The following is a 49,970-nucleotide window of genomic DNA, read 5'->3' on the forward strand; positions in this document are numbered from 1 at the left end:
GGCTACGCAGCGGATCCCCGCCTCGGCGAGGCGATCCAGCGCCGCCGAGGCCTCGGGAAAGGCCGGCAGCCGGGCGTAGACGCCCATCAGGTGCTCCTTGTCGGTCTCCGAGAAGCGCGTCTGCAGGGCGCGGTCGGTGAACTCCAGCGCCTCGCGCGTGCAGTGGGAAAAATCCACGTAGGCTCCCATCAGGCCGCGGCGGAAGCTGTACTCCAGCTGCTTGTCGCGCCAGCGCCGCGAGAATTCCGGGGCCAGGTCCGAACGGTCCTGCCCGGCGAGGCGCTGCTCGAGTTCCGCGACCACGCCATGGGTGTCGATCAGGGTTCCGTAGACATCGAAGGCCAGTACCGTTGCCATCCTCTCAGCTCCTTGGGTCAAATTAGTCAGATGCCAGCAGCATGACGCCTGGTGGGTGAGGACTCAAGAGAGGCATGACCAGCCACCATCCCGCCAGCCTGCCCTATACTGAGGTTATATCCAGCATAGGAGGTGACGTCATGGCACGTACCATGCCATCCGCGGACAGCATGCCCCACGCTACCTGGCCGATTCGAGTATCGCTTCAATCGGCGCTATGACCTCAAGGCCATGATGTTCGTAGGTCGCGTGTGTCCGTTGACGGTGGCCTACCTGGTCGGCTCCGCCTTTGCTTCCTCCCGGGACTCGATGAAGGCAGAACTGCAGATTGGCTAGGGACATGACGATGACAGGACGTATCTCACCCTGGCACACATGCCGATGCAAAGAGGCGCCAGGTTAGGCGAACGCAGCCTCGACTCTGCCGGGCGACGGGCTAGAACGCAAACCTTGTGCGGAGACGTGACAGCAGTCCCGCACGTAGAGGCGTCGACAAGAGCCGCTCCGCCGTCTGGACCAGCCGCGCGATCAAATCACCATCGACCTCCGGTGCCAACTGCGAAGGAGTTCCCCGGTGCCCGGTCGGCGTCATGCTCAGTTTCCCGTCGTCGCGTTGCAGCGCCAACTCGGCGGCACACAGCGGGCAATACAACAGGTCGCCATGCCCATGGCGAGACATCACGACAATGATCGGCCCGCACTCGGGGCATGTCTGCAAGGGAATACCCGGTTCGCTGTGGCCGACTACGTGCTCGAGATAGCTCGCCTCGCCCAGCGCCAGGAAATGCTCGCCCAGCCTCGCGTCGAACTGAGTCCCGAGATTATCGCGGATCACCTCCAGGGCCTGTGCGATAGGCATGCCGGCACGATAGGAGCGCATGCTGGTCATAGCATCGAAAGCATCCGCGATCCCCACGACACGTGCCACCAGGGGAATCGCCTCGCCCTTGAGTCCTTGCGGATAGCCGGATCCATCGGGACGCTCATGGTGGGCATGGACCGCTAGATCGACCAACGGCGCCAAAGGGTGCTGGCTCAGCAGACGATGGCCGATCTCCGGGTGGGTCTTGATGATGGCGAACTCCTCTTCATTCAATGGCCCGGCCTTGTTCAGGATACCGTCGGGCACGCCGATCTTGCCCAAGTCATGCAAGAACCCACCCAATGCTATCCTGGCCTGCTGTTGATCGTCGAAATCGGCCTCGGCGGCCAGCAGGTGAGCAAACTGCGAAACTCGCCAGAGATGACCACCCGTATACGGATCCCTCGCCTCGACCATGGCGGCAAAGTGCATCAGGCTTCGCAGCAATGTCCTGGTACAATTCATCTTCCCCCTCCTATTTCTGGTCCGAGTTAGACGGTGCCCCGATAAAGGACGCACTGTGCCTAATGCTTCTGTCGATATCGGTCGGGAATTCCTTTCCATGATCACGCTTTTCCACTGCCCCAGGCGAGACACAGAGCGCTGTGGAGAAGTCACCTTCACCACGGATGTCAAGCAACTGTCCTGCTGCGCGGCATAAGCAACAGGACAACCAGCCGGTCTATCAGTCGCCCGCCAGCCGCGATAAGGCAAAGCCGACAATGGCGCCGGCCAGTTCCGTGCGCACCTGGGTGAGATAGCCCTCGTCGAAGAGCACGGCCTCCACCCGCCCGGTCCTGGCGGAGAGGACCAGCATCAGGCCGTTGAGGCTCGACGCTTAGCGTCCGGCCAGGACACGTGCCCGATCAAGGGTCGAAAGCGAGACCGCGTTGCCAGAGAGGATCAGGGCCACGCGCTGGCCGCGCACGTCCAGGCCATGCTCGGCGATGGCCGCCAGCCCCACGGCGGCGGCGCCTTCCACCAGCCGTTTCTCGTCCTCGAGGATATCGACCATGGCCGCGGCGATGGCGCGCTCGGAGACCTGGAGATGGTCGTCCATCACCTCGCGCACCAGGCTGAGGGTGCAGCGGTTGTCGCGCCCGATGCCGCCGCCCAGGGAGTCGCCCAGACTCTCGACCTCCTCCACCGCCACGGGATGGCCGGCCTTCAGGCTCTCCCACATGGCCGCGCCACGGGACAGGCTCACCCCGGTGACCCGGCAGGCGGGGCGAATCGCCTTGACGGCCGCGCCGATACCGCCCAGCAGGCCGCCGCCGGAGAGCCCGACGATGACCCTGTCCAGGTCCGGGCACTCCTCCATCAGCTCCAGGCCGATGGTGCCCTGCCCCGCCGCGATGAAGGGATCGTCGAAGGGCGGGATCAGGGTCATGCCCCGCTCGTTCACCAGCCGCTCGACCTCCTCGAAGGCCGCGTCCTGACTGGCGCCGACACGCCTTGCCTCGGCACCCAGCGCCTCGATGGCGGCCACCTTGTTGGCCGGCACCAGCCGCGACAGGCAGATCACCGCCGGCACGCCCAGGCGCGCGGCGGCGTGCGCCACCGCCCGGCCGTGGTTGCCGGTGGAGGCCGTCACCACCCCAGCCGCCAGTGCCTCGCGGCCGCGGCCCTCGATCAAGGCGGCGAGCATGTTGACCGCGCCACGCAGCTTGAAGGCGCCGGTGGGCTGGCAGGTCTCGAGCTTGAGCCGGATCTCGGCATCGAAGCGCGCCGAGAGCGCCGCCGAACGCACCAGTGGCGTGCGCACCACCTCGCCGGCGATGCGCCGGCGCGCCTGATAGAGCGCCTCCAGGGAGACACCGTGATCGTGCATCCTCTCCTCCACGCCAACGGCGTCGCCGCGGGAAGGCCCGCGGCGACGCTCAGGGGTTACGGCCTCCCGAAGGGCCGAGTCGGGCAAACCGTCAGGCCACCGTGTCCGCCACTGCCTTGACGGCCCCCTCGCGGACCAGCTCGTCGAGCACCGCGTCCACGGCACGTCGAGCCCGGTCGACGATCTCGTCGACCTCCTCGCGGCTGGTGGTCAGCGGTGGCGCGAAGCCCAGGATGTCGCCCTGGGGCATGGCGCGGGCGATCAGGTTCTCCTGCATCGCCGCCGCGGCGATGCGCGGACCGACCTTGAGTGCCGGGTCGAAGGCCCCACGACGGCTCGGGTCGGCGGCGAACTCCAGGGCCGCCAGCATGCCCACGCCGCGCACGTTGCCAACGATGGGGTGATCACCGAAGGCGGCCTGCATCTGCTGCTGCAGGTAGGCGCCGGTCTCGGCGGCATTGCGGGTCAGCCCCTCGCGCTCGATGATCGCCAGGTTGGCCAGCCCCGCGGCACAGCCCAGGGCATGACCGGAGTAGGTCCAGCCGTGGCCGATCGGGCCGTACTCGCCGGTGCCCTGCTCCAGTACCTGCCACACGCGATCGCCGACGATCACGCCGGAAAGCGGCTGGTAGGCGCTGGTCAGCCCCTTGGCCACGGTGATCAGGTCGGGCTTGATGCCATAGAAGTGGCTGCCGAAGTCACTGCCGATGCGCCCGAAGCCACACACCACTTCGTCGGCGATCAGCAGCACGTCGTACCTGGCCAGCACCGCCTGGATCTCGGCCCAGTAGCCCTCCGGCGGCGGCACGATGCCGCCGGTGCCGAGCACCGGCTCGCCGATGAAGGCGGCCACGGTCTCTGGCCCCTCGGCCAGGATCATTTCCTCGAGCCTGGTCGCGCAGTGCTTCGAGAACTCCCGCTCGCTCATGCCCTCGAGCTCCGCGGCGCGCTGGTAGTAGAACGGCGCCTCGGTATGGCGGATGGTGTCGATGGGCAGGTCGAAGTGGTCGTGGAACGCCTTGAGGCCGGTCAGCGAGCCCGAGGCGATGCCGGAGCCGTGGTAGCCACGCATCCGCGAGATCACCTTCTTCTTCTGCGGCAGGCCGCGCACGTTGTTGTAGTAGCGCACGATCTTCAGCTGGGTCTCGTTGGCATCACTGCCGGACATGCCGTAGTAGACCTTGGACATGCCGGTGCCGGCGAGCTCGAGGATCTTCTCGGAGAGGGCGATCTGCGGCTCGTTGGCGTGTCCCACATAGGTATGGTAGTAGGACATCTTCAGGGCCTGCTCGTAGATGGCCTCGGCCACCTCGGTGCGGCCATAGCCGATGTTGACGCAGTAGAGGCCGGCGAAGCCGTCGATGAACTCGCGGCCATCCTTGTCGACGATGTGGATACCCTGGCCGCCGGTGATCACGCGGCCCGGCGCATCGCCGTGGGCGAAGTCGCGCAGGTGGGTGGAGGCGTGGAAGGTCACCTTGCGGTCGCGGTCGATCAGGTCCTGGTGCTGCTGGTTCATCTCGTGTTCTCTCTTCTCTGGTGCTCCCCAGCATCCCGCCGGGGAGAAGGTTCAAATCAATTAAGCAAGACCACTAGTCTTGGGAGCTCTGCGAGCGAAGCTAGCTCCCGGACACGGAGCCGAGGGCACCCAGGCAGTAATACTTCGTCTCCAGATACTCGTCGATACCGGTCACCCCGCCCTCGCGGCCGAGGCCGGAGTGCTTGACGCCGCCGAAGGGCACGGGCGGGCCGGTCATCTTCACCGAGTTCACCGAGACCATCCCGAACTCCAGGGCGCGCAGGACCTTCCAGATGCGGCGGATGTCGTGGGTATAGAGGTAGGCCGCCAGGCCGTACTCGGTGTCGTTGGCCATCTCGATGACCTGGTCATCGTCGGCGTAGGCGGTGATGCCGGCCACCGGGGCGAAGCTCTCCTCGTGCCAGATCTTCATGTCGTGGGTCACGCCCGTCAGCAGCACCGGCATGAAGAAGTTCTCGCCCGGGGCCTGGCTCTGATCGCCGGCCACCAGGGTGGCGCCCTTGGAGATGGCGTCGTCGACGATGGCCGCGGCCTTCTCCACCGCCTGGCGATGGATCAGCGGACCCAGGTCGACCTCGCTCTCCAGGCCGTTGCCCACGGTCAGCGCCGCCATGCGCTCGGCGAAGTGCTCGACGAACGCGTCGTGGATCGACTCGTGGACCAGGATGCGGTCTGCGGCGAGGCAGTCCTGACCGGCGGTCTGGAACTTGGCCGCCACCGCGGCGAAGGCCGCCTCCTTGGGATCCATGTCCGGCCCGACGATGAACGGCGCGTTGCCACCGAGTTCCAGCGAGACCCGCTTGACGGTGTTGGCGCACTGCTCCAGCAGCAGCCGGCCGACCCGGGTGGAGCCGGTGAAGGAGAGCGCCTTGACCCGGTCCTCGGCGCACAGAATCTTCGACACCTCGGCAGGCTCGCCCAGCACCACGTTGAACACCCCGGCCGGGATGCCGGCGCGCTCGGCGAGCTCCGCCAGCGCCAGCGCCGAGAACGGCGTCTCGCCGGCCGGCTTGACGATCACCGTGCAGCCGGCGGCCATGGCGGCGGCGGCCTTGCGGGTGATCATCGCCAGCGGGAAGTTCCAGGGGGTGATCAGCGCGGCGATGCCCACCGGCTCCTTGATGGTGCCCAGTGCCGCGTTGGGAATATGGCTGGGAATGGTCTCGCCGAAGGTGCGCTTGCCCTCCTCGGCGAACCAGCGCACGAAGCTGGCGCCGTACTCCACCTCGCCGCGGGCGTCGGGCAGCGGCTTGCCCTGCTCCAGGGTCATGAGGGTGGCGAGATCCTCGCGATGGGCTTGCAGCAGATCGTACCAGGCCAGCAGCCGCTCGCAGCGCTCGTCGGCGCGCAGCGCACGCCAGTGCACGAAGGCGGCCTCGGCGGCATCCACCGCCGCGGTGATCTGGTGGGCCTCCAGCCAGGGAATGTGCCCCAGTGCCTCGCCGGTGGCCGGGTCGAACACGGCCTCCTCGCGGCCGCCCTCGCCATGGGTCCACTTGCCATCGACGTAGGCGTACTGGCGAAACAGGCGCGGATCGCTGAGTTTGCTGGACAGAGTTTTGCTGGACAGAGTCATGCTGTACCTCCCCTGACGCACCGGCGTGTGTCAACGCCGGCGATGTTCCGGCGCGGCTCTGGGCGCCGAGAACAAGAAAAAAACGGGCGAGCCGCCTGTTCGGCAGGGCGGCTCGATGGGGTCAGGATAGGGGCTTTGGCGGGACGAGACTTTTCGTTACCGGCGACGGGCGGCACAGGATTTTTTGTCCTGTGCCGGAAACCTGCGGTTTTTTCTGTGGAGCGGCGACGGCCGGGCGCGAGGCGCCGTCAGCCCGCCGGCGGGTTGCGCAGGGCCTCCTCGGTGAAGACCAGCAGGCCGAGCTCCGGGCGGTAGCCGTGGATCTCGGTGACGTCCAGGGCCTGCAGGAAGTAGAGGATCTCCTCGCTGACCACCTGCCCCGGAACCAGCACCGGGAAACCCGGTGGGTAGGGGATCACGAAGCTCGCCGAGACCACGTCGCGGCCGGTGCGCATCTGGGCCTGGAGTTCGCCATTGTCGAAGCGCAGGTACTCGGTGTTCTCTTCGTCGTAGCTGAGGAAGTAGGCCTGGCGGATATCCCCCTCCGGGGTGTTGCCGTCGGAGTCGGGGCGGAAGGCCGCGTGGAAGCGACTGAAGTCCGGCAGCGGCGGCAGCTCCTTGGTCAGCGAGTGGACGCGGTTCTCGATGATCTTGCGCTCCGGCCGGCTGCTCTCCTCCCAGCGATACTCGAACTCCTTGGCCAGCTTGATCAGCACGTCGAGCAGGTAAGCGATGGAGCCCCGGGTGGTGCCGATGTTGGTCATGAACAGCACGGTGTTGCGCGAGGTCTTGTTGATCTGGATGCCGTACTTGTTCATCAGGTATTCGTTCTTGAAGGTATCGCCGTCGATGCCCGTGGCGCCGATGGCGATGGTGATGCGGCTGGGGTCGACGACGAACTCGTCATTGGCCCAGGCCTCCTCCATCTTGTTCCACCCGGTGACCGGGTCGTAGAAGGTCTCGACCCCCGACTGCCGGTACTCCAGTGGCACCATGTCCTTGTTGACCAGCACCCGGAAGTACTTCTGCAGCAGCGGGTGGGTGTAGAGCTGCTCGCGCAGTGACAGCGCCGCCTCCACCTGGGCGTGCACCAGCTCGAAGCCTTCCATCTCGGCCTGCATGCGCCCCACGTCCAGTGAGGCGATGATCTGGTAGTTGGGCGAGGTCGAGGTATGAGTCATGTACGCCTCGTGGAACGGCGCCTCGACCTTCTGGCGGTAGTCCTGGTCCCAGACGTGGATCATCGACCCCTGGCGCAAGGAGGTCAGGGTCTTGTGGGTGGAATGGGTGGCATAGGCCCGGATGCGCACCGCGTCGGGGTCGGGCAGCAGGGGCCGGTCAAGCCAGGTGGCGTCGTCGTCGGGATCGAGGGTATCGAACTCCGCCTTCCAGGCGTCGTACTCCGCACGATAGGCCTCGCTGCGGTAGCGGTCACGCAGGGTGCGGGCGGCATGCATGGCGGTGCGCGGCCGGTAGGTCGGGTTGAAGCTGGCGAAGGCGAACCACGCCTCGTCCCACAGGAAGACCAGGTCGGGCTTGATCGCCAGGCACTCCTCCATCACCCGGCGCACGTTGTAGACCACGCCGTCGAAGGTGCAGTTGGTCAACAGCAGCATCTTGACCTTGTGCAGCTGGCCCGCGCGCTTGTACTCGAGCAGCGTCTTCTTGATCTCCTTGAGCGGCACCGCCCCGTACATGGAGTAGTCATCGAGCGGGTAGGAGTCCAGGTAGCTGACGTGGGCGCCGGCCAGCACCATGCCGTAGTGGTGCGACTTGTGGCAGTCGCGGTCGATCAGCACGATGTCGCGCGGCTTGATCAGCGCCTGGACGACGATCTTGTTGGCGGTGGAGGTGCCGTTGGTGACGAAGAAGCTCTGCCGCGCACCGAAGGCCCGGGCGGCATACTCCTGGGCCTTCTTGATCGGCCCGTAGGGCTGGAGCAGCGAATCCAGTCCGCCGGAGGTGGCCGAGGTCTCGGCGAGGAAGATGTTGATGCCGTAGAAGTCGATCATCTGCCCGGCCCAGTGGGAGCGGGTGATCGACTTGCCCCGCGAGATGGGCATGGCGTGGAAGACCCCGGTGGGCTTCTTGCTGTACTCGCGCAGGGCGTCGAAGAAGGGCGTGCGATAGCGGTTGTCGATGGCGCGCAGGATGGTGTGGTGCTGCTCGATGTAGTCCGTCTCGCGGTAGAAGATGCGATTGAAGTGACGGATGTCGCGGCTGGCCGTGGCCTCCACGTCGCCGCTGGTGACCAGGAACTGGTCGATCTCGGGGCGCAGCTCGTGGATCATGGTGCTCAACAGGATGCTGCGCTCGGCCTCGGACTGGTGCTCCAGGGACTGCTCGGAGATCCCCTCGAGGTAGCTGCGCAGGGCGCTGAGGTTGTACTTCGACTTGTAGGGGAACTCGTAGCGGATCAGGCAGGCCTGGATGTTGGGATTGACCAGCACCGCGATCAGCGCATCCTCGAAGCTGCGCACCGTGACCACGTCGTAGACGAAGCGGTCCTCGGGACGACGCATGTTGTGGAAGGCCTCGCGGACCACCTCCTCCTCCGGGGCCGAGAGGTTGTCGACGATCAGCAGCTCGAAGTAGGGCTGGGCCGAGCTGTTCGATGCCGGGTGCCCGCGGCGCAGCTGCGCCAGGGCATCGAGGGTCTCGAGGTCCTCGGCATCGGCATCGGTCTCGCTGAGGTCGACGTGGCGCCGCCGGTAGGACTCGCTGATCAGCGCCCGCACCAGGCGCTTGACCACCTTCTCCAGCAGCCCGTACTCCCCGCGGTCGAACAGCGACCAGAGGTGACGGAAGTCCTCCTTGGAGGGGAAGGCGTGGTAGTCCTCGATGATCTCGAGCCGCGTCAGCTTGACGTCGATCGCCTTGACCAGGTTCTTGGCCCGGCCCTCGTCGTCCAGGCGCACCAGCCGCCCGAGATCGCGCTTCAGCGCATTCCAGGTGTCGGCACGCAGCTGGGAGATCTTGTGGTAGAAGCCCAGGGCGGTATAGGGCGTCTCGGTAGGACTCGTCTCTGGCATGGCAACACCCATCCTTGCTCTTGTTGTCGAGGGGGATCGATCGCGCGGTAAGCCGGGTCAGCCGCTGTGCAGCGCGCGGGTGCCGTAGCGCACGGTAATCCGTTCCTCGGGAAAGTCGTCGAAACTCAGGTCCAGGTTCATGCCTGGCCAGTGGAACTGGGCACGCCCCGAGCGGGGGCGGTAGACCGCGGTATAGACGGTCCCCAGGCCACGCCGGTAGTCGTGGCGGAACAGTGGCGGGGCCGAGAAGGCCGCGATCAGCCGCTCCTCGGTGGTGGCCTCGTCGTCCACCAGGATCGACAGCTGGCGCTCGCGGATCAGGGTCTCCGAGGCCAGGGCATGGGCATACCACTCGATCTTCTTCTGGTGGTTGGTGGCCACCGGCACACGGCGGATGCTCGCACGACGGTCAGGGCCGATCATCGCCGTCACGTAGCGGCCGGCGGCGTCGGCCACGGTGATGTTGTAGGCCATGTGGGTGGGCACCCGGGCCAGCACCTCGGCCGCCTCGGGCACGCTGTCGCAAAACTCCAGCAGGTAGCGCAGGATGATCGGCGCGCCGAAGCCCTGGCCCACCGCCTTGCGTCCACCGAAGGCCAGCGATACGGCGAGCCCACGGTCATTCATGCCGTCGAGCACGCCCCACAGGCAGTCGGACATGGCGATCACCCGCCGCTCGTTCCAGTGCGTGTAGAGGATCGTGCCCTCGCACAGCTCCGGCGGGTAGTCGTAGTTACGCGCCAGCACCGTGGAGGCGGGGCTGGCGAGCACCGCCTGGGAACAGCCGGTGATATAGGGCGGCGGCTGGTAGAGGCTCAGGAAGCGCGCGGCCAGGTCACCGCCGCCGGCCAGGTCGCAGAGCGCCCGATAGGTCGGCAGCAGCTCCGGCATGTGCCGGCGCAGGGCGTTGTAGCAGGCGAGGTACCCCGGCCGTTCGCGCTCCCCCTCGCTGAGATACCACTGCTCGTAGGCCGGCCAGTGGTACTCGAACAGCGCCTGCCACCGAGCGCCGGCCGCCTCCTCGCGCACGGTGCGGAAATCGAGCATCTTGTCCATGTCGGCCGCAGGCACCTCCCGGGGCGAAGGGAAAACGGTCCCGGCACTCACAGGATCTTGAAGTTGCCGCCGCCGACGGCATGGCTGACGGCCACTTCCTCCACCACCGGGTCCTGCAGCGACTGGCCGGCATACTGGCCACGGATGCCGTCGATCCACGCCTTGGCGCGCTCGTTGAGCTGGAAGTCGTCGTCCATCAGCCGCCCGCGGGTGATCAGGATGCCGAGGTCCGCCCCCTCGTAGCGGAAATCGCCCGCGCCGCTGATGCGCAGGAAGAAGCCCTCGCTGTCGTTCTCGGCGGCATGGGGATGGTAGCTGTAGTGGTCGTAGCTGACGCTGCCGTCGCCGGCCATCTTCCACACCCCGGTGCGCGGTGAGGCGGTGAGCAGGTCGACGCTCTCGTCGGTGTGCTTGATCACCAGCTGGCTCCAGCTGTCGACACTCTCGGGGTGCGCCCAGCGCTCGTTGATGTCGTTGATGTCGAGGTCGAAGTCGACGTCCGAGAACTCCAGCAGGTGGAAGAGGAACAGCGGGATGTCGGAGTGGGCGAAGGCGGCCACGTTGGTCAGCGAGCTGGCCCCGGTGACCCGCGGGTTGAGCTCGCCCAAGTAGACCTCGCCGTTGTCCATGTCGATCAGGAAGTCGAGCTCGAAGTAGCCGCGGTAGCCCTCCTCGCGCAGCGCCTCACCGAACTTGAAGGTGTACTCCCGGGCCTTGTCGCGGATCTCCTGGGTGAAGGCGCCGGCAAACATCTCGTTGCCGCACCAGCCGCCCTTGTAGGGAGTCAGCGTCTTGAAACCCACCAGCTCGGTCATCAGCGGCCCCACCACGGTGCCGCAGCGGGTGGCACAGGCCTCGATGGCCGAGCCGCGGCAGTTGATCCGCTTCATGATCTTGACTTCGGGCTCGGCCTCGATCTCCTCGGCGTGCTTGTAGTAGTCGTCCTCGCTGGCGATGAAGAAGGTGGTGTGGCCGGAGTCGCCGAAGGCGGTCTGCACGACGAGGTCGCCGCCGAGGTCCTTGCTCACCTCGCACAGCTCCTGATAGCTGCCGACCTTTGCCAGCACGTTGGGCACGCTGGGCACGCCGGCCTTGTTGCCGATGCGCACGGTCTCGATCTTGTTGTCCATGCGGTTTCTCAGCGCCGCCGGGGGGAATGCCACCCGCAGCCCGAGCTGCTTGCAGATCTCTTCGGTGTGCTCATCGAACATCAAGAAGGCGGCCACGCCGGCGTTCTCGCCGTCTGCCCGCGACTGGATGAAGTCGATCACCTCCTTGTGCTCGAGGAGGTAGTTGTTGATGTCCTCGATGCTCTCGAAGTCGCGGGGAAACTTCTCCTTGGGTACGAAGACGTTGCGCTGCTGCCCCTCGAAGCAGTCGATGTAGTTGATATGGCGGAAGTTACCCACCCAGTCGCCGATCCCCAGCAGGTTGAAGTTGGTGGCCGAGATGAAATAGACCGGCTCCTTGTTGTTGAGGAAGTGGCGGCGGACATCGGCAATGGTTGTTATTTTGCTCATCTTGGTCGCTCCATCGGTCACGGGAGAGGCGCCGGGCGCCGGGTGCGCGGCAGGGGCCGCCGGGGAATTGCGGAACAGGCGGCGCAGCAAGCGAATCAGTGGCTCCAGCATGGGGGCTCCTCTTTTTTTCTTTCCTTACCTCTTCTACCTCTACACTGCACCGCCCGCAGGCGAGGGGTCAGTACTCCTCGATATCGGCCCGAACCGGCTTGGCCAGCGGGCCGAGAGTGTCGAGGAAGGGGCTCGAGCGCCCCTCGTTGCGGTACAACGAGAAGTCGACGGACCGCTCGCGAAAGCTCTTCAGCGGCTGGCCGAGGCCGCGCAGGCCGGTCTCGCGCTCGCGACGCACGCGGTTCAGGTCGACCTCGATGGGCATGACCTCCTCGCCGGTGCCGGCCTGGTGGATGACATCCCCGGAGGGGCCGACCACGATGGAACGGCCGTTGCCGATGGTGCCGGCGCCGTTGATATCGAAGAAGTAGCACTGGTTAACCGCGGCATTGGTGCGGGCAATGGACAGCTCGATATCGCGGTCGATGGTGTCGGTCATGGTCGGGTGCAGGATCACCTCGGCGCCCATGGCGGCCAGGGTGCGGGTGGTCTCGGGGAACCACATGTCGTAGCAGATCGAGACCCCGAAGCGGGCCACGTTGGGCACGTCGAAGGTGACGAACTCGCTGCCGCTCTCCACCCCGGCCTCATAGGGCCGGAAGGGGAACATCTTGCGGTAGCGGGCCACCACCTGGCCGTGGGGGTTGATCACCGAGAGGGTGTTGAAGATGCCGTCGTCGGTCTGCTCGAACATCGAGCCGGGGATCAGCCAGATGCGATGTTGCTCGGCGATCTGGCAGAACAGGGCCTCGGTGCTGCAGGGCATCGGCTGGGCGTGGTGCGGCGAGGCCCCCATGGGCATCAGCTCGCTGAACAGGACCATCTGCACCTGGGGGAAACGGCTCATCAGCACGTCGATCCGGTGGCGCATGGCCTCGGTGTTGTCACCATGGTGCAGGGCATGCATCTGCACCCCGGCAATCGTGAAATAGGACATCTTGGTCTCTCTACGTCAGGCGATCTCGGAAACTTCCAGGGCGCTGTCAACTATCAATCACACATGACCGGCACCATCGGGAGCATGCCGGTGGGATCGCCCGGCCGGGTGAGCCTCGGCCCACCCACCTATTACCAGCTTATGCCACAAGGGCCGAGGTGACATCAACGCTGAAATTTCGCTGAATCGAAAAGCGAAGCAAATCGGAAAGGGATCAGGCCAGGTCATCGGGCGAGAAGCCCGGGGCGGGGCGTTTCACCGTCTTGGTGACGATATAGGTGAAGTAGCGCTCGATGCCGGCCTCCCCGGTCAGCCAGGCATCCATCAGCCGCTGGTAGGCGTCGATGGAGTCGGTCTCGAACTTGATCAGGTAATCGACGCCACCGCCCACGGCCACGCACTCGGTGACCTCGGGGGTGGCGTGGACCAGCGCCTCGAAGCGGGCGAAACTCTCGGCATTGTGGGCCTTGAGCTCGACCTGCACCCATACCGGCGTGCGCTTGACCAGCGCCGCGGCATTGATGCGGGCACTGTAGCCTTCGATGATGCCGGCCTTCTCGAGCCGGCGAACCCGCTCCCAGCAGGGGCTGACCGAGAGGTTGATCGCCTCGGACAGCTTCGACTTGGTGATGCGTCCGTCCCGGGAGAGGATCTCGAGGATCTTCAGGTCATAGCGGTCGAGTTTCATCGGTATCCCGGCACTCTCAGCCCAGCGAGTCGACGACATCGGCGATCACCGCGATGGTGTCGCCCATGTTGACCAGCGCCGGATGGCGCCGTGCCGCCAGCACGCCGCTGCGACGGGCGCGGTACTCTACCGGGGCGGTACCGCTGCGGGTCATGTCATAGACCCGGGCCACCACCTCGCTCTCCTCGACTCGCTCGCCCAGGGCGAAGCAGAGCTCCAGCACGCCGCTGTGCTCGCTCTGCACATAGCAGCTGGCATCGGGCATGTCGAGGTAGACCTGGGGGGCGTCGGGCATCTCCACCTCGCCGGCCATCAGGCCGTAGTGGATCAGGACGTTGCGCACGCCGCGTTCGGTGATCGCCATGCTCTCCGGCGTGGAGCTGCCGCCGCCGCCGAGCTCGGTGGCCACGAAGGCCTTGCCCTGGCTCTCCACCGCGGTGTCGAACAGCGCCGCGGCGTCGAGCTCGAACATCATCATGGCGTAGGGGGCACCGAAGGCCTTGGCGCCCTCTAGCGCCTGGCGCTGCTGTTCGGCATCTTCCAGTACGTGGGAGGCGCCGAAGGGGATGATGTCCAGGGTACGCCCACCGGAGTGCAGGTCGAGGACCACGTCGCACATCGGCACCATCACCCGGGTGAAGTAGTCGGCGATCTTCTCGGTCACGCTGCCGTCCGGGTTCCCGGGGAAGCTGCGGTTGAGGTTGCCGCCGTCGAGGCCCGAGGTGCGCTTGCCGGCCATCACCGCCGGCTGGTTCATGCAGGGCACGATGATCACCCGGCCGGTGACCTCCTCGGCCTTGAGCTCGCTCGACAGCTTGAGCAGCGAGGTGATGCCCTCGTACTCGTCGCCGTGGTTGCCGCCGGTCAGCAGCGCCGTGGGGCCCTGGCCGTTCTTGACCACGGTGACGGGGATCATCACCGCCCCCCAGGCAGAGTCATCCACGGAGATCGGCAGCTTGAGGAAGCCGTGCTGGACGCCGTCGGCGTCGAAGTCGACGGTCGCGGAGATGGGGCTGGGACGCTTGGTCATGATGTGAAACTCCTTGTTCTCGTGTGGCATGGGCATCATGGCGTCCATGCCACTCGGGGCTGATCTGGGGGCAGATTCTTAATTCCCTCTTCGATCTGCCCCCAGCGCCCCTCGTTACTTGTTGAAGCAGGCCGAGTTTCTTGCATGTTCAGCGCACGAAGAGCTGGCGCGGGAAGTCGGCCAGGGTCTCGCAGCCGGTCTCGGTGATCAGGATGCTCTCGGTGATCTCCAGGCCCCAGTCGTCCTCCCACAGGCCGGGCATGAAGTGGAAGGTCATGCCGGGCTGCAGGATGGTCTCGTCCGAGGGGCGCAGGCTCATGGTGCGCTCGCCCCAGTCGGGGGGATAGCTGATGCCGATGGGATAGCCGCAGCGCGCGCCGCCGCGGTCGAAGCCGTACTTGTCCATGGCCGCACCCAGCGCCATGGCGATGTCCGCGGTGCGGTTGCCGGGCTTGGCCACCGCCAGGCCATTCTCGATGCCCTCGAGTAGTGCCGATTCGGCGCGTACGAACTCCTGGGGCGGCCTGCCGAGGAAGACCGTGCGCGACATCGGCGCGTGGTAGCGCTTGAAGACCCCGGCAATCTCGAAGAAGGTGCCCTCGCCTTCGCGGAACGGCGTGTCGTCCCAGGTCAGGTGCGGGGCGGCGGCATCACTGCCGGTGGGCAGCATGGGCACGATGGCGGGATAGTCGCCGCCGTAGATCTTGCCCTGGGCGTCCCGCCAGCCCTCGATGCCGACGCGGTAGATCTCCGAGACCAGCTTGCTCTTGGGCAGGCCCGGTTCGATCACCTCGAGGATCCGGGTGTGCATCCCCTCGACGATCTTCGCCGCCACGCGCATGTACTCGATCTCCTGGGGCGACTTAACCGCGCGACACCAGTTGACCAGGGCGTTGGCATCCATGAAGCGCGCATGGGGCAGCTCGCGCAGCAGGCACTGGTAGGCCTTGGCCGTGAAGTAGTAGTTGTCCATCTCCATGCCCACCACGCCCTCGTGCCAGCCGCGGTCGGGCAGGATGGTCTGGGCGAGGTAATCCATGGGATGCATGTCCGGATTCTGCACGTAGTAATCCGGGTAGTAGGTGATGTTGTCCGGATCGATCCAGCAGGTGCGCAGGGCCCCATTGGCGTCCATCCGTCGGCCGTACCACACCGGTTCACCCGCCAAGCCCACGAGCACGCACTGGTGCACGTAGAAGGACCAGCCGTCGTAGCCGGTCAACCAGGCCATGTTCGAGGGGTCGCTGACGATCAGCACGTCGATACCCCGGCTGGCCATCTCGGCACGCACCTTCCACAGGCGGGTCGCATATTCCTCACGAGTGAAGGGCAGGGAAACCTGGATCATGAAGCCACTCGTCATCGCATCATCAAGAAAATCGGCCCTCTCTTCTGCGAGAAGGCCGGGCCGGGGGGCCGCATCATCATCGCGGCGTCGGGCCGCCTCATGGGCGCCGCGGGCATTCCGGACAGCCAGTCGGTTCCCTCGGGTGGAGGTTACTGCCAACCCATGGTGGGCGGTCAAGCATTTCCTGATGCTCTGTCACGAATGCCCTGTCACGCTTGTTCACGGCCCGCCAGGCTCCCATGATGGAGGGAAAGATCGCCAATGGAGGAAGCATGAAGGTCCTGGTCCATATCGATGACGCCGAGCAGTGGCGGGACGCCCTGGCCAAGCGCCTGCCGGATGCCGAGGTATTCACCAGCAGTGCCCCGGCCGAGAAGCGCCGTGAGGCGGACTACCTGGCGGCGTGGAAGCCCTCCGCCGAGCTGCTCGGCGAGCCCCAACGGCTCAAGGGCATCATCAACCTCGGCGCCGGGGTCGACGCCCTGCTGGGCAACCCGGGGCTTCCCGCGGGCGTGCCCATCGTCAAGCTGCGCGATGCCGGCATGGCCGAGCTGATCGGGGACTATGTGCGCTACGGCATCCTGCACTTCCAGCGCGACTTCGACCGCTACCACCGCCAGCAGGCGCGCCGCGAGTGGCGCGAGCATGCGGTGGTCGACAAGGCTGACTGGCCGGTGGGCGTGCTGGGCCTCGGCGCCATCGGCGCGAAGGTCGCCACCATGGTGGCCGCCGACGGCTTCCCGGTGCATGGCTGGAGCCGCTCGCCCAAGTCGCTCGACGGCATCACCTGCCACCATGGCGACGCGGGACTCGATGCGCTGCTCGGCCGGGTCAGAAGCCTGGTGCTGCTGCTGCCGGACACCCCCGCGACGCGCCATGTCATCGACGCCTACGCCCTGGCGAGGCTTCCCGAAGGGGCCAGCTTGATCAACCCGGGTCGCGGGTCGCTGATCGACGAGGCTGCCCTGCTCGACGCGCTTGGTCCAGGTAGCGAGGGCGAGGGGCAGACGGAGGGCCGGCTGCGCGGGGCGCTGCTCGATGCCTTCCCCGAGGAGCCATTGCCTGGCGCAAGCCCGCTGTGGTCGCACCCCAGGGTCTGGATCACCCCCCACATGGCCGGCCCGACCCCGCTGGGCGCGGCGCTGGAGCAGGTGGCCGAGGCCCTGCGCGCCTTCGCGGCCGGCGAGCCCCTCGACACCGTCGACCCCGAGGCCGGTTATTGAGCCTCCTACTCTAACTGCGGCAGAGGCCTTACCCTGAGAGATGACACCCAACGACCTCCCGGGAGGTGCGTGATGACCATGAAGGTGGACTACGGCACCCACGACGCGCTGCTCGTCGTGGACATGCAGAACGACTTCTGCGAAGGCGGCGCGCTGGCGGTCCAGGGCGGTAGTGCCCTGGTGCCGGGGATCAATGCCGAGATCGAGGCCGCCGGCAAGGCCGGCGCCCTGGTGATCGCCTCACGAGACTGGCACCCGGTCGACCACGTGAGCTTCACGCATCGTGGTGGTCCCTGGCCGGTGCACTGCGTGCAGGACACCCACGGCGCCTCCTTCCATCCCGACCTGGCCCTTCCCGATGACGCCATCCGCGTCAGCAAGGCCACCGCCTTCGATGCCGACGCCTACTCGGCCTTCGACGGCACCGGACTCGGCGGCTACCTGAAGGAGAAGGGCATCGAACGGGTGATCGTCTGTGGCCTGGCGCTGGATGTCTGCGTCCATGCCACGGTACTGGCAGCCCGCCAAGGGGGCTTTGATACCCTGTTTCTGGAGCATCTCTCCGCAGCGGTGGACCCCGACACCGTGACCGAGTGCCGGCACGAATTCACCGACGCCGGTGCCGAGGTAAGCTCATGAACGGACCGATCTCCCCCCGGGTGGACGACGACGAGCTGGCCCTGCTCACCGACCTCTACCAGTTGACCATGACCCAGGCCTACTGGAAGGAGGCGATGCACGGGCGGGCCACCTTCAGCCTCTTCTTCCGCAAGATGCCCCCGGCCCGCCGCTTCATGCTGGCCTGCGGGCAGCAGCATGCCGCGGCCCTGCTCAGCCGGCTGCGCTTCGGCGACACGGCCCTCGAGCGCCTCGCCGGCACCGGCCTGTTCGACCCGGGCTTCCTCGACTGGCTGGGCGACTGGCGCTTCGAGGGCGACATCTGGACCCTTCCCGAGGGCACGCCGGTGTTTGCCAACGAGCCGCTGCTGGAAGTGGACGCGCCCATCGCCCAGGCGCAGCTGCTCGAGAGCCTGGTGATGAACCTGGTGCAACTGGAAACGGTGCTCGCCTCCAAGGCGGTGCGCATCGTGATGGCCGCCCGCGGCCGCCCGGTGGTGGATTTCGGAATGCGCCGCATGCATGGCGTGGACGCCGCGGTGCGGGGGGTCCGGGCCTACCGCAGCGCGGGGCTGGCCGGCACCAGCAACGTGCTGGGCGGCCTGCGCCACGACCTGGCGATCAATGGCACCATGGCCCACAGCTATATCCTGGCCCATGACGACGAGCAGGAGGCCTTCCGTGCCTTCGCCCGCCACTACCCCGGCACCACCCTGCTGGTGGATACCCATGACACCCTGGAAGGGGTGCGCAAGGTGATCGAGATCATGCGCGAGGCACCCGAGGTCGGCGTCAAGGCCATCCGGCTCGACTCCGGCGACCTGGGCGAGCTGGCGAAGGGCGCGCGCGAGCTGCTCGACGAGGCGGGGCTCGAGGAGATCACCATCGTCGCCAGCAGCGGCCTCGACGAGGTCCAGATCGCGGCGATGCTCGAGGACGGCGCCCCCATCGATGCCTTCGGCGTCGGCACCCAGATGGGCGTCTCGGCGGATGCCCCGGTGATCGACCTCTCCTACAAGCTGGTGGAGTACGCCGGCACCCCGCGGGTCAAGCACTCGCCGGGCAAGATCAACCTGCCCTGCCGCAAGCAGCTCTATCGCCGCCGGGACGACCGGGGACGCTACGTCGGCGACGTCATCGCCCTGCGCGACGAGACCATCGACGCCGGCGAGCCGCTGCTGCGCCCGCTGGTCCGGGCGGGCCGGCTCGACGATGACGAGATGGCCCGGGCCGATGCGGCTCGCGAGCGGGTCGCCGACACCCTCGAGCGCTTCCCCGATGACGTCAGGCGGCTCGCGGAGGGCGAGAGCGACTACCCGGTCACGCTCAGCCCCGAACTTGAGCGCTTGCAATCCAGCTCCTGAAGCGCCCCACCTTCGCCGGGTCCGGCAGACCAGAAACTGGCCTGACCGGTAAATGAAGCAGGGGCACATCGCCGGCGATGTGCCCCTGCTTGCGCCGTGTCGCCAGGCCTCGCCGGTGGCGCCGTCACACCTTGTCCTGGGTGCGGGTCTCGAAGTCGCTGGCCGAGTGGCGCTCGTGCAGTTGCTCGGAGAGCTCCCCCCAGGTGCGGTTGACCATGCGTCCGCGCTTGACCGCCGGCCGCTCGGCGATACGCCTCGCCCAGCGCTGCACGTTGGGGTACTCGTCGACGGCCAGGAACTCCCCCGCATCATAGAGCAGCCCCTGGACCAGCACGCCATACCAGGGATAGATGGCCATGTCGGCGATGGTGTAGTCGTCGCCGGCGATATAGGCACGCTCGGCCAGCTGCCGGTCGAGCACGTCGAGCTGTCGCTTGGTCTCCATGGCGTAGCGGTCGATGGGGTACTGGAGCGGCTCCGGCGCATAGGCATAGAAGTGGCCGAACCCGCCACCGACGAAGGGGGCCGCGCCCATCTGCCAGAACAGCCAGTTGAGGGTCTCGGTCCGCCCGGCATGATCGTCAGGCAGGTAGGCACCGAACGTCTCGGCCAGGTAGAGCAGGATCGCGCCGGATTCGAACACCCGGGTCGGCGGCTCGGTGGTGTGATCCATCAGCGCCGGGATCTTGGCGTTGGGGTTGGCGGCGACGAAGCCGCTGGAGAACTGCTCGCCCTCACCGATGCGTATCGGCCAGGCGTCGTACTCGGCTCCCTCATGTCCCAGCGCCAGCAGCTCCTCGAGCATGATGGTCGCCTTCACGCCGTTGGGCGTGGCCAGGGAGTAGAGCTGCAGCGGATGCTGGCCGACGGGCAGTTCCCGGTCGTGGGTCGGGCCGGCCACGGGGCGGTTGATGCTGGCGAACTGGCCGCCGCTCGCGCGTTCCCACCGCCAGACGCGTGGCGGCTGGTAGGACGTATCGTTACTCATGAGCATGCTCCTGTGCCGAATGTCGGTCGGGTGTCCATTGCACTGGCCCCGGGAGGCAATAGCAGGACTTCGCCGGGCTTTCCAGCGGCGGACCGAGCATCGCGGCCCGGCCCACCGACGGGCATTGCCGCGAAGGGCGGCGCCTTACAGCGGCTGTTTGGTCGGGCGGATGATCAGCTCGTTGACGTCGACATCTGCCGGCTGCTCGATGGCGTAGACGATCGCCCGGGCGATGGCATCGGCATCGATGGCCATTTCGTAGAGCTCGTTCACGCCCTTGGCGGTGTCGGGGTCGCTGATGGTGGTGGTCAGCTCGGTGGCCACCGCCCCCGGGGAGATGTTGGTGGAGCGGATCTCCTCGCCGCCCTCCTGGCGAATGCCCTCGGAGAGCGCCTTGACCGCATACTTGGTGGCGCAGTAGACGGCCGCGGACGGGAAGACCACGTGCCCGGCCACCGAGGAGAGGTTGATGATATGGCCGGCATGCTGCTCGCGCATGGTCGGCAGCACCGCAGCAATGCCGTAGAGCACGCCCTTGATGTTGACGTCGACCATCTGCTCCCACTCGTCGACCTTGAGTTGGTCCAGCGGTGACAGCGGCATCAGGCCGGCGTTGTTGACCAGCACGTCGATGCGGCCGTAAGCCTCCCTGGCGGCGGAGGCCAGGGCCTCGACCTGGTCGCGGTCGGTCACGTCGGTGACGCGATAGATGGCCTCGCCCCCCTGTTCGACGATGGCGTCGCGCAGCGCAGCGAGGCGCTCCTCGCGACGGGCGCCGAGCACCAGCTTGGCGCCGGCCTTGGCCAGGCGGTGGGCGGTGGCTTCGCCGAGGCCGCTGCTGGCCCCGGTAATGATGACGACCTTGCCATTGATCTCGGACATGGTTTCTTCTCCTCGGGAATGCATCAAAGTGTCGGTCCCCGGCCGGCTGGGCCGGGAATCTCGAAAGTGTCAGGCCGGCTGTTCGGCCAGGCTCGGGTAGTCGGTATAGCCGCGCTCGTCGCCACCATAGAAGGTGCTGTCGTCCCAGTCATTGAGCGGCGCACCAAGACGCAAGCGCTCGGGAAGGTCCGGGTTGGAGATGAAGGGTCGCCCGAAGGAGACCAGGTCCACCTTGCCGGCGGCGATGCGCTGACGGGCCTCTTCGGCGCTGTAGGCGCCGTTGCCGATGTAGGCGCGCGAGAACCCCTCGTGGATGGCCTCGATCACCGGCTCGGGACGCCCCTTCTCGTGGTTGCCCTGGAAGGAGTCTTCCACCACCTCGATGAAGGCGACCCCGATGGCGTCGAGGGCCTGGGCAAAGGCACCGAAGGTGGCGACCGGGTCGTCGTCGACCATGGCATTGAAGCTGCCGGTGGGGCTGACGCGCACGCCGACCCGATCGGGGCCCCAGACGTCCACCACGGCCTGGACCACCTCCAGCGGCAGCCGCAGGCGGTTCTCCAGCGAGCCACCATAGGCATCGGTGCGGTGGTTGCTGCCGCTCTTGAGAAACTGGTCGAGCAGGTAGCCATTGGCGGCATGGACCTCCACGCCGTCGAAGCCGGCGCGCCTGGCGTTCTCGGCCCCCTGGCGGTACTGCTCGACGATCCCGGGCAACTCGTCGGTCTCGAGTGCGCGCGGCGTGGGTACCTCGACCATCCCGGAATCGGCGCTGATGAAGGTCATGGCGCCTTCCGGCTTGATCGCCGAGGGCGCCACGGGTGAGGCGCCGTCTGGCTGCAGCGCGGGGTGAGAGATCCGCCCCACGTGCCAGAGTTGCAGGATGATGCGTCCGCCGGACTGATGCACGGCATCGGTCACCCGCTTCCAGCCCTCGACCTGCGCCTCGGAGTGAATCCCCGGGGTGAAGGCGTAGCCCTTGCCCTGGGGGGAGACCTGGGTGGCCTCGGAAATGATCATCCCCGCCCCGGCTCGCTGACGGTAGTACTCGACGTTCATGTCGTTGGGCACGTCGCCGGGCTGCGAGGCCCGCGAGCGGGTCAACGGCGACATGATCACCCGGTTGGGCAGTTCCAGGTCACCAAGGGTGAAGGGCGCGAAGAGGCTGTCGTGTTGCGGATTCATGGGTGACCTCCTGGGTCGATAGCTGTGTAGCTCGTTATTCTAGACCAGTCTACTAGGTTCGTGGCACACGCCACTGAGGTTGGCGCTCCGGCCAGTGATCAGCTCACCACAGGAAGCTCCCGGGCCAGCACCTGCCGGAAGAGGACCGCCTCGAAGCACTCCATGGGGGCCAGGGACTTCACGGTCTTGGCACGCAGGATGGCGCCCTCCCAGCCGGCCATGATAAATCCCGCCAGGGCCTGTGTATCGAGATCGTCCGAGACCTCGCCGGCGCTGCGGGCCTCCTCGAGGCAGGCTACCAGCCGGCGCTCCCAGGCGCGGAACACCTGGTCGAGGCGGGCCCGGAAGACCTCGCTGCGCGCCGAGAGCTCCTGCCCCAGGTTGCCGATCAGGCAGCCGCGGGCATGATCGCAGGAGAGCATGTCCGCCTTGCCGGTGGCGAAGTAGCGACGCAGGCGCTCCAGCGGGGAGACGTCTCTGGCCTCGAAGATCGCCGCCAGCCGGGCATCATACTGCTCGGCGAAGGCATCGATCACGGCCAGGCCGAAATCCTCCTTGCTCGAGAAGTAGTGATAGAAAGACCCCTTGGGGACCCCGGCCCGGCTGAGCACCGCATTGATGCCGGTGGCGTTGAAGCCCTGCTCGGCGATCAGGTCGGCGCCGATCTCGATCAGCTTGTCGCGGGTGGCGTGCGTCGTCATGCCGGCAAGATTAGACCAGTCGTCTAGACGCGTCAAATCCCGCCGGCAGGCCTCAGTCGAGCATGGCGGCGAAGCGCTTGAGCCAGGCCGGGTGGGCCGGCCAGGCAGGAGCCGTGACCAGCTTGCCGCTGGCCACCGCCTGGTCGACCCCGATCTCGGCATAGTCGCCGCCGGCCAGGCGCACTTCCGGGGCACAGGCAGGGTAGGCCGAGACCCGATGTCCCTCGAGGGAGACCGCCGCCGCCAGCAGCTGGGCACCATGGCAGATGGCGGCCACCGGCTTGTCATGGTCGAAGAAGTGGCGGACCATCTCCAGCACCCGCTCGTCGAGACGCAGGTACTCCGGCGCACGCCCGCCGGGGACGACCAACCCGTCGTAGTCGGCGACCTCCACCTCGGCGAAGGTGGCATTCAGGGTGAAGTCGTGACCGGGCTTCTCGGAGTAGGTCTGGTCGCCCTCGAAGTCGTGGATGGCGGTGCGCACCTTGTCGCCTTCGCGCTTGTCGGGACACACCGCATCGACCGAGTGGCCCATGGCCTGCAGGGCCTGGAAGGGCACCATGATCTCGTAGTCCTCGACATAATCACCGGCGATCAGCAAGAGTCTGGCCATGGGAGTCTCCTCAATGGTGTGGCGGCGACGGAGGCGTCGCCCTGCAAGGGCAGCCTAGCAGCCCCGCGGAGGGCCCGCCGGGGAAAAGCGCAAGGCGCGTGCAGGCGGGAACCCCCGGGCCCGCGGAGACTCTCACCTCTGCCCCCTCGACGGCCCTGGAGTCCTCGCATGCCCGAACTGCAGCACCGTTGCGCCGCTCTCTTCCTGCTCCTGCTGCTGGCCGCCGGCAGCGCCCTCGCCGCACAGCCGCGTCCCTTCGATGCCCGTTACCGCCTCGAGGTCGCCGGCTGGCCGAGCACCACCGTGGAACACCGCCTGAGTCGTGACGGCACGCACTGGCAGAGCGACATGCGGGCCGCCATCGCGGTGGCCCGGGGCCACGAGCGCAGCCGCTTCATCGCCAGCGCTGACCTTCGCGCGCTGCACTACACCAGCGGCTACAGGCTGTTGGGCATCGGCAAGGACTACGAACTGGACGCAGAGACGCTGGCCCGGCTGCCCGACCGCCAGACCGCCCTGTTCAGCCTCTCCCGGCGAGCCGTGGCCGACGACTGCGCCTCGCCCTGCCGGCTGCGCTACCTCGACCACCGCGGTCGCGAGGAGCGGATCAACTACCGCCGGCTGGACCGCCGCATGCTCGAGCTGCCCGCCGGGCGCTTCGAGGCCGTCAGGGTGGAGGTCACGGAGCCGGACGCCCCCGATCGCCGCATGGTCTTCAGCTTCCACCCCGGCGTGCCGGGCCTGCTGCTGGCCATGGAGTACCACCGCGACGGCAAGCGAAAAAGCCGGCTGACCTTGACTGACCTGACCTTCTCCAGCGCCGAGCTCGCTTCCTCCCCGAAGGCAAATTGACTAGAGTAGGCGGCTTTCGGCCGCCCCTGGCGGCCCCTGGGCGGGAAGGGAGTCGCCATGCTGAGTGGTCTGGTGATCGTGTTATTGCCGCTGGTGCTGGGCTACCTGGTGCCGGTGGGGGATGCCCGGCTGATGGCGCTGATCAACCGCGGCGTGAACGCCTCGATCTACGTGATCCTGCTGCTGATGGGGGTGAGCCTGGCGGGCCTGGACGACCTGGCGGGCCAGCTCTCGCGCCTGGGCGGTCAGGCCATGGTGCTGTTCGCGGTGATCTCGGCCTGCAACCTGGCGGCCCTCTGGTGGCTATCGCGCCGGCTGGGCCTCATCGCCGATCCCTCGAGGGTGCTGGCGGGGGCGCCCACCAGCAAGTGGGCCGCCATGGCCGGCTCGCTGGCGCTGGTGGCGGTGGTGGTCGCCGGCGTGGTACTCGGCCTGCTGCTGGAGTGGTTCACCGGCAGTGGCCTGTTCGCCACGGCCGAGACCCTGGCCGAAGGGGTGCTCTACCTCCTGCTGGCGCTGATCGGCTGCCAACTGCGCAACTCCGGCATGCCGCTGCGCCAGATCGTGCTTAACCGCTTCGGCCTGGCCATCGCCCTGACCCTCGCCGCCAGCTCGCTGGTCGGCGGCCTGCTGGCGGCGCCGCTGCTGGACCTCCGATGGAACGAGGGGCTGGCGCTGGCCGCCGGCTTCGGCTGGTACTCGCTCTCCGGCATCCTGGTCGGCGACCAGCTGGGTCCCCTGATGGGCGGGGTGGCCTTCTTCAACGACCTGGCACGGGAACTGCTCGCCTTCGTACTGATCCCGCTGCTGATCCGCCGCCATGCCGCCCTGGCGATCGGTTATGGCGGCGCCACCGCCATGGACTTCACCCTGCCGGTGATCCAGCAGCACGGGGGCGTGTCCTGTGTGCCGGTGGCCGTGGTCAGCGGCTTTCTCCTCTCGCTGCTGTCACCGCCGCTGATTCTCTTCCTGCTCTCGCTTTGACCGACTCGCGCCGTGACCGCCGCCGACCTTGCCGGCGAGGGCAGCGTCGGCGAGGCTGACCTCAAGCTGCACATTACCTGCACAGAACCTGACCGATGGCTGCACGCCGAGCGGTGAAAATACGTCATGCCCTCGCCGGCCCCCGCTCCTGGAGCCCGTCCATGCACTCACCACGCCTCCCCCGCCCGGCCGTCTCGCGGCTCGGCATCAAGCTGTTCGCGATCATCCTGGTGGTCAACGTGGCCATCTCCGGACTGGTGTTCCTGGCGGTCTCACGCAGCCTCGACCAGGGCTTCATCGAATACCTGGACCAGACCCAGACCCGCCGCGCCGAGACTCTGGCCGAGGGGCTCGGCAAGGAGTGGGCCGGCCGTAGCGACTGGCAGTGGCTGCGCCAGTCGCCCGGCGCCTGGCACCGCCTGGTACGCCACCAGCTGTGGCCCGGCGACACGCCGCCACCGGAGGGCATCGAGCGGCGCCTGGGTGACCCCAAGGACTTCGTGCTCCACGACGCAACCGGCCTGCCGGTGATCGGCCTGCCCCCGGACAGCGACCAGGAGGCGGCCGAGCTGCGTTGGCTACCGATCGAGAGCGCCGGCGAGCGGGTCGGGATGCTCGGCTACCGCCCGCCCCAGCAGCTGATGGCGCGCATGGACCGCATCTTCCTCTCCCGCCAGCAGCGCAATCTGGGCATCATCGTCGCCGCCCTCGGGCTGGCCTCGCTGCTGCTGGCCGGTGGCCTCTCCTGGTGGCTGGGGCGGCGCACCCGCGGCATGGCCAGGGCCACGCGGCGCCTCACCGAGGGCGACTACAGCACCCGCCTGGCGGAGCGCGGCCGCGATGAGCTGTCGAGCCTCGCCCACGACTTCAACGTGCTGGCCGCCACCCTGGAGGCCAGTCGCGAGGCGCGCAGCCGCTGGGTCTCCGATATCGCCCACGAGCTTCGCACGCCGCTGGCGGTGCTGCGTGGCGAGATAGAGGCCATGCAGGACGGCATCCGCGCCCTGGACCAGGACAACCTGCACTCGCTGGCCCAGGAGGTGGGCCAGCTGGAGCGCCTGGTGGCCGACCTCCGCCTGCTCTCCCAGAGCGATGCCGGCGCCCTGGAGGTCCAGCTGGCGCCCCTGGACCTGGCGGAGAGCCTCGCCGCGCGCCTCGACGAGGCCAGCGGCTGGCTCGGCGACAGCGGCATCCGCCTGGAGTGCGAGATCGCGGGGCCGGCCTGGATCCGCGGCGACACCCTGCGCCTGCGCCAGCTGTGGAACAACCTGATCGACAACACCTGCGCCTACACCACGGCCCCGGGGCGGCTGCGCGTGCGCCTGGCAGCCCACCAGGGGCAGGTGCGGGTAACCTGGGAGGACAGCGCCCCCGGCGTGCCCGAGCCCGAACTGCCGCGGCTCACCGAGCGGCTCTACCGGGTCGAGGGATCGCGTAACCGCGCCAGTGGCGGCAGTGGCCTGGGACTCTCGATCGCCATTGCCCTGGCCCGCGCCCACGGCGCGCGCATGAAGGCCGCCCCCTCGCCGCTCGGCGGGTTATGCTGGACCCTGACCTTTCCCGCCATCGAGGACCACCCGCTCAGGGAGAACGCCGCATGAGCATCCCGGACACCGATCAGGACCAGATCCTGATCGTCGAGGACGAACCCAAGATCGCCCGCCTGGTCGCCGACTACCTGCAGGGCAGCGGCTTCACCAGCCACCACCTGGCGCATGGCGATGCCGTGTTGCCCTGGCTAGAAGCCTGCCGGACGCGCCCGGAGCTGGTGCTGCTCGACCTGATGCTGCCGGGCACCGACGGCCTGACCCTGTGCCGGGAGATCCGCCAGCGCTGGCCGGCGATGGCGATCATCATGCTGACCGCCCGGGTCGAGGAGGTCGACCGCCTGCTGGGCCTGGAGCTGGGCGCCGACGACTACATCTGCAAACCCTTCAGCCCCCGCGAGGTGGTGGCCCGTGCCAAGGCCGTACTGCGCCGCAGCCGGGCCGCTGCCTCGCCCGCCCCCGGGGGCAGCGACCTGGTCCTCGACGAGGCGGGCTGGCGGGCCCTGGCCGACGGTCACGATTTGGGCCTCACCGCGGTGGAGTTCCAGTTGCTGAAGGTGATGATGCACTCCCCCGGGCGCATCTTTACCCGCGAGCAGCTGATGGACCACATGTACCGCGACCACCGCATCGTCTCCGAGCGCACCGTCGACAGCCACGTCAAGAAGCTACGCCGCAAGATCGCCGAGACCTGGCCCGAGCGCGAGGTAATCCGCTCGGTCTATGGCGTTGGCTACAAGTACCAGCCGGAGGAGTGAGCCCCCGGCGGATGCACGACCTTTGCACCCTCGCTGCAAGCCGCTTGCACCCCCGGCGACGAGACTGGCAGCGTCAACCCGAGGCCCGACGAGGCCCCCAAGGAGAACCGCCATGACCCGCTCACTCACCCGTACCCTGCTGGCTCCCGCCCTGCTCGCCATCGCCATCGCCCCCCTGGCGCTTTCCGCCAGCGCCGCTCCCGGTGGCGAGGGCAGGCACCAGGGCGGGAACGAGGAACATCGCCAACAGCACGAGCAACGCCGACAGGCCCTCTTCGATCGTGCCGGCTTCGACGAGGAGACCCGCCGGGCCCTGGAGGAGGCCCGTCGCGAGCACCGCGAGGCGGTCCGCGAACTGCGCGAGGAGCACCGCCAGCGCATGGACGAGATCCTCGGCGAGGAGCAGCGCGAAGCGCTGGAGGCCGCCCGTCAGGCAATGCGCGAGGAGCAGCGCGCCGAGCGACGCGAGGCGATGCAGCAGCGCCTGACCGAGCTGGTCGACAGCTGGGAACTCTCCGACGCCGATCGCGAGGCGTTGCGCGAGGCCCGCGAGGCGATCTACGCCGACATGCAGGCGCTGCGCGAGCGCGACGTCGACTCCCGCCAGGCGCGTCGCGAGGCCATGCGTGAACTGCGCGAGGAGCACCAGGAAGTGCTCACCGAGATCCTCAGCGACGAGCAGATCGAGGAGATGCGTGCGGTGCTCTCCCGGCATGGCCGCCAGGACAAGGGCGGCAACGTTCGCAAGGACAAGGGCGACGGTGCCGCTGACTGACGACTCCTCCCGCTTCCCACCCCGATTCGCCCGGCCTCGTGCCGGGCGTTTTCGTTCGAGCCTCGACGTTCGAGCCTCGACGTTCCGTGGCGAGGTACGCCCCAGCCATACGCCACCCCTGTGCCCCCCGGGGAGGAGGACGCCACCAGCCGGATTGACGAGGCTAGGGGTTATCGCTCCCCGTGCCGCTCGTCCGGGGCGGGGGCCACCCGAGACGTCACAACAATACGAGGTCGCGACCCATGACACGACGCCACGCCTTCCTCACCCCGCTACTGGCCGCCACCCTGAGCGCCGGGGCCGCCTTGCCTGCCATGGCCTTCGAGGACGACACCCTGACCATCTGGATCGGTGACAACAAGGGGCCCCAGGGCATCCGCGAGGTGGCCGAGCGGTTCACGGCCGACACCGGCATCGCCATCGACATCGTCCACCCCGACGACATGACCAACCGCTTCCAGCAGGCCGCCGGCAGTGGCCAGGGGCCGGACATCGTGATCTTCGCCCACGACCGCATGGGGGAATGGGCCCAGAGCGGGCTGCTCAAGTCCATTGCGCCCTCCGACACCTACCGCGATCGCTACTTCGACTTCACCTGGAACGCCGTCGAGTGGAACGGCGAGACCTACGGCTATCCCATCTCGGTGGAGTCGCTGGGCCTGATCTACAACAAGGCCCTGGTGGAGACGCCCCCCGAGAGCTTCGACGAGCTCGCCAGGCTCGATGCGGAGCTGGCCAAGGAAGGCAAGAAAGCGATCCTCTTCAATTATGGTGAGCCCTACTTCAGCTGGCCCCTATTGGCCGCCAATGGCGGCTATTCGTTCCAGCATAGCGACAGCGGCTACGACACCCGCGACATCGGCGTCAACAATGCCGGCGCGGTGGCGGGAGCCGAGCGTCTGCGCGAACTGATCGACAGTGGCGTGCTGCCCGAGGGCACCGACTACAGCGTGACGGATACCCGTTTCAACCAGGGCGAGGTGGCGGCCATGATCAGCGGCCCCTGGGCCTGGAGCAACCTCGAGAAGAGCGGTATCGACTTCGGCGTGGCCCTCTTGCCGCGGGTCGGTGACGAGCGGGCCAAGCCGATGTTCGGGGTGATGGCGGCGATGATCAACTCCGCTTCACCCAACGACTTCCTGGCCACCGAGTTCCTCGAGAGCTACCTGCTCGAAGAGGAGGGCCTGCGCACCTTCAACAACGACGGTTCGCTGGGCGCCGTGGCCCACAAGGCCTATCAGCAGGAGCTGGAGTCCGACCCGCGGATCGCCGCCACCCTGGAGAACGCCGAGCTCGGCTCGCCGATGCCCAATATTCCCGAGATGGGTGCTTTCTGGTCGGCCATGGAACCAGCGCTGCAGAACATCGGCAGCGGCCGCCAGTCACCGCAGGCGGCGCTGGACGCCGCCGCCGAGCGCATCCGCACCGCCATCGAGTAACGCTAGCCTTCCCGTCCTGGCCGGCCATGAACCACGGCCGGGCCGGGGCAGACCGCAGGTGACCCCATGTTTGTGACCAACGCCTCGCGCGGCTTGCCGCGCCATCGATCCCGCTACCCCGCCGAACGCTATACCCGTTGGGCGCTGCGCGCCCTGACAGCACTGCTGGTGCTCGCCACCCTGTGGCTGGTGGTGGCCTTCCACCTGCGCGGCCAGTGGATGTTCTCGCTGCTGTTCCTGGTGCTGGGCGCCTCACTGGCGATCGTCTTCGGCAAGCGCCAGCTGATGAGCCACCGCTATATCTTCCCGGCGCTGGCCGGGATGGGTGTGTTCGTGATCTTCCCGCTGGTCTATACCATCGGCATCAGCTTCAGCAACTACAGCTCGAGCAACCTGCTCAGCGAAGAGCGGGTGCGTGCCCAGCTCCTCGGCCAGACCTACCAGGCCGAGGGCCAGGCCTTCGATTTCCAGCTGGTCCGTGACGGTAATCGGACTCGCCTGTATCTGGACGCCAAGGGGGCCGGCGACCGGGAGAGCGTAAGGCAACTGGTGTCCCAGCCCCTGGCCCAAGCCGTGGAAGGGCAACCCCTGGCGGTCGAGCCGACCCAGGCGGCCCCATCCGGCGAGGCGCTGGGCATCCGCGAGGTCATCGCCCAGCGTGATCGCCTGCAGCGCCTGACCCTGGTGACGCCAGAGGGCACCGAGCTCAAGATGGCAGGGCTGCGCAGCTTTGCGCCGATGCTGCCGCGCTTCGAAGCGAACCCCGACGGCAGCCTGACCGACCTGCGCGACGGCACCACCCTGACCCCCGACCAGGAGACCGGCTTCTTCGTCACCGAGGACGGTGAGCGCCTCACCCCCGGCTGGCCGGTCGCGGTGGGGCTGGACAACTACACCAAGATCTTCACCGACCCGGACATCCGCGGGCCCTTCCTGCAGATCTTCGTCTGGACCTTCGTCTTCGCCGGCCTGACGGTGGTCTTCACCCTGGCGGTGGGCTTCGTGCTCGCCACGCTGCTGCAGTGGGATCAGCTCAAGGGCAAGGCCCTCTATCGCACCCTGCTGATCCTCCCCTATGCGGTGCCGGCCTTCATCTCGATCCTGATCTTCAAGGGCATGTTCAACCAGAACCACGGCGAGATAAACCTGATCCTCGAGAACCTGTTCGGCATCAGTCCCACCTGGTTCACGGACCCGGCAATGGCCCGCAGCATGCTGCTGATCGTCAACACCTGGCTCGGCTACCCCTACATGCTGCTGTTGTGCATGGGGCTGATCCAGTCGATTCCCCGCGATCTCTACGAGGCCTCGGCGGTGGACGGCGGCGGGTCGCTGACCAACATGCTGCGCATCACCCTGCCGCTGATCCTGAAGCCGCTGACGCCGCTGCTGATTGCGGCCTTCGCCTTCAACTTCAACAACTTCGTGCTGATCGCCCTGCTCACCGGCGGCAAGCCGGACATCCTCGGCGCCAGCACCCCGGCGGGGACCACCGACCTGCTGGTCAGCTACACCTACCGCATCGCCTTCCAGGATGCCGGCCAGCAATTCGGTCTGGCGGCCGCCATCGCCACGCTGATCTTCCTGCTGGTGGTCGGGCTGTCGTGGCTCAATCTGCGCCTGTCCAAGGTCAAAGTCTAAGGAGAAGTCGTCTCATGGCCATGGTTCAACCCCGTTCGATCCGTGCCCGCAAGCTGGGTGCCCATCTCGCCCTGCTGGGCTTCGTCAGCCTGGTGGTGTTCCCGCTGCTGCTGGTGATCTCGATCTCCTTCCGCGAGGGCAACTTCGCCACCGGCAGCCTGATCCCCGAACGCTTCTCGCTGGAGCACTGGGCACTGGCCTTCGGCATCCCCTGGGAGCGTGCCGACGGCAGCGTCGTCCAGCCGCCCTTCCCGGTGATGCTGTGGCTGTGGAACTCGATCAAGGTGGCGGTGGCGTCGTCGCTGATGATCCTCGCGCTCTCCACCACCAGCGCCTATGCCTTCGCGCGCATGCGCTTCTCGGGCAAGGCACCCATCCTCAAGGGCATGCTGATCTTCCAGATGTTCCCCGCGGTGCTCTCGCTGGTGGCGCTCTACGCGCTGTTCGATCGCCTCGGCCAGCTGGTGCCCTGGCTGGGCCTCAACACCCACGGCGCGCTGATCCTCGCCTCGCTGGGCGCGGTGGCACTGCACATCTGGACCATCAAGGGCTACTTCGAGTCCATCGACGGCTCCCTGGAGGAGGCGGCGATGGTCGACGGCGCCAGCACCTGGCAGGCCTTTCGGCACATCCTGCTGCCGCTCTCGGTGCCCATCCTGATGGTGGTGTTCATCCTCGCCTTCATCATGTCGATCATGGAGTACCCCATGGCCTCGGTGCTGCTGCTCGACGAGGACAAGCTGACCCTGGCGGTGGGCGCCCAGCAGTACCTGGCCGAGCACAACCAGCGCTGGGGTGACTTCGCCGCCGCGGCGGTGCTCTCAGGGCTGCCCATTACCCTGGCCTTCCTGCTGTGCCAGCGCTGGATCGCCGGCGGGCTCACTGCCGGCGGCGTGAAGGGCTGAGCCCCCGCCCGGACTTCCTCGTCCCTTCTGGGACTCCCGCTTCCCCGGCATCCGCCGGGGTTTTTTCATGCCGCGGCTGAGGCCATGGCAATCAAGACGCCCCGGACGCAAGGCGCACCGGGGCGGGAGTGGGCAGGGCTGACTGTCGCTCAGTGGGCGATGCCGGGGATCTCTACCCGACGCGGGCAGGCCTGGCCGTCGGGGCCGAACAAGTGGCAGTGGTCGCCGGCCAGGTCCAGGTCGACGATCTGGTGCTCCTCGAGGTGGGCCAGGCCGTCGAGGCGCTGCGTCACGGTGCCCTCGGCACCCTCGACCTGCAGGTGGGCAAGCGTCTCGTAGCCGAGCTTCTCGGCCACCATCAACCGGGCCGTCAGCCGGGCCTCGCCCTGCTCGGGGGCGACGAAGTCCTCGGCGCGAATCCCCAGAGTCGCGGTGTCACCGGCCCTGAGGCCGCTCCCGTCCACCGCCACGGAAAGCGTCTCGCCGGAGGGCAGACGCACGCCGGTGCGTCGCGGCCCCGGGTCGACCACCGTCACCGGCAGGGTATTGATGCGCGGCGAGCCGATGAACTCGGCAACCTCGAGGGAGTTCGGGAAATGGTAGAGCGACAGCGGCGCGCCGACCTGGGCGATGCGCCCGCTCGACAGCAGCACGATGCGGTCGGCGAGCGTCATCGCCTCGACCTGGTCGTGGGTGACGTAGATCATGGTGGCATTGAGCCGCTTGTGCAGCTCGGCGATCTGCACCCGCATCTCGACCCGCAACGAGGCATCGAGGTTGGACAGCGGCTCGTCGAACAGGAACACCGCCGGCTCCTTGACCAGGGTGCGGCCGATCGCCACCCGCTGGCGCTGGCCGCCGGAGAGGTCCTTGGGCTTGCGCTCGAGCAACCTGGTCAGCTGCAGGATCTCGGCGGCGTGGTCGACACGACGCTGGGTTTCGGCCTTGTCGGTGCGCGCGAGCTTGAGGCCGAATCCCATGTTCTCGGCCACCGTCATATGCGGGTAGAGGGCATAGGACTGGAAGACCATGCCGATGTCACGCTCCTGGGGCGGAATCTCGTTGATCCGTTCGCCATCCAGGCACATCTCGCCGCGGGTGATGTCCTCGAGCCCGGCGACCATGCGCAGCAGGGTCGACTTGCCGCAGCCCGAGGGGCCGACGAACACCACGAACTCGCCGTCGTTGATGGTCAGGTCGATGTCCCGCGAGATCTCGACGCCGTCGTAGTCCTTGCCGATGCCGCTCAGTGTCAGATGTCCCATGAGGCTTCCTCCGAATCGGTGGTGCAGCGGGCGATGGCGATGCCATAGGCCGGTAGCCGCAGCGTGCCGTCCTGCCACTGGCCGTTGACCATCGCCGGGGCCTCCTCGAGGGCGCGCGCGGCGCGAGGGGCCGGCAGTTCGCGGGGTTCACCGGCGAAGTTCAGCGCCACCAGCAGGCGCTGGCCGGGGGCGCTCGCCGGATGGCGTCGCTCGAGACACAGCACCTCGTCACGCACCGTATGGTAGGCGATGTCGCCCTTGACCAGCGCCGGCTGGCGGCGACGGAAGGCCAGGAAGGCGCGAGTGGCGTTGAGCAGCGAATCCGGGTCCCGCTCCTGCTGGTCCACGGCCAGCCCCAGGTGCTCGTCGGGCACCGGCAGCCAGGGCTCGGACCTGGAGAAGCCCCCATGGCGGGCGTCGGCCTGCCACGGCATGGGGGTGCGGCAGCCGTCGCGGCCCTTGTAGGCCGGCCAGAAGGTGATGCCGGCGGGGTCGACCAGTTGCTCGAAGCTCAGTTCGGCCTCGGTCAGGCCCAGTTCCTCGCCCTGGTAGAGGCAGACGCTGCCGCGCTGGGTGAGCAGGAAGGCCAGGTAAAGGCGTAACGCCGCTGCGTTGCCTTCGGCGTTCCAGCGGCTGGCCAGGCGGGTGACGTCGTGGTTGCCCAGCGCCCAGCACGGCCAGCCATCGCCGATGCGGGCCTCCATCTCGGCCAGGGTGGCGTGCAGGTAGTGCGGGTCGGCCTGCTCGGTGAGCAGGTTGAAGGAGTAGCACATGTGCAGGCGCTTGCCCCCCTGCGTGTACTCGGCCATCACCCCCAGGGAGTCGTCGTCGCCGACCTCACCGACGCTGGTGGTGCCGGGGTACTCGTCGAGCAGCGCACGCAGCCGCTCGAGGAAGGCCAGATTCTCCGGCTGGGTCTTGTCGTGGATATGTTGCTGGTAGCCATAGGGGTTATCGGGGCGTACACCGATGAACCCCGCGGCGATCTCCTCCCGGGGCGGGTTGTCCTTGAGTGCGCCATGGGTGCAGAAGTTCACCGCATCCAGGCGGAAGCCGTCGACGCCGCGCTCCAGCCAGAAGCGCACCTCGCCGAGGATGGCCTCGACCACCTCGGGGTTGCGGAAGTTGAGGTCCGGCTGCTCGACCAGGAAGTTGTGCAGGTAGTACTGGCAGCGCCGGGTGTCCCACTGCCAGGCGGAGCCGCCGAAGATCGCCTGCCAGTTGGTGGGCGGGGCGCCATCGGGCCGGGGATCGGCCCACACGTACCAGTCGGCCTTGGGGTTGTCGCGGCTTTTACGGCTCTCCTGGAACCAGGCATGCGCATCGGAGGTGTGGGAGAGCACCTGGTCGATGGTGACCTTGAGGCCGCGGGCATGGGCGGCCTCCACCAGGCGGTCGAAGTCCTCGAGCGTGCCGAACATCGGGTCGACGTCGCGATAGTCACTGACGTCATAGCCGAAATCGAGCATCGGCGAGGTGAAGAACGGCGACAGCCAGATGGCGTCGACATTCAGCGAGGCGATGTAGTCGAGCCGGTCGATCACGCCCTGCAGGTCGCCGATGCCGTCGCCGCTCGCGTCCATGAAGCTGCGCGGATAGACCTGGTAGATCACCGCGCCGCGCCACCAGTCGGCGCCCTGTCGGCCGAGGTACTGGGAAGTGTCTGTGGTCATGTGCCGGGTCCTTGTCGTGAATCGCGGTATCGGCAGGCCGATACCGCGGGAAAAGCGTCACGCTCATGGTGGCGGCAGGGCCGGCGGGAGAAATCCTCCCGCGGGCTGGGCGACAGGCGTAGGCGGGGGGAGGAGGCGCCTTCCTACTCCCCCTGGATACGGGCGAGGAGATCGCCGGCCAGGGCGATGGCCTCCTCCCGGCGGCGGATACCCTGCTTCTGATAGAGGCTGCGGATATGCGTCTTGATGGTGGTCGGCGCCACCGACAGCTGTTCGGCGATCTGCTCGTTGGAGAGTCCGGCATGGATCAGCCCCAGGATCTGCCACTCGCGACGGGTCAGGGGTGAGGTGCGGATCAGCTCCGGCACGTCGGGGCGGGCGACGATGTCGGCGATCACCGACTCGTCGAGCATCAGGCGCACGGCACGGCCGAAGTCGCGCTGACGGCCGGCCAGCTCGAGCAACCGCTCGGCGCGACGCCGGGCCAGCTCGTCTAGTTCATGGGTCTCGAGCAGGCGGGTGAGCATGGCGGACAGCGGCTGACCCAGGCGCAGGAAGCTGCCGGTGAGCGCCGTTCGCGAGGCCAGCCCCATGGCCGCGGCCAGGTGATCCAGTGCCGCCGGCTCATGGCCGTACTGCCACTCCAGGAGTGCCAGGCACAGCCGGTTGCGATTGGCGTCGGTGACCAGGCCGAAACGCGCGGCCTGGGTCTCCAGGGCCTCCAGCAGCCCTCGGGCTTCGTCGGGCCGGCCGAGCAGCATCAGGGCCCGGGCGTGATTGCGTACGTTGGCCTGGGCGAAGTGGTTGCTGGCGGTGTCGGGCTCGGCGGGCGGCGCCTCCTGCAGCCAGCGGGCCACGGCATCGCGGTCGTCGTTGGCCTGCCACCAGGCCAGCAGGGTGGCGTGGGCATTGGCCCGCCAGTCGATGTGATAGTCGCCGTCGGCGAGTATCTTGCGGATGCGGCGGATGTGGTCGGCACACTGCGCCTGGTCGCCGCGGCCCTGGGCGACCTTGGCCAGGCTCACATGGCACTGCAGGGTCCAGCGCTCGCCCTGGCGGTCGAGCAGGGCGATGCCGGCCAGGGCCGCCTGCTCGGCCTCGTCCAGGCGGTGCCACTCCCACAGCAGCTGGCTGCGGATGCGATACAGGAACTCGGCGACCGGTAGCCGGTCGAGGCCGCTGTGCTCGATATGCGCGAAGGCCCGCTCCTGGGTGTCATAGGCGGCTTGCAGCCGGCCCTGGGCGACCAGCGTCTCCGAATGGTGGCACAGCGCCCACAGCATCAGCTGGTCATCACCGATGCGCTTCGCCTCACGTTCCACCTCGTGGATCCGCGCCAGCGACTCCTCGAGTCGGCCCTGGACGAAGCGTGCCTCGCAGAGGATCGCACCGGCCGACACCGGCGTGGCGGCCAGGTAGCGGGCGGGTTGGGTCAGCGCCTGCTCGGCCAGCGGCGCGGCCCGTTCGGCGTCGCCCTGGTTGATCGCCAGCTGGGCGCGCAGGGTGGCGAACTCGGCGGCCAGCTCCTGCCAGGCAGGCTCCTCGAGCTGGGCCTCGATCCAGCCAATGGCCTGGGCGGTGCGGTCGAACTGGAACTGGGCGTGGGACACCCAGCCATGCAGCAGCGTCAGTTGCGGCGAAGCGCACAGGCATGTCTCACCGAGCGTCGCCAGGGCCCGCGCCAGCAGCGCAAAGTGGCCATGGGCGAGCAGTTGGGGGCCCTGGGCCTCCACCAGCGTGATGAGCCCCTCGGGATCATCGGCCTCGATGGCCTGGGCCAGGGCCAGGGCGGGATCGCCCAGCGCCAGCCAGGCCTGGCTGGCACAGCGATGCAGCTGACGCTGGGACGCCAGGCTCAGCGCGTGGCGGCGATAGCGCAGGTAACCGGCAAACAGCGGCTGGAAACGAAACCACTGCTCGTGAGGGTCGCAGCGCTCCAGGAACAGGCCGGCCCCCTCCAGGGCCTCGAGCCGCTGGGAAACTCGCTCTCCCTCCAGCAGGCGCGCCACCAGCGTCGGAGAGAAGCGCTCCAGCACGCCGAGCTGCAACAGCAGCCGGCGGTCGGGTTCGTCGAGACAGGTCTCCAGCAGATCGTCGAACCAGGCGACGAAGTCGGGGTGGCTGCCGCCCAGGCGTTCCAGCAAGCTGTCGAAGCCGGCCCGGGTGGTGGTGCGCTGGATCAGCCAGTCCAGTGCCATCACCCAGCCTTCGGTGCGGCGCAGCGCCTGCTCCAGGCTGACCCGGGTGGGCGGAAAGCTGAGCTGCTCGGTGCACAGCGTCTGGGCCTCCTCGAGGTCGAAGGCCAGTTCATCGTGGCCGACTTCCTCCAGTTCACCACGCAGACGCAGCGCCGGCAGGCCCAGGGCCGGGCGAGTGCGCGAGACCAGGGTCAGGGTCAGCCAGCCCGGCTGGTGGCGCAGCCAGTAGCCAAGCGCCTCGAGGATCTCCGGATGGCGGACATGCTCGAACTCGTCGATCACCAGGCGTCCCGGGAGGGCGCTGTCCGGCAGGGCGGTGAGCCAGGCCTCCACCCCGTCGATCAGGGCGCCGCCCTCGGCCAGCCCCACCTCGAGTCCCAGCTCGCGGCACAGCCGCGCCAGGGCGGCACGGAAATAGCCGGCGAAGCGGTCGGGCGCGTCATCGCGCCCATCCAGGCGCAGCCAGGCAGCAGACTGTTCCAGGGCCGGCAGCCGCTCGGCCAGCAGGGTGCTCTTGCCGTAGCCCGGTGGCGCCTGCACCACCAGCAGCCGAATGCGCTCGTCGAGGATGAAGTGGTCGTTGAGGCGCGGGCGGGCTACCAGGGTGGACGGCAGCGGGGGAGCGGCGAGCTTTTCCTGGATCAGCGGCATGGGAGACTCCCGCAGGGAAGATGATGGGCACGTTACCCAGTATGACTGCCCGGGCGGCAGACGAGAAAAGCCCGCGGCCATCACGCCGCGGGCAAGCATCGAAACAGCAGGCAGGGCCCGGCCGGCGCCGGGCCCTTGCCATCAGAACCAGACTTCGGTCTGCACGCCGAAGGTCCACTGGCTGCCGGTAAAGTCAGGCTGACCAAATGAGTCCGAGATATCGTTACCGTTATCGTCGGTAGCATCGTTCAAGATATAACCATTCAGCTCCTCGTCCCAATCGCTCCAGGAGGCGAACAGGCGGATCTCCGGCCGCTGCCAGAAGCCGCCCACCTGGGGCTTGAAGGTCGGGGCGATAGTCAGCTTGGTGTAGTCCCCCTCGACGGCAGTGCGACCGTCGAGGCCCTGTGGGTCGAGGTCCATCCACTGGTAGCTGGCCTCGTACTGCATCTCAAAGTTCTGGGTCAGCTCGTTGGCCAGGCGCACGTTGAGGGTCGCCCAGTCGTACTGGTCGCCGTCGACATAGCGGTCCTCGCTGGTCTCGGCGAGGATCGCCGGGGCCACCCGCCACTTGGGGGCCACATAGGTGGTGCCATAGAGGGCCAGACGGGTCGCGGTGGCATCCTCGGTCAGGTCACCGCGCGCACCGATGCCCTTGACCTCGGCCCCCAGGCCCTGACCGTGCAGCACGGCAGCCTTGAAGTTGCCCTCGCCAAGGCCGAAGAAGCTGTCGCCATGGTAGGCCACCATGGTATGGAAACCGGACTCGGCGGCCTCCTGGCCTTGGCCGATATCGCGCTCCTCGTTGTCGGCGGCGGACATGCCGTTGACCATCCACTGCCAGTTGCCGAAGTAGTTGTTGGAGGTCAGGATCAGGTTGTCGGTGTCGCCGCTGTCATCCCCCGGCGACTCGCGTGTCACGGGGAAGTCGCTGAAGCTGCGGCCGTAGAGCGAGAAGTTGGACTTCCAGCTGTCGGCCAGCTGCATGTCGTAGATCCCCGCCCCGGTGCCGGAGAGGAAGACGATATCGCTGTCGAGCCAGTGGATATCGAAATTGTCACGGTCGAAGCGCTTGCCGGCCCAGATGGAGGCGTTCTCGAAGGCACCGGTAAAGCTCGGCAGGTCGCTGAACTCGGCATAGACCTGGCGCACGTTGAGGTTGGACTCCGCGGCGGTCCAGTCGTTGCTGGTGGTCGTGCCGTCGGCGATCATCGTCCGATAATGGGCCTTGGCCCCATTATCGAAGCGCATCTTGTAGTTGAAGACGGCCTCGGCGTAGGTGTCCGGCTCGTTGCCCAGGCGTCCGACAGCCCCGCCCAGGGAGCCGGCCGGGGTAACGTAGGGGCCGCCCTCCTCGCTCTTGCCATCCTCGCCGATCAGCAGGCCCGAGCGGGCGTAGACGTTGAAGGAGAAGCCCTCCTCGCCGCTGGCCTGGCGCTCGACCCTGGCCAGGCGCTCCTCGACCTCATCCTGTGACAGGCGACCCTCGGCCTGCTGCTCGGCCAGCTTGGCGCGCTGTTCGGCGGCATCGGCCCGCTGCTCGGCGGCGGCGATGCGCGCTTCCAGGTCGGCGAGGCGCTCCTCGAGGGAGTGGGTGTCGGCACCGGCCATCCCGGCGAGGCCCAGGCTGGCGGAAGCGATGGCGATGGCGAGGGGCTTCTTGAGCGTGACAGTGTGCATTGTCGTTCTCGTCCTTTGTTGTTGTCGCGACGGATGGTCATCACGAAGGGTGGGGAGTCCCCCGGGGCCGGAGCGTCACCCCGGCGCGAAATACCTGCCGGAACTTAATCGATTCAGGCCGCGGCCACAAAAAGTATTTTGTAATATTACGACCAATGTCTAAGAATCGGGCAGGAACTCGGTGCCTTTAAGGTAATAAAACTACAAATCAATCCTTGCCATGACATACCCTGCCCCATCGACACCAAGACGAGGACACGCGATGACACCCGGACACTCTCCCCTCTCCCTGATGCTGGGCATGATGCGCCTGCATGAGCGCCCCGAACTGCAGGCGCCCGAGCGGCTGGCCGACTGGCTCGAGGCGCGCCTCGACCAGGGGCTCGACTGGTTCGACCATGCCGACATCTATGGCGGCGACGGCCACAACGAGCGGCTGTTCGGTGAGGCCCTGCGCCGCCGGCCGGGCCTCGCCGCCCGGGTGAGGGTGGTCACCAAGGCCGGCATCCTGATGGCACCCGGCGATACCAAGCACTACGACAGCTCGCCGGTGTGGCTTGCCGGCGCCATCGACCGGGCCCTGGGGCGACTCGGGGTCGAGCGGCTGGACCTCTTCCTGATCCATCGTCCCGACCCGCTGATGGAGGCCGAGGCCACCGCCCGGGTGCTGGACGATGCCGTCCGGGCCGGCAAGGTCGCCGCGCTGGGTGTCTCCAACTTCCTGCCCGAACAGTGGCGCCGCCTGCAGGCGGCACTGCCCCATCCGCTGACCCACCACCAGCTGCAGCTCTCCCTCACCCGGTCGGCGCCACTGTTCGACGGCGACTTCGATGCCCTGCGCCGGGACGGCCTCTCGCCCCTGGCCTGGTCGCCCCTGGATGGCGGCAGCCTGTTCCAGGGTGCCGCCGGCCAGGCCCTGGGACGTCTCGCCGACCGCCATGGTGTCAGTCCCGCCGGCGTTGCCCTGGCCTGGCTGCGCCGCCTGCCGGGTTCGCCAGTGCCGGTGATCGGCACCCTCGACCCGGCACGGATCACGACCCTGCGCGACGAGGCCCAGCTCTCCCTGTCGCGCCGTGACTGGTACACCCTGCTGGAGGCGGCCCGCGGCCACGAGGTCGCCTGACCCCCGACACGTGCGACCAAAGTCGCGGTTGAACTCCGCCTTAAGCGCCGGCTAACTGTGTCAGCCGCGATCTTAATCGTTTAAGTCGTGAGAGAGCGAACGGCGGCAGCACCTACGAGTGACATGTCGCAATCGGCCCTCACACTAAGACAGCGACAACAACTTGACAGCGACAACAACAAGCGACGAGGAAGCCAGCATGTTCAAGAAGACCCTGATCTCCGCCATCGCCCTGGCCGGCGCTGCCGCCGGCAGCAGCCAGGCCCAGGCGGCGGACCTGACCATCTCCTGTGGCGCCGTCGGCGCCGAGCTCACCCTGTGCAAGCAGGGCGTCGAGGCGTGGGAGGAGAAGACCGGCCATGAGGTCGATATCGTCTCCACGCCCAACTCCTCCACCGAGCGCCTGTCGCTCTATCAGCAGATTCTTTCCGCGCAGTCCAGCGACATCGACGTGATGCAGATCGACGTGGTGTGGCCGGGTCTGCTGGCCAACCACCTGCTCGACCTCGGCGAGACCCTCGGCGAGGACGCCGCCGAGGGCCACTTCGAGACCATCGTCGCCAACAACACCATCGACGGCCGCCTGGTGGCGATGCCCTGGTTCACCGATGCCGGGGTGCTCTACTACCGCAAAGACCTGCTCGAGAAGCATGGCGTCGAGGCCCCCGAGACCTGGGAAGAGCTGACCGAGATCGCCACCGAAATTCAGGCCGCCGAGCGCGAGGCCGGCAATGACCGGATGTGGGGCTACGTCTTCCAGGGCCGCGCCTACGAGGGCCTGACCTGCAACGCCCTGGAGTGGATCGCCAGCTACGGTGGCGGCACCATCGTCGATGCCGAGGGCGAGATCACCATCGACAACGAACGTGCCGCCGAGGCGCTTGACCTCGCCGCCAGCTGGATCGGCAACATCTCGCCGAAAGGCGCCTTGAACTACACCGAGGAGGAGGCCCGCGGCATCTTCCAGAGCGGCAATGCGGTGTTCATGCGCAACTGGCCCTATGCCTGGTCGCTGGCCCAGAGCGAGGACAGCAACGTGCGCGACAAGGTCGGCGTGGTCAAGCTGCCCAGCGCCGAGGGCAAGGAGAGCGCCGCCACCCTGGGCGGCTGGAACCTCGCCGTGTCCCGCTACACCGAGAACCCGGAGCTCGCCGCCGACCTGGTGGCCTTCCTGACCGGCGAGGCCGAGCAGAAGCGCCGTGCCATCGAGGGCGCCTACAATCCCACCCTGGCCTCCCTCTACGAGGACGAGGAGGTGCTGGCGGCCGTGCCCTTCTTCGGCACCCTTTACGACACCTTCACCAATGCCGTGGCACGCCCCTCCGCCCCCACCGGCGACAACTACGGCCGAGTGAGCAACAGCTTCTTCAACGCCGTGCACCAGGTGCTCTCCGGTGACCAGAGCGGCGCAGAGGCCGTCTCCCAGGTGGATAGCGAACTCTCGCGCATCAAGCGCCGCCGCTGGTAACCCAGGAGGTCCCCATGTCGACTCCCGTAACCGAGCCTACCCCGCAGGCGGTGCGTTCTGCTTCGCGCTCCCCCCAGGCGGGCTATCGCGGCACCAAGGTACGCCGCCAGCGGGTCCGCGCCGCCTGGCTGTTTCTCCTGCCCATGCTGGTGGCACTGGCGCTGGTCGCCGGCTGGCCCCTGCTGCGCACCTTCTACTTCAGCTTCACCGATGCCTCGCTGTCGGATACCGCCGGGGCCACCTTCATCGGTATCGAGAACTACCTGGTCTTCGAGGATGGGGCCTGGTACGGCCTGCTGACCGACCCGGTGTGGTGGACATCGGTGTGGAACACCCTCTACTTCAGCGTCGTCTCGGTATCACTGGAGGTGGTGTTCGGCATCATCGTCGCGCTGCTGCTCGACGCCGAGTTCAAGGGCCGCATGCTGGTACGCGCCGCGGTGCTGATCCCCTGGGCCATCCCCACCATCGTCTCGGCCAAGATGTGGGCCTGGATGCTCAATGACCAGTTCGGGATCATCAACCACCTGCTGATGGCGATCGGCATCATCGACTCGCCCATCGCCTGGACCGCCAGCGCCAGCTACTCCATGTGGGCGGTGATCATGGTCGACGTCTGGAAGACCATCCCCTTCGTCGCGCTGCTGGTGCTGGCCGCCTTGCAGATGCTGCCCAAGGACTGCTACGAAGCCGCCGAGGTCGACGGCATCCACCCGGTCAAGGTGTTCTTCCGCGTGACCCTGCCGCTGATCACCCCGGCCCTGCTGGTGGCGGTGATCTTCCGCCTGCTCGATGCCCTGCGGGTGTTCGACGTGATCTACGTGCTGACCTCCAACTCCACCAGCACCATGACCATGTCGATCTACGCCCGCCAACAGCTGGTCGAGTTCCAGGACGTCGGCTACGGCAGCGCCGCCTCGACGATGCTGTTCCTGATCATCGCCCTGGCCGTGGTGATCTACCTCTACCTGGGCCGCCGCCAACTGGGAGTCGACCAATGAACCAGTATCAGCTGATCAAGCTCGCCAAGCGGGTCGGGTTCTATACCCTGATCGCCGTGGTGATGGTCTACGCGATCTTCCCCTTCTACTACGCGGTGATCACCTCGCTGAAGCCCTCCGGCGACCTGTTCCGGGTCGACTTCTGGCTGTCGACGGTGGACTTCGGCAACTACGTGCAGATCTTCACCCAGAAGAGCTTCGTGCGCGCCATCTTCAACTCCATCATCGTCTCGCTCTCCGTGGTCTTCATCGCCCTGCTGCTCGGCATCACCGCCTCCTATGCGCTGGGCCGGGTCCGCTTCCGCGGCCGGACCACGGTGATGCTGGTGATCCTCGGGGTCTCGATGTTCCCCCAGGTGGCGGTGCTCTCGGGGCTCTTCGAGGTGATCCGCGGGCTCGGCCTCTACAACAACCCGGCCGGGCTGATACTGAGCTACACCATCTTCACCCTGCCCTTTACCGTCTGGGTGCTGACCACCTTCATGAAGCAGCTGCCCATGGAGCTGGAAGAGGCGGCGATCATGGACGGCGCCACCCCCTGGGTGACCATCACCAAGGTATTCCTGCCGCTGATGTGGCCAGCCATGGCGACCACCGGCCTGCTGGCCTTCATCGCCGCCTGGAACGAATTCCTCTTCGCCCTGACCTTCACCCTCACCGACGACCAGCGCACCGTGCCGGTGGCGATCGCCCTGATCTCCGGCGGCAGCCAGCACGAGCTGCCCTGGGGACCGATCATGGCCGCCTCGGTGACCGTCACCGTGCCGCTGGTGATCCTGGTGATGATCTTCCAGAAGCGCATCGTCTCGGGGCTCACCGCCGGTGCGGTCAAGGGCTGACCTCATGACATCCAAGGAACCCAAGATGCAAGACAACCTGACCTGGTGGCGCGGCGGTGTCATCTACCAGATCTACCCGCGCAGCTTCATGGACAGCAACGCGGACGGCATCGGCGACCTGGCGGGCATCACCGAGACGCTGGACTATGTCGCCGGCCTGAACGTGGACGGCATCTGGCTGTCGCCCTTCTTCACCTCGCCGATGCTCGACTTCGGCTACGACGTCAGCGACTACCGCGACGTCGACCCGATGTTCGGCACCCTGGAGGATTTCAGGGCCCTGCTGGCGAAGGCCCACGCGCTGGGCCTGAAGGTAATGATCGACCAGGTGATCAGCCACTCCTCGGACCAGCATCCCTGGTTCCAGGAGAGCCGCGCCGATCGCACCAACGCCAAGGCCGACTGGTATGTCTGGGCGGACCCCAAACCCGACGGCACGCCACCCAACAACTGGCTGTCGATCTTCGGCGGGCCGGCCTGGACCTTCGATTCGCGCCGCCGCCAGTACTATTTGCACAACTTCCTGACCAGCCAGCCGGATCTCAACTTCCATAACCCGGACGTCCGACAGGCACAACTGGACAACATGCGCTTCTGGCTGGAGCTCGGCGTCGACGGCTTCCGCCTGGACACGGTCAACTTCTACTTCCACGACGCCGCACTCACCGACAACCCCCCGGTGCCGGCGGGCAGTCCCAAGACCCTGGGCGCGCCGGATGCCAATCCCTACACCTGGCAGCGCCATGTCCACGACATCAGCCGCCCGGAGAACCTGAACTTCCTGCGCGAGCTGCGCACGCTGATGGACGAGTTCCCCGGCACCACCACGGTGGGCGAGATCGGCGACGACAACCCGCTCGAGCGCATGGCGGAGTACACCGCCGGCGGCGACAAGCTGCACATGGCCTACACCTTCGACCTGCTCAATGCGCCCCACTCGCCGGCCTATATCCGCGAGGTGATCGAACGCTTCCAGCACCTGGCCGGCGACGCCTGGCCCTGCTGGGCGACCTCCAACCACGACGTGGAGCGTAGCGCCTCCCGCTGGGGCGCCGACGAAGACCCCGTGGCCTACCCCAAGGTGATGCTGGCCATGCTCTTCTCGCTGCGCGGCAGCGTCTGCCTCTACCAGGGCGAGGAGCTCGGCCTGCCCGAGGCCGAGGTGCCCTTCGAGCGCATCCAGGACCCCTACGGCAAGGTGCTGTGGCCGGAGTTCAAGGGCCGCGATGGCTGCCGAACGCCGATGCCCTGGCGCCAGGCCCCGCAGGGCGGCTTCTCGCCCGTGGAGCCCTGGCTGCCGGTGGAGGAGCGCCACCTGCCGCTGGCCGTCGAAAACCAGCAGGCCGACCCCGGCTCGCCCCTCGCCGCCACCCGCACGCTGCTGGCCTTCCGCGCCGCGCATCCGGTGCTGGTCGACGGCGACCTCACCCTGGTCGACGTCGGCGAGGAGTTGCTCGGCTTCGTGCGCGAAAGCGCCCAGGAGCGCCTGCTGTGCCTCTTCAACCTCGGCGGCAGGACCCTGAGCACGATGCTGCCCCAGCCCGGCATCCCGCTTCAGGGGCACGGCTTCGTCTCGGCACTCGATGGCGACACCCTGACCCTGCCGCCCTATCAGGCGGCCTTCCTGGCCCTCGACCACTGACAACACACAACAAGGGCCGGCCCCGAGGCCGGCTAGGAGTCGCAAGATGGCAAGCGTGACCCTGGAAAAGCTCAACAAGACGTTCGGCAGCACCCATATCATCAAGGATGTCGACCTGCATGTCGGCAACGGTGAGTTCGTGGTCTTCGTCGGCCCCTCGGGCTGCGGCAAATCGACCCTACTGCGCCTGATCGCCGGGCTGGAGTCGATCAGCGACGGCGAGCTCAGGATCGCCGACGACGTGGTCAACGACCTGCCGCCCCGCGAGCGCGGCGTGGGCATGGTGTTCCAGTCCTACGCCCTATACCCGCACATGACGGTCTACGAGAACATGGCCTTCGGCCTCAAGCTGGCCAAGATGGCCAACGAGACCGTCGATGAGCGCGTGATGGCCACGGCTCGTATCCTGCAGCTCGAGGAGCTCCTGCATCGCAAGCCCAAGGAACTCTCCGGCGGCCAGCGCCAGCGGGTGGCCATGGGCCGCGCCATGGCCCGGGAGCCGCGCATCCTGCTGTTCGACGAGCCGCTCTCCAACCTCGACGCCTCGCTGCGCGTGCAGATGCGCAACGAGATCGCCCGTCTGCACCACCGCCTGGGCTCCACCATGATCTACGTCACCCACGACCAGGTGGAAGCGATGACCCTGGCCGACAAGATCGTGGTGCTGCGCGACGGCCGCATCGAGCAGGTCGGCAGCCCCCAGACCCTCTACCAGCAGCCGGCGACAAGGTTCGTCGCCGGCTTCATCGGCTCACCGACCATGAACTTCATGCCGGCCGAGCTGCTCGGCGGCAACGCGGAGGGCTGCCGGGTCCGGGCCCCGGGCCTCGGCGAGCTGGCCCTGCCCCAGGACGCCAGCGGCCAGCCCGCCGGTGCCGAGCTGTCGATGGGGGTGCGCCCCGAGCACCTGCGCCTGGCCGAGGCCGACGGCGACAACAGCTTCGAGATCGTCAACGTCGAGTACCTGGGCAACGAGGTCTACGTCTACCTCGAGCCCAGGGCCGGCGACACCCTGCTGATCCACCGCAGCGAGGCACCCAGCCGCTGGGAGATCGGCCAGCGGGTCTCCCTGGTGCCGGAGCTCGAGCATGTGCACCTGTTCGACTCCGAGGACCGGACCCTGGAGATCGCCTCGGGCCGGCGCGCGGCCTGACGGCGCCGCGAGCCGACGTTCTAGAACGGCCGCCCGGGGCGCGCCTCGGGTGGCTACCCTGACCCTGCCGGGCCATGCTAGGCTGCTAACTAAATCGTTCCAGTCCACCCTGACCGTAATGGAGTCAGCCGCCAAGTGCCTCTGCCCCGTCGCATGACCCTCAAGGACCTGGCCCGCGAGCTCGGCGTCTCCACCGCCACCGTCTCCAACGCCTTCAACCGGCCCGACCAGCTCTCGCCGAAGCTGCGCGAGCATATCCTCACCGAGGCCCGGCGCCTGGGCTACAGCGGCCCCGACGCCAGGGCCCGCAGCCTGCGCACGGGCCGTTCGCGGATCATCGCCGTGATCCTCGCCGAGAGCCTGACCTACAGCCTCAACGATGCGGTCTCCAGCGAGCTGCTCTCGGGCATCGCCGAGGTACTCGACACCCGCGGCCACACCCTGCTGCTGCTCTCGGGGCGCCAGAACGCCGCCAGCGTCCCCGGCGCCTCGAGCATTGCCGACGGCTTCATCATCTATGGCCTGATGCCGAGCCTGAAGCTGTTCTCCGACCTCCCCCCCGAGCGCCCCCTGGTGGCGGTGGACTTCGATATCGAGGACCACGCCACGGTGCACGTCGACAACGAGCCGGCGTGCTACGCCATCGCCCGCCACGCGTTGAAGGTGCCAACACGACGTCCTGCGGTGATCAACCTGCGGCTGACCGAGCAGCCCTGCAACGGTCGCATCGGCGACGACCAGGCGCTGCTCTCGGCCGAGCGCACCATCACCCGGGCCCGCCTCGCCGGCTTCCAGCGAGCCTTCGCCGAGGCCGGCATCGAGCCGGCCGAGGTACCGATGTGGAACATCGAGGAGAACACCTTCGAGGTCTGCACCCCGGTGATCGAGGCGATCCTCGACCTGCCGGACGCCGAACGCCCCGACCTGCTGCTGTGCATGTCCGACCGCATCGCCCTGACCGTGGTGACACTCGCCGAGCAGCGCGGCCTGCGTATCCCCGAGGACCTGCGGCTGACCGGCTTCGACGGCATCGCCGAGGGGCAGTATCGTGCTCCCCGGCTGACCACCATCCGCCAGGACAGCACCGAGAAGGGCCGCATCGCCGCGCGCATGATCCTCGGGATGGAACCTGCCGAGTCCAGGGTCATGACCACCGAAATGATGATTGGCGACACCTGCCCCTGACGCCAGTCGGCTCATCCGGCCGCCTGCTTCACTTGCTGATCCGGGTCGCCCCCTCCCCTCGCCGCACTAGTGAACAGAAGGCGAGTCCAGGAAACCTGACGGCACGGCGCCTGGTGGATCAGGCCCCGTTGAGGGTGGCGATCAGCCGTCGAGAGCCGCCGTGGTCCCGATGCTCCCCCAGCCAGAGCCCCTGCCAGGTGCCGAGTACCGGGCGGCCGTCGCGCACCGCCAGGGTCAGCTGGGTGCCGAGCAGGCTAGCGCCTCTCGACACCAAGGCAAAAGAGCGTCGCTGCCGCCAGGTACCGACTCAGCGCGTGAAGCTGGATGCCGTCTGCCCCTGGCGGGACGGCGTGGACGCTACGGCAACGTCCACGCACGCTGCATGCAGACAAGGTCTAGGATGCACGACGTTGCCGCCGGACCTGTCGCATCCGGCACATTCGTGCCCGAATTGCCCGCCGTGGTATCGAAGATGGTCAGAAGCTCGGTGTCACCCTCATGAATGAGGCGGGTTGATGGCATGGCGGGGTTGTTGGAGGTATGGGGAGGGCTAGGAAAGATCGGGTAGATCAGGGGAGATGGAGAGACGGGGTCATAATGATGTGCATATGACGTCAATTTGACGCATGCTGAGCACTGTCATACAGTCCGCTGGCGATATGCCGAATCGGACGAGGAGGTAGCAATGGATATCATCGAGCAGGATAGCGACAACGCCGGTACCCGCATGCTGGCTGATATCGGCCTGCCCCGAGAGGTGTACACCAACCAAGTGGCCTTTATCAGGGCCGTCAGGGAAGGTCTGTCGGGCCGTATGCTGCAAAAGGCGGTGAATATCCTGAAGGGTGACAGGGATGTCTTTGTGAGGCTGCTGGAGACCGACTCGGGCAATCTGCATCGGCTGTACAAAAAGAAGGCCCTGGGGCGCGCTCAGACTGAGGAAATCCTCGATACGCTAAAGATCTACGTCGAGGCCGCTAGAGTGTTCGGCGACCAGGAGATCGCTAAAGAGTGGCTGCACAGCGAGGTGCGAGCGCTTGGCGGATCCCGGCCCGTGGATCTGTTCGATACATTCGCCGGGCGAGACATGGTGCGAGATGTGCTCGGAAAGATCGAGTCCGGCGAGTTCAGCTGAATGAAGCTATACCGAATCACGAAAGAACGTTACCTACATGACCTGTCCGGTCAGGGTGGCAGCTACCGCGACGGCGGACGCTGGAATCGCGCCGGGCATCCCGTGCTGTACTTCGGTCTGTCAGCATCGGTCGTCATGCTGGAAATGGGGAATTACATCTTGAATCCCCGGCAGGTGCCAAAAGACATGGTACTCGGGATCTACGAGGTCGACACCAAGGCAATCGAAACCGGAGAACTGTCGGACCTGCCCGAGGGCTGGGATCAGTTCCCCCACCCTTCATGCACACAACACCTGGGTTCCGATTTCCTCGCCGCGAACAAGAATCTCATCTTCCAAGTGCCCAGCTGCGCCGCTGGCGGCCTTGATGAAATGGCCGTGGTGAATCCGCTGCATCCTGAAGCTCGAAATATCCGGCTGGTCGAAACCGTCACTCAGATCTACAACCCTCGATTGTTCGAAGGAATGAAGTAACAACTGACTGTCTAGGAGCCTGTCGGACTTAACGCTGATCTACTGCGAGAACCGGTCTTTCGGCCAACTTCATTCGATCTGATTCGTTAAATAGCGGGCTATTCGCCTCATCAGATCGAT

At 67.2% G+C, this 49,970-nt stretch carries 42 protein-coding genes and 3 pseudogenes (1 of these 45 only partly in view); 22 read left to right on the forward strand and 23 right to left on the reverse strand.

The features are described from left to right. Positions 1–357, reverse strand: partial view of a haloacid dehalogenase type II gene (locus OP497_RS09315; RefSeq protein WP_280547927.1) — the 5' portion only. The gene continues 327 nt to the left of window position 1, outside the view; the window shows 357 of its 684 coding nt (coding positions 1–357); the start codon lies at positions 355–357; its stop codon lies off the left edge, out of view. Positions 358–499: 142 nt separating this feature from the next. Here OP497_RS09315 and OP497_RS09320 point away from each other — a divergent pair. Continuing rightward, positions 500–594 (forward strand): annotated as a pseudogene (locus OP497_RS09320) (IS1595 family transposase); the annotation flags it as partial. Positions 595–793: 199 nt separating this feature from the next. On the opposite strand, the gene OP497_RS09325 reads toward OP497_RS09320, so the two are convergent. From OP497_RS09325 to doeA, 12 genes are all read right to left on the reverse strand, one after another. Continuing rightward, the gene (locus tag OP497_RS09325; protein WP_280547928.1) at positions 794–1,684 is read right to left on the reverse strand and encodes an HD-GYP domain-containing protein; all 891 of its coding nucleotides are present in this window, start codon (positions 1,682–1,684) and stop codon (positions 794–796) included. A gap of 220 nt (positions 1,685–1,904) precedes the next feature. Then, positions 1,905–2,036, reverse strand: coding sequence for a hypothetical protein (locus OP497_RS09330; RefSeq protein WP_280547929.1), 132 nt, complete (start codon positions 2,034–2,036; stop codon positions 1,905–1,907). A gap of 21 nt (positions 2,037–2,057) precedes the next feature. Then, positions 2,058–3,050, reverse strand: coding sequence for a hydroxyectoine utilization dehydratase EutB (gene eutB / locus OP497_RS09335; RefSeq protein WP_280547930.1), 993 nt, complete (start codon positions 3,048–3,050; stop codon positions 2,058–2,060). A 91-nt stretch (positions 3,051–3,141) separates the two neighbouring features. Then, positions 3,142–4,569, reverse strand: coding sequence for an aspartate aminotransferase family protein (locus OP497_RS09340; RefSeq protein ID WP_280547931.1), 1,428 nt, complete (start codon positions 4,567–4,569; stop codon positions 3,142–3,144). A gap of 100 nt (positions 4,570–4,669) precedes the next feature. Then, positions 4,670–6,166 carry an NAD-dependent succinate-semialdehyde dehydrogenase gene (locus OP497_RS09345; RefSeq protein ID WP_280547932.1) on the reverse strand — a complete coding sequence of 499 codons (1,497 nt, stop codon included), beginning with the start codon at positions 6,164–6,166 and terminating at the stop codon, positions 4,670–4,672. A 248-nt stretch (positions 6,167–6,414) separates the two neighbouring features. Continuing rightward, on the reverse strand, positions 6,415–9,198 hold the full coding sequence (locus tag OP497_RS09350; RefSeq protein ID WP_280547933.1) for a beta-eliminating lyase-related protein: 2,784 nt from the start codon (positions 9,196–9,198) through the stop codon (positions 6,415–6,417). Between the two features lie 57 nt (positions 9,199–9,255). Then, positions 9,256–10,254: a C45 family peptidase gene (locus tag OP497_RS09355; protein WP_280547934.1), complete on the reverse strand. Its 999-nt coding sequence runs from the start codon at positions 10,252–10,254 to the stop codon at positions 9,256–9,258. 47 nt (positions 10,255–10,301) lie between these two features. Further along, positions 10,302–11,885: a biotin carboxylase gene (locus tag OP497_RS09360; RefSeq protein ID WP_280547935.1), complete on the reverse strand. Its 1,584-nt coding sequence runs from the start codon at positions 11,883–11,885 to the stop codon at positions 10,302–10,304. A 67-nt stretch (positions 11,886–11,952) separates the two neighbouring features. Continuing rightward, positions 11,953–12,822, reverse strand: a complete 870-nt coding sequence (locus OP497_RS09365) for a carbon-nitrogen hydrolase family protein (protein ID WP_280547936.1) — start codon at positions 12,820–12,822, stop codon at positions 11,953–11,955. A 214-nt stretch (positions 12,823–13,036) separates the two neighbouring features. After that, a complete protein-coding gene (locus OP497_RS09370; protein WP_280547937.1) occupies positions 13,037–13,510 on the reverse strand; it encodes an Lrp/AsnC family transcriptional regulator in 474 nt (157 codons plus the stop codon). A 16-nt stretch (positions 13,511–13,526) separates the two neighbouring features. Then, on the reverse strand, positions 13,527–14,540 hold the full coding sequence (gene doeB / locus OP497_RS09375; protein ID WP_280547938.1) for a N(2)-acetyl-L-2,4-diaminobutanoate deacetylase DoeB: 1,014 nt from the start codon (positions 14,538–14,540) through the stop codon (positions 13,527–13,529). A 148-nt stretch (positions 14,541–14,688) separates the two neighbouring features. Next, on the reverse strand, positions 14,689–15,888 hold the full coding sequence (gene doeA / locus OP497_RS09380) for an ectoine hydrolase DoeA (RefSeq protein ID WP_280547939.1): 1,200 nt from the start codon (positions 15,886–15,888) through the stop codon (positions 14,689–14,691). Between the two features lie 272 nt (positions 15,889–16,160). Between doeA and OP497_RS09385 the strand changes: the two genes are divergently transcribed. From OP497_RS09385 to OP497_RS09395, 3 genes are all read left to right on the forward strand, one after another. After that, the gene (locus OP497_RS09385) at positions 16,161–17,111 is read left to right on the forward strand and encodes a glyoxylate/hydroxypyruvate reductase A (protein WP_280547940.1); all 951 of its coding nucleotides are present in this window, start codon (positions 16,161–16,163) and stop codon (positions 17,109–17,111) included. Between the two features lie 72 nt (positions 17,112–17,183). Continuing rightward, positions 17,184–17,750: a nicotinamidase gene (locus OP497_RS09390; RefSeq protein ID WP_280547941.1), complete on the forward strand. Its 567-nt coding sequence runs from the start codon at positions 17,184–17,186 to the stop codon at positions 17,748–17,750. Continuing rightward, positions 17,747–19,093, forward strand: coding sequence for a nicotinate phosphoribosyltransferase (locus OP497_RS09395; protein WP_280547942.1), 1,347 nt, complete (start codon positions 17,747–17,749; stop codon positions 19,091–19,093). Before OP497_RS09390 ends, OP497_RS09395 begins: the two co-directional genes overlap by 4 nt. A gap of 124 nt (positions 19,094–19,217) precedes the next feature. Here OP497_RS09395 and yghU read toward each other — a convergent pair whose 3' ends face one another. The 5 genes from yghU to OP497_RS09420 all read right to left on the reverse strand — a co-directional run bounded on the left by yghU (position 19,218) and on the right by OP497_RS09420 (position 23,462). Beyond that, entirely contained in the window at positions 19,218–20,081 is an 864-nt protein-coding gene (gene yghU, locus OP497_RS09400) for a glutathione-dependent disulfide-bond oxidoreductase (protein ID WP_280547943.1), read from the reverse strand. A gap of 144 nt (positions 20,082–20,225) precedes the next feature. Continuing rightward, positions 20,226–20,963 (reverse strand): SDR family oxidoreductase, encoded by a 738-nt coding sequence (locus tag OP497_RS09405; RefSeq protein ID WP_280547944.1) that lies wholly within the window; start codon positions 20,961–20,963, stop codon positions 20,226–20,228. A 69-nt stretch (positions 20,964–21,032) separates the two neighbouring features. Beyond that, a complete protein-coding gene (locus tag OP497_RS09410) occupies positions 21,033–22,148 on the reverse strand; it encodes an alkene reductase (protein WP_280547945.1) in 1,116 nt (371 codons plus the stop codon). 98 nt (positions 22,149–22,246) lie between these two features. After that, complete coding sequence (locus OP497_RS09415; RefSeq protein WP_280547946.1) at positions 22,247–22,849, reverse strand: TetR/AcrR family transcriptional regulator; 603 nt, start codon at positions 22,847–22,849, stop codon at positions 22,247–22,249. A 52-nt stretch (positions 22,850–22,901) separates the two neighbouring features. After that, complete coding sequence (locus OP497_RS09420; RefSeq protein WP_280547947.1) at positions 22,902–23,462, reverse strand: DJ-1/PfpI family protein; 561 nt, start codon at positions 23,460–23,462, stop codon at positions 22,902–22,904. Positions 23,463–23,630: 168 nt separating this feature from the next. Between OP497_RS09420 and OP497_RS09425 the strand changes: the two genes are divergently transcribed. From OP497_RS09425 to malG, 8 genes are all read left to right on the forward strand, one after another. After that, complete coding sequence (locus tag OP497_RS09425) at positions 23,631–24,314, forward strand: hypothetical protein (RefSeq protein WP_280547948.1); 684 nt, start codon at positions 23,631–23,633, stop codon at positions 24,312–24,314. A gap of 57 nt (positions 24,315–24,371) precedes the next feature. Further along, entirely contained in the window at positions 24,372–25,298 is a 927-nt protein-coding gene (locus OP497_RS09430) for a lysine exporter LysO family protein (protein WP_280547949.1), read from the forward strand. 161 nt (positions 25,299–25,459) lie between these two features. Then, positions 25,460–26,899, forward strand: a complete 1,440-nt coding sequence (locus OP497_RS09435) for an ATP-binding protein (protein WP_280547950.1) — start codon at positions 25,460–25,462, stop codon at positions 26,897–26,899. Next, positions 26,896–27,603: a response regulator gene (locus OP497_RS09440; protein ID WP_280547951.1), complete on the forward strand. Its 708-nt coding sequence runs from the start codon at positions 26,896–26,898 to the stop codon at positions 27,601–27,603. The genes OP497_RS09435 and OP497_RS09440 overlap by 4 nt, the downstream gene beginning before the upstream one ends. A gap of 112 nt (positions 27,604–27,715) precedes the next feature. Next, positions 27,716–28,378, forward strand: a complete 663-nt coding sequence (locus OP497_RS09445; protein WP_280547952.1) for a hypothetical protein — start codon at positions 27,716–27,718, stop codon at positions 28,376–28,378. A gap of 242 nt (positions 28,379–28,620) precedes the next feature. Continuing rightward, positions 28,621–29,817 carry a maltose/maltodextrin ABC transporter substrate-binding protein MalE gene (gene malE, locus OP497_RS09450; RefSeq protein WP_280547953.1) on the forward strand — a complete coding sequence of 399 codons (1,197 nt, stop codon included), beginning with the start codon at positions 28,621–28,623 and terminating at the stop codon, positions 29,815–29,817. A 66-nt stretch (positions 29,818–29,883) separates the two neighbouring features. Next, positions 29,884–31,458: a maltose ABC transporter permease MalF gene (gene malF / locus OP497_RS09455; RefSeq protein ID WP_280547954.1), complete on the forward strand. Its 1,575-nt coding sequence runs from the start codon at positions 29,884–29,886 to the stop codon at positions 31,456–31,458. A gap of 14 nt (positions 31,459–31,472) precedes the next feature. Beyond that, positions 31,473–32,363, forward strand: a complete 891-nt coding sequence (gene malG / locus OP497_RS09460) for a maltose ABC transporter permease MalG (RefSeq protein WP_280547955.1) — start codon at positions 31,473–31,475, stop codon at positions 32,361–32,363. 149 nt (positions 32,364–32,512) lie between these two features. On the opposite strand, the gene ugpC (OP497_RS09465) is transcribed toward malG, so the two are convergent. From ugpC (OP497_RS09465) to OP497_RS09480, 4 genes are all read right to left on the reverse strand, one after another. Continuing rightward, positions 32,513–33,628: a sn-glycerol-3-phosphate ABC transporter ATP-binding protein UgpC gene (gene ugpC, locus OP497_RS09465; protein ID WP_280547956.1), complete on the reverse strand. Its 1,116-nt coding sequence runs from the start codon at positions 33,626–33,628 to the stop codon at positions 32,513–32,515. After that, positions 33,616–35,301, reverse strand: a complete 1,686-nt coding sequence (locus OP497_RS09470; RefSeq protein WP_280547957.1) for an alpha-amylase family glycosyl hydrolase — start codon at positions 35,299–35,301, stop codon at positions 33,616–33,618. Before OP497_RS09470 ends, ugpC (OP497_RS09465) begins: the two co-directional genes overlap by 13 nt. Positions 35,302–35,444: 143 nt before the next feature. Further along, a complete protein-coding gene (gene malT, locus OP497_RS09475) occupies positions 35,445–38,150 on the reverse strand; it encodes an HTH-type transcriptional regulator MalT (protein WP_280547958.1) in 2,706 nt (901 codons plus the stop codon). 141 nt (positions 38,151–38,291) lie between these two features. Continuing rightward, positions 38,292–39,830 carry a carbohydrate porin gene (locus OP497_RS09480; RefSeq protein ID WP_280547959.1) on the reverse strand — a complete coding sequence of 513 codons (1,539 nt, stop codon included), beginning with the start codon at positions 39,828–39,830 and terminating at the stop codon, positions 38,292–38,294. Between the two features lie 262 nt (positions 39,831–40,092). On the opposite strand from OP497_RS09480, the gene OP497_RS09485 reads away from it, so the two are divergent. The 7 genes from OP497_RS09485 (at position 40,093) to OP497_RS09515 (ending at position 48,241) form a co-directional block, all read left to right on the forward strand. Next, positions 40,093–40,953: an aldo/keto reductase gene (locus OP497_RS09485; protein ID WP_280547960.1), complete on the forward strand. Its 861-nt coding sequence runs from the start codon at positions 40,093–40,095 to the stop codon at positions 40,951–40,953. Positions 40,954–41,152: 199 nt separating this feature from the next. After that, entirely contained in the window at positions 41,153–42,421 is a 1,269-nt protein-coding gene (locus tag OP497_RS09490) for an ABC transporter substrate-binding protein (protein WP_280547961.1), read from the forward strand. A 14-nt stretch (positions 42,422–42,435) separates the two neighbouring features. Beyond that, positions 42,436–43,422 (forward strand): sugar ABC transporter permease, encoded by a 987-nt coding sequence (locus OP497_RS09495; RefSeq protein ID WP_280547962.1) that lies wholly within the window; start codon positions 42,436–42,438, stop codon positions 43,420–43,422. Further along, positions 43,419–44,261 carry a carbohydrate ABC transporter permease gene (locus OP497_RS09500; RefSeq protein WP_280547963.1) on the forward strand — a complete coding sequence of 281 codons (843 nt, stop codon included), beginning with the start codon at positions 43,419–43,421 and terminating at the stop codon, positions 44,259–44,261. Before OP497_RS09495 ends, OP497_RS09500 begins: the two co-directional genes overlap by 4 nt. 25 nt (positions 44,262–44,286) lie before the next feature. Further along, positions 44,287–45,903, forward strand: a complete 1,617-nt coding sequence (locus OP497_RS09505; protein ID WP_280547964.1) for an alpha glucosidase — start codon at positions 44,287–44,289, stop codon at positions 45,901–45,903. A gap of 46 nt (positions 45,904–45,949) precedes the next feature. Next, entirely contained in the window at positions 45,950–47,056 is a 1,107-nt protein-coding gene (gene ugpC / locus OP497_RS09510) for a sn-glycerol-3-phosphate ABC transporter ATP-binding protein UgpC (RefSeq protein WP_280547965.1), read from the forward strand. Between the two features lie 135 nt (positions 47,057–47,191). After that, positions 47,192–48,241 (forward strand): LacI family DNA-binding transcriptional regulator, encoded by a 1,050-nt coding sequence (locus OP497_RS09515; RefSeq protein WP_280547966.1) that lies wholly within the window; start codon positions 47,192–47,194, stop codon positions 48,239–48,241. A gap of 118 nt (positions 48,242–48,359) precedes the next feature. On the opposite strand, the pseudogene OP497_RS09520 reads toward OP497_RS09515, so the two are convergent. Continuing rightward, positions 48,360–48,500, reverse strand: a pseudogene (locus tag OP497_RS09520) (YjbQ family protein); the annotation flags it as partial. 101 nt (positions 48,501–48,601) lie between these two features. On the opposite strand from OP497_RS09520, the pseudogene OP497_RS09525 reads away from it, so the two are divergent. From OP497_RS09525 to OP497_RS09535, 3 genes and pseudogenes are all read left to right on the forward strand, one after another. Continuing rightward, a pseudogene (locus OP497_RS09525) lies at positions 48,602–48,730 on the forward strand (IS5/IS1182 family transposase); the annotation flags it as partial. Positions 48,731–48,926: 196 nt separating this feature from the next. Then, positions 48,927–49,376, forward strand: coding sequence for an antitoxin Xre/MbcA/ParS toxin-binding domain-containing protein (locus OP497_RS09530; protein WP_280547967.1), 450 nt, complete (start codon positions 48,927–48,929; stop codon positions 49,374–49,376). After that, a complete protein-coding gene (locus OP497_RS09535) occupies positions 49,377–49,850 on the forward strand; it encodes an RES family NAD+ phosphorylase (RefSeq protein ID WP_280547968.1) in 474 nt (157 codons plus the stop codon). The last annotated feature ends 120 nt before the right edge of the window (positions 49,851–49,970 follow it).

Source organism: Halomonas sp. 11-S5, from assembly GCF_029889825.1.
GTDB lineage: Bacteria > Pseudomonadota > Gammaproteobacteria > Pseudomonadales > Halomonadaceae > Halomonas.

What these genes read in the sequence shown, in the direction of transcription:
- OP497_RS09325 (WP_280547928.1), bottom strand. Translation starts at nt 1,684, where the DNA reads ATGAATTGTACCAGGACATTGCTGCGAAGCCTGATGCACTTTGCCGCC.
- malE (WP_280547953.1), top strand. Translation starts at nt 28,621, where the DNA reads ATGACACGACGCCACGCCTTCCTCACCCCGCTACTGGCCGCCACCCTG.
- OP497_RS09470 (WP_280547957.1), bottom strand. Translation starts at nt 35,301, where the DNA reads ATGACCACAGACACTTCCCAGTACCTCGGCCGACAGGGCGCCGACTGG.
- OP497_RS09330 (WP_280547929.1), bottom strand. Translation starts at nt 2,036, where the DNA reads ATGCTGGTCCTCTCCGCCAGGACCGGGCGGGTGGAGGCCGTGCTCTTC.
- malG (WP_280547955.1), top strand. Translation starts at nt 31,473, where the DNA reads ATGGCCATGGTTCAACCCCGTTCGATCCGTGCCCGCAAGCTGGGTGCC.
- OP497_RS09480 (WP_280547959.1), bottom strand. Translation starts at nt 39,830, where the DNA reads ATGCACACTGTCACGCTCAAGAAGCCCCTCGCCATCGCCATCGCTTCC.
- OP497_RS09535 (WP_280547968.1), top strand. Translation starts at nt 49,377, where the DNA reads ATGAAGCTATACCGAATCACGAAAGAACGTTACCTACATGACCTGTCC.
- OP497_RS09340 (WP_280547931.1), bottom strand. Translation starts at nt 4,569, where the DNA reads ATGAACCAGCAGCACCAGGACCTGATCGACCGCGACCGCAAGGTGACC.
- OP497_RS09420 (WP_280547947.1), bottom strand. Translation starts at nt 23,462, where the DNA reads ATGGCCAGACTCTTGCTGATCGCCGGTGATTATGTCGAGGACTACGAG.
- OP497_RS09385 (WP_280547940.1), top strand. Translation starts at nt 16,161, where the DNA reads ATGAAGGTCCTGGTCCATATCGATGACGCCGAGCAGTGGCGGGACGCC.
- malT (WP_280547958.1), bottom strand. Translation starts at nt 38,150, where the DNA reads ATGCCGCTGATCCAGGAAAAGCTCGCCGCTCCCCCGCTGCCGTCCACC.
- OP497_RS09390 (WP_280547941.1), top strand. Translation starts at nt 17,184, where the DNA reads ATGACCATGAAGGTGGACTACGGCACCCACGACGCGCTGCTCGTCGTG.
- OP497_RS09405 (WP_280547944.1), bottom strand. Translation starts at nt 20,963, where the DNA reads ATGTCCGAGATCAATGGCAAGGTCGTCATCATTACCGGGGCCAGCAGC.
- OP497_RS09445 (WP_280547952.1), top strand. Translation starts at nt 27,716, where the DNA reads ATGACCCGCTCACTCACCCGTACCCTGCTGGCTCCCGCCCTGCTCGCC.
- OP497_RS09485 (WP_280547960.1), top strand. Translation starts at nt 40,093, where the DNA reads ATGACACCCGGACACTCTCCCCTCTCCCTGATGCTGGGCATGATGCGC.
- OP497_RS09355 (WP_280547934.1), bottom strand. Translation starts at nt 10,254, where the DNA reads ATGGACAAGATGCTCGATTTCCGCACCGTGCGCGAGGAGGCGGCCGGC.
- OP497_RS09490 (WP_280547961.1), top strand. Translation starts at nt 41,153, where the DNA reads ATGTTCAAGAAGACCCTGATCTCCGCCATCGCCCTGGCCGGCGCTGCC.
- eutB (WP_280547930.1), bottom strand. Translation starts at nt 3,050, where the DNA reads ATGCACGATCACGGTGTCTCCCTGGAGGCGCTCTATCAGGCGCGCCGG.
- OP497_RS09430 (WP_280547949.1), top strand. Translation starts at nt 24,372, where the DNA reads ATGCTGAGTGGTCTGGTGATCGTGTTATTGCCGCTGGTGCTGGGCTAC.
- doeA (WP_280547939.1), bottom strand. Translation starts at nt 15,888, where the DNA reads ATGATCCAGGTTTCCCTGCCCTTCACTCGTGAGGAATATGCGACCCGC.
- OP497_RS09440 (WP_280547951.1), top strand. Translation starts at nt 26,896, where the DNA reads ATGAGCATCCCGGACACCGATCAGGACCAGATCCTGATCGTCGAGGAC.
- OP497_RS09435 (WP_280547950.1), top strand. Translation starts at nt 25,460, where the DNA reads ATGCACTCACCACGCCTCCCCCGCCCGGCCGTCTCGCGGCTCGGCATC.
- OP497_RS09495 (WP_280547962.1), top strand. Translation starts at nt 42,436, where the DNA reads ATGTCGACTCCCGTAACCGAGCCTACCCCGCAGGCGGTGCGTTCTGCT.
- OP497_RS09500 (WP_280547963.1), top strand. Translation starts at nt 43,419, where the DNA reads ATGAACCAGTATCAGCTGATCAAGCTCGCCAAGCGGGTCGGGTTCTAT.
- OP497_RS09395 (WP_280547942.1), top strand. Translation starts at nt 17,747, where the DNA reads ATGAACGGACCGATCTCCCCCCGGGTGGACGACGACGAGCTGGCCCTG.
- OP497_RS09360 (WP_280547935.1), bottom strand. Translation starts at nt 11,885, where the DNA reads ATGCTGGAGCCACTGATTCGCTTGCTGCGCCGCCTGTTCCGCAATTCC.
- OP497_RS09505 (WP_280547964.1), top strand. Translation starts at nt 44,287, where the DNA reads ATGCAAGACAACCTGACCTGGTGGCGCGGCGGTGTCATCTACCAGATC.
- malF (WP_280547954.1), top strand. Translation starts at nt 29,884, where the DNA reads ATGTTTGTGACCAACGCCTCGCGCGGCTTGCCGCGCCATCGATCCCGC.
- OP497_RS09365 (WP_280547936.1), bottom strand. Translation starts at nt 12,822, where the DNA reads ATGTCCTATTTCACGATTGCCGGGGTGCAGATGCATGCCCTGCACCAT.
- OP497_RS09425 (WP_280547948.1), top strand. Translation starts at nt 23,631, where the DNA reads ATGCCCGAACTGCAGCACCGTTGCGCCGCTCTCTTCCTGCTCCTGCTG.
- OP497_RS09370 (WP_280547937.1), bottom strand. Translation starts at nt 13,510, where the DNA reads ATGAAACTCGACCGCTATGACCTGAAGATCCTCGAGATCCTCTCCCGG.
- doeB (WP_280547938.1), bottom strand. Translation starts at nt 14,540, where the DNA reads ATGACCAAGCGTCCCAGCCCCATCTCCGCGACCGTCGACTTCGACGCC.
- OP497_RS09350 (WP_280547933.1), bottom strand. Translation starts at nt 9,198, where the DNA reads ATGCCAGAGACGAGTCCTACCGAGACGCCCTATACCGCCCTGGGCTTC.
- ugpC (WP_280547956.1), bottom strand. Translation starts at nt 33,628, where the DNA reads ATGGGACATCTGACACTGAGCGGCATCGGCAAGGACTACGACGGCGTC.
- OP497_RS09345 (WP_280547932.1), bottom strand. Translation starts at nt 6,166, where the DNA reads ATGACTCTGTCCAGCAAAACTCTGTCCAGCAAACTCAGCGATCCGCGC.
- yghU (WP_280547943.1), bottom strand. Translation starts at nt 20,081, where the DNA reads ATGAGTAACGATACGTCCTACCAGCCGCCACGCGTCTGGCGGTGGGAA.
- OP497_RS09530 (WP_280547967.1), top strand. Translation starts at nt 48,927, where the DNA reads ATGGATATCATCGAGCAGGATAGCGACAACGCCGGTACCCGCATGCTG.
- OP497_RS09410 (WP_280547945.1), bottom strand. Translation starts at nt 22,148, where the DNA reads ATGAATCCGCAACACGACAGCCTCTTCGCGCCCTTCACCCTTGGTGAC.
- ugpC (WP_280547965.1), top strand. Translation starts at nt 45,950, where the DNA reads ATGGCAAGCGTGACCCTGGAAAAGCTCAACAAGACGTTCGGCAGCACC.
- OP497_RS09415 (WP_280547946.1), bottom strand. Translation starts at nt 22,849, where the DNA reads ATGACGACGCACGCCACCCGCGACAAGCTGATCGAGATCGGCGCCGAC.